The organism is Helicobacter salomonis (genome assembly GCF_017979425.1).
GTDB classification, from domain to species: Bacteria; Campylobacterota; Campylobacteria; order Campylobacterales; family Helicobacteraceae; genus Helicobacter; species Helicobacter salomonis.
The window spans coordinates 1-57,196 of record NZ_JAERIS010000005.1; the positions used below are offsets into that span (position 1 = coordinate 1).

At 46.3% G+C, this 57,196-nt stretch carries 59 protein-coding genes and 5 tRNA genes (1 of these 64 cut by a window edge); 24 read left to right on the plus strand and 40 right to left on the minus strand.

Annotation, left to right across the window (positions count from 1 at the left end; all coding sequences use genetic code 11):
* Nucleotides 1-930 precede the first annotated feature (930 nt).
* Genes acpS through KCO92_RS01875 form a run of 4 tightly spaced genes read right to left on the minus strand, consistent with a single transcriptional unit; the run spans nt 931 to nt 2,749 of the window.
* Nucleotides 931-1,305: a holo-ACP synthase gene (gene acpS / locus KCO92_RS01860; RefSeq protein WP_104696050.1), complete on the minus strand. Its 375-nt coding sequence runs from the start codon at nt 1,303-1,305 to the stop codon at nt 931-933.
* Nucleotides 1,302-1,841: a flagellar basal body-associated protein FliL gene (gene fliL, locus KCO92_RS01865; protein WP_104696049.1), complete on the minus strand. Its 540-nt coding sequence runs from the start codon at nt 1,839-1,841 to the stop codon at nt 1,302-1,304. Before fliL ends, acpS begins: the two co-directional genes overlap by 4 nt.
* Before the next feature lie 12 nt (nt 1,842-1,853).
* Nucleotides 1,854-2,426: a 16S rRNA (guanine(966)-N(2))-methyltransferase RsmD gene (gene rsmD, locus KCO92_RS01870; RefSeq protein ID WP_104696048.1), complete on the minus strand. Its 573-nt coding sequence runs from the start codon at nt 2,424-2,426 to the stop codon at nt 1,854-1,856.
* Nucleotides 2,426-2,749: a hypothetical protein gene (locus KCO92_RS01875; protein WP_104696047.1), complete on the minus strand. Its 324-nt coding sequence runs from the start codon at nt 2,747-2,749 to the stop codon at nt 2,426-2,428. Before KCO92_RS01875 ends, rsmD begins: the two co-directional genes overlap by 1 nt.
* 75 nt (nt 2,750-2,824) lie before the next feature.
* On the opposite strand from KCO92_RS01875, the gene lepA reads away from it, so the two are divergent.
* A complete protein-coding gene (gene lepA, locus KCO92_RS01880) occupies nt 2,825-4,618 on the plus strand; it encodes a translation elongation factor 4 (protein WP_104696046.1) in 1,794 nt (597 codons plus the stop codon).
* Nucleotides 4,619-4,628: 10 nt separating this feature from the next.
* Complete coding sequence (locus KCO92_RS01885; protein WP_104696045.1) at nt 4,629-5,393, plus strand: carbonic anhydrase family protein; 765 nt, start codon at nt 4,629-4,631, stop codon at nt 5,391-5,393.
* Here KCO92_RS01885 and miaA read toward each other — a convergent pair.
* The 6 genes from miaA to KCO92_RS01915 are packed head-to-tail and all read right to left on the minus strand — an operon-like array spanning nt 5,350 to nt 9,337.
* Nucleotides 5,350-6,258: a tRNA (adenosine(37)-N6)-dimethylallyltransferase MiaA gene (miaA, locus tag KCO92_RS01890; protein ID WP_104696044.1), complete on the minus strand. Its 909-nt coding sequence runs from the start codon at nt 6,256-6,258 to the stop codon at nt 5,350-5,352. The two genes, KCO92_RS01885 and miaA, sit on opposite strands and share 44 nt — an antisense overlap.
* Nucleotides 6,258-6,584: a ribosome silencing factor gene (rsfS, locus tag KCO92_RS01895; protein WP_104696043.1), complete on the minus strand. Its 327-nt coding sequence runs from the start codon at nt 6,582-6,584 to the stop codon at nt 6,258-6,260. The genes miaA and rsfS overlap by 1 nt, the downstream gene beginning before the upstream one ends.
* The gene (gene nadD, locus KCO92_RS01900; RefSeq protein WP_104696042.1) at nt 6,571-7,167 is read right to left on the minus strand and encodes a nicotinate (nicotinamide) nucleotide adenylyltransferase; all 597 of its coding nucleotides are present in this window, start codon (nt 7,165-7,167) and stop codon (nt 6,571-6,573) included. The genes rsfS and nadD overlap by 14 nt, the downstream gene beginning before the upstream one ends.
* Nucleotides 7,151-7,600: a nickel-responsive transcriptional regulator NikR gene (gene nikR / locus KCO92_RS01905; RefSeq protein WP_104696041.1), complete on the minus strand. Its 450-nt coding sequence runs from the start codon at nt 7,598-7,600 to the stop codon at nt 7,151-7,153. The genes nadD and nikR overlap by 17 nt, the downstream gene beginning before the upstream one ends.
* A gap of 47 nt (nt 7,601-7,647) precedes the next feature.
* On the minus strand, nt 7,648-8,937 hold the full coding sequence (locus KCO92_RS01910) for a GIY-YIG nuclease family protein (protein WP_233710507.1): 1,290 nt from the start codon (nt 8,935-8,937) through the stop codon (nt 7,648-7,650).
* On the minus strand, nt 8,888-9,337 hold the full coding sequence (locus KCO92_RS01915) for a hypothetical protein (protein ID WP_104696039.1): 450 nt from the start codon (nt 9,335-9,337) through the stop codon (nt 8,888-8,890). Before KCO92_RS01915 ends, KCO92_RS01910 begins: the two co-directional genes overlap by 50 nt.
* Before the next feature lie 135 nt (nt 9,338-9,472).
* Between KCO92_RS01915 and KCO92_RS01920 the strand changes: the two genes are divergently transcribed.
* From KCO92_RS01920 to KCO92_RS01935, 4 genes are read left to right on the plus strand one after another with little or no spacing between them, the layout of a single operon-like run.
* Nucleotides 9,473-10,603 carry an aminotransferase class I/II-fold pyridoxal phosphate-dependent enzyme gene (locus tag KCO92_RS01920; RefSeq protein ID WP_104696038.1) on the plus strand — a complete coding sequence of 377 codons (1,131 nt, stop codon included), beginning with the start codon at nt 9,473-9,475 and terminating at the stop codon, nt 10,601-10,603.
* The gene (gene murC / locus KCO92_RS01925) at nt 10,597-11,931 is read left to right on the plus strand and encodes a UDP-N-acetylmuramate--L-alanine ligase (RefSeq protein ID WP_104696037.1); all 1,335 of its coding nucleotides are present in this window, start codon (nt 10,597-10,599) and stop codon (nt 11,929-11,931) included. Before KCO92_RS01920 ends, murC begins: the two co-directional genes overlap by 7 nt.
* Nucleotides 11,931-12,287: a hypothetical protein gene (locus KCO92_RS01930; RefSeq protein WP_104696036.1), complete on the plus strand. Its 357-nt coding sequence runs from the start codon at nt 11,931-11,933 to the stop codon at nt 12,285-12,287. Before murC ends, KCO92_RS01930 begins: the two co-directional genes overlap by 1 nt.
* Complete coding sequence (locus KCO92_RS01935) at nt 12,271-14,496, plus strand: endonuclease MutS2 (protein WP_104696035.1); 2,226 nt, start codon at nt 12,271-12,273, stop codon at nt 14,494-14,496. The genes KCO92_RS01930 and KCO92_RS01935 overlap by 17 nt, the downstream gene beginning before the upstream one ends.
* A 5-nt stretch (nt 14,497-14,501) precedes the next feature.
* On the opposite strand, the gene KCO92_RS01940 is transcribed toward KCO92_RS01935, so the two are convergent.
* The 6 genes from KCO92_RS01940 to rpmE form a co-directional block, all read right to left on the minus strand.
* A complete protein-coding gene (locus KCO92_RS01940) occupies nt 14,502-15,356 on the minus strand; it encodes an outer membrane protein (RefSeq protein ID WP_158653022.1) in 855 nt (284 codons plus the stop codon).
* Nucleotides 15,357-15,603: 247 nt separating this feature from the next.
* Nucleotides 15,604-16,371, minus strand: coding sequence for a hypothetical protein (locus KCO92_RS01945; RefSeq protein ID WP_233709709.1), 768 nt, complete (start codon nt 16,369-16,371; stop codon nt 15,604-15,606).
* A 66-nt stretch (nt 16,372-16,437) separates the two neighbouring features.
* The gene (locus KCO92_RS01950) at nt 16,438-17,406 is read right to left on the minus strand and encodes a hypothetical protein (protein ID WP_104696032.1); all 969 of its coding nucleotides are present in this window, start codon (nt 17,404-17,406) and stop codon (nt 16,438-16,440) included.
* Complete coding sequence (locus tag KCO92_RS01955; protein WP_104696031.1) at nt 17,406-18,089, minus strand: TrmH family RNA methyltransferase; 684 nt, start codon at nt 18,087-18,089, stop codon at nt 17,406-17,408. Before KCO92_RS01955 ends, KCO92_RS01950 begins: the two co-directional genes overlap by 1 nt.
* Nucleotides 18,086-18,928 (minus strand): 16S rRNA (cytidine(1402)-2'-O)-methyltransferase, encoded by an 843-nt coding sequence (rsmI, locus tag KCO92_RS01960; RefSeq protein WP_104696030.1) that lies wholly within the window; start codon nt 18,926-18,928, stop codon nt 18,086-18,088. Before rsmI ends, KCO92_RS01955 begins: the two co-directional genes overlap by 4 nt.
* Nucleotides 18,929-18,931: 3 nt before the next feature.
* Complete coding sequence (gene rpmE / locus KCO92_RS01965; protein ID WP_104696060.1) at nt 18,932-19,135, minus strand: 50S ribosomal protein L31; 204 nt, start codon at nt 19,133-19,135, stop codon at nt 18,932-18,934.
* Nucleotides 19,136-19,343: 208 nt separating this feature from the next.
* Here rpmE and KCO92_RS01970 point away from each other — a divergent pair, with 208 nt between their 5' ends.
* From KCO92_RS01970 to KCO92_RS01980, 3 genes are read left to right on the plus strand one after another with little or no spacing between them, the layout of a single operon-like run.
* Complete coding sequence (locus KCO92_RS01970) at nt 19,344-19,511, plus strand: hypothetical protein (protein ID WP_158653021.1); 168 nt, start codon at nt 19,344-19,346, stop codon at nt 19,509-19,511.
* Complete coding sequence (nadE, locus tag KCO92_RS01975) at nt 19,512-20,258, plus strand: NAD(+) synthase (protein ID WP_104696029.1); 747 nt, start codon at nt 19,512-19,514, stop codon at nt 20,256-20,258.
* Nucleotides 20,255-21,175: a tetraacyldisaccharide 4'-kinase gene (locus tag KCO92_RS01980; protein WP_104696028.1), complete on the plus strand. Its 921-nt coding sequence runs from the start codon at nt 20,255-20,257 to the stop codon at nt 21,173-21,175. The genes nadE and KCO92_RS01980 overlap by 4 nt, the downstream gene beginning before the upstream one ends.
* A gap of 3 nt (nt 21,176-21,178) precedes the next feature.
* Here KCO92_RS01980 and KCO92_RS01985 read toward each other — a convergent pair whose 3' ends face one another.
* The 19 genes from KCO92_RS01985 to KCO92_RS02075 form a co-directional block, all read right to left on the minus strand.
* Nucleotides 21,179-23,461: a polysaccharide lyase family 8 super-sandwich domain-containing protein gene (locus KCO92_RS01985; RefSeq protein WP_233710506.1), complete on the minus strand. Its 2,283-nt coding sequence runs from the start codon at nt 23,459-23,461 to the stop codon at nt 21,179-21,181.
* 162 nt (nt 23,462-23,623) lie between these two features.
* The gene (fusA, locus tag KCO92_RS01990; protein ID WP_104696027.1) at nt 23,624-25,702 is read right to left on the minus strand and encodes an elongation factor G; all 2,079 of its coding nucleotides are present in this window, start codon (nt 25,700-25,702) and stop codon (nt 23,624-23,626) included.
* Between the two features lie 9 nt (nt 25,703-25,711).
* Nucleotides 25,712-26,179 carry a 30S ribosomal protein S7 gene (gene rpsG / locus KCO92_RS01995; protein WP_104696026.1) on the minus strand — a complete coding sequence of 156 codons (468 nt, stop codon included), beginning with the start codon at nt 26,177-26,179 and terminating at the stop codon, nt 25,712-25,714.
* A 9-nt stretch (nt 26,180-26,188) separates the two neighbouring features.
* Nucleotides 26,189-26,581, minus strand: a complete 393-nt coding sequence (gene rpsL, locus KCO92_RS02000) for a 30S ribosomal protein S12 (protein ID WP_013468810.1) — start codon at nt 26,579-26,581, stop codon at nt 26,189-26,191.
* Between the two features lie 65 nt (nt 26,582-26,646).
* Entirely contained in the window at nt 26,647-35,307 is an 8,661-nt protein-coding gene (locus KCO92_RS02005) for a DNA-directed RNA polymerase subunit beta/beta' (protein ID WP_104696025.1), read from the minus strand.
* A 135-nt stretch (nt 35,308-35,442) separates the two neighbouring features.
* Nucleotides 35,443-35,817: a 50S ribosomal protein L7/L12 gene (rplL, locus tag KCO92_RS02010; protein WP_104696024.1), complete on the minus strand. Its 375-nt coding sequence runs from the start codon at nt 35,815-35,817 to the stop codon at nt 35,443-35,445.
* A 9-nt stretch (nt 35,818-35,826) separates the two neighbouring features.
* Complete coding sequence (gene rplJ, locus KCO92_RS02015) at nt 35,827-36,309, minus strand: 50S ribosomal protein L10 (protein WP_104696023.1); 483 nt, start codon at nt 36,307-36,309, stop codon at nt 35,827-35,829.
* An 86-nt stretch (nt 36,310-36,395) separates the two neighbouring features.
* Nucleotides 36,396-37,097, minus strand: a complete 702-nt coding sequence (gene rplA / locus KCO92_RS02020) for a 50S ribosomal protein L1 (protein ID WP_104696022.1) — start codon at nt 37,095-37,097, stop codon at nt 36,396-36,398.
* Nucleotides 37,098-37,099: 2 nt separating this feature from the next.
* Nucleotides 37,100-37,525: a 50S ribosomal protein L11 gene (rplK, locus tag KCO92_RS02025; protein ID WP_104696021.1), complete on the minus strand. Its 426-nt coding sequence runs from the start codon at nt 37,523-37,525 to the stop codon at nt 37,100-37,102.
* A 9-nt stretch (nt 37,526-37,534) separates the two neighbouring features.
* Nucleotides 37,535-38,062, minus strand: a complete 528-nt coding sequence (nusG, locus tag KCO92_RS02030; protein WP_104696058.1) for a transcription termination/antitermination protein NusG — start codon at nt 38,060-38,062, stop codon at nt 37,535-37,537.
* A gap of 14 nt (nt 38,063-38,076) precedes the next feature.
* On the minus strand, nt 38,077-38,256 hold the full coding sequence (gene secE / locus KCO92_RS02035) for a preprotein translocase subunit SecE (protein WP_104696020.1): 180 nt from the start codon (nt 38,254-38,256) through the stop codon (nt 38,077-38,079).
* Nucleotides 38,257-38,280: 24 nt separating this feature from the next.
* Nucleotides 38,281-38,356 (minus strand) — tRNA-Trp (locus tag KCO92_RS02040).
* 22 nt (nt 38,357-38,378) lie between these two features.
* Nucleotides 38,379-38,537 carry a 50S ribosomal protein L33 gene (gene rpmG / locus KCO92_RS02045; protein WP_104696019.1) on the minus strand — a complete coding sequence of 53 codons (159 nt, stop codon included), beginning with the start codon at nt 38,535-38,537 and terminating at the stop codon, nt 38,379-38,381.
* A gap of 9 nt (nt 38,538-38,546) precedes the next feature.
* Nucleotides 38,547-39,746, minus strand: coding sequence for an elongation factor Tu (tuf, locus tag KCO92_RS02050; protein WP_104696018.1), 1,200 nt, complete (start codon nt 39,744-39,746; stop codon nt 38,547-38,549).
* A 49-nt stretch (nt 39,747-39,795) separates the two neighbouring features.
* Nucleotides 39,796-39,870: transfer RNA gene (locus KCO92_RS02055), tRNA-Thr, on the minus strand.
* Nucleotides 39,871-39,874: 4 nt separating this feature from the next.
* Nucleotides 39,875-39,951, minus strand: a tRNA-Gly gene (locus KCO92_RS02060).
* 2 nt (nt 39,952-39,953) lie between these two features.
* A tRNA-Tyr gene (locus KCO92_RS02065) sits at nt 39,954-40,039 on the minus strand.
* A 5-nt stretch (nt 40,040-40,044) separates the two neighbouring features.
* Nucleotides 40,045-40,120, minus strand: a tRNA-Thr gene (locus KCO92_RS02070).
* 42 nt (nt 40,121-40,162) lie between these two features.
* Nucleotides 40,163-40,864: a 5'-methylthioadenosine/adenosylhomocysteine nucleosidase gene (locus KCO92_RS02075; protein WP_104696017.1), complete on the minus strand. Its 702-nt coding sequence runs from the start codon at nt 40,862-40,864 to the stop codon at nt 40,163-40,165.
* Nucleotides 40,865-40,965: 101 nt separating this feature from the next.
* On the opposite strand from KCO92_RS02075, the gene KCO92_RS02080 reads away from it, so the two are divergent.
* Entirely contained in the window at nt 40,966-41,994 is a 1,029-nt protein-coding gene (locus tag KCO92_RS02080) for a bifunctional 3,4-dihydroxy-2-butanone 4-phosphate synthase/GTP cyclohydrolase II (protein WP_104696016.1), read from the plus strand.
* Between the two features lie 14 nt (nt 41,995-42,008).
* Here KCO92_RS02080 and KCO92_RS02085 read toward each other — a convergent pair whose 3' ends face one another.
* Genes KCO92_RS02085 through bioD form a run of 5 tightly spaced genes read right to left on the minus strand, consistent with a single transcriptional unit; the run spans nt 42,009 to nt 45,548 of the window.
* On the minus strand, nt 42,009-42,704 hold the full coding sequence (locus KCO92_RS02085; RefSeq protein ID WP_104696015.1) for a tetratricopeptide repeat protein: 696 nt from the start codon (nt 42,702-42,704) through the stop codon (nt 42,009-42,011).
* 21 nt (nt 42,705-42,725) lie between these two features.
* Nucleotides 42,726-43,424, minus strand: coding sequence for a carboxy-S-adenosyl-L-methionine synthase CmoA (gene cmoA / locus KCO92_RS02090; RefSeq protein ID WP_104696014.1), 699 nt, complete (start codon nt 43,422-43,424; stop codon nt 42,726-42,728).
* Complete coding sequence (locus KCO92_RS02095) at nt 43,421-44,197, minus strand: thiazole synthase (protein WP_104696013.1); 777 nt, start codon at nt 44,195-44,197, stop codon at nt 43,421-43,423. The genes cmoA and KCO92_RS02095 overlap by 4 nt, the downstream gene beginning before the upstream one ends.
* Nucleotides 44,197-44,838 (minus strand): superoxide dismutase [Fe], encoded by a 642-nt coding sequence (gene sodB, locus KCO92_RS02100; protein ID WP_104696012.1) that lies wholly within the window; start codon nt 44,836-44,838, stop codon nt 44,197-44,199. Before sodB ends, KCO92_RS02095 begins: the two co-directional genes overlap by 1 nt.
* Before the next feature lie 47 nt (nt 44,839-44,885).
* Nucleotides 44,886-45,548 (minus strand): dethiobiotin synthase, encoded by a 663-nt coding sequence (bioD, locus tag KCO92_RS02105; RefSeq protein ID WP_104696011.1) that lies wholly within the window; start codon nt 45,546-45,548, stop codon nt 44,886-44,888.
* Nucleotides 45,549-46,014: 466 nt separating this feature from the next.
* On the opposite strand from bioD, the gene KCO92_RS02110 reads away from it, so the two are divergent.
* The 14 genes from KCO92_RS02110 to miaB form a co-directional block, all read left to right on the plus strand.
* Nucleotides 46,015-46,431: a universal stress protein gene (locus tag KCO92_RS02110; RefSeq protein WP_104696010.1), complete on the plus strand. Its 417-nt coding sequence runs from the start codon at nt 46,015-46,017 to the stop codon at nt 46,429-46,431.
* A 17-nt stretch (nt 46,432-46,448) separates the two neighbouring features.
* Nucleotides 46,449-48,668: an AAA family ATPase gene (locus KCO92_RS02115; protein WP_104696009.1), complete on the plus strand. Its 2,220-nt coding sequence runs from the start codon at nt 46,449-46,451 to the stop codon at nt 48,666-48,668.
* Between the two features lie 9 nt (nt 48,669-48,677).
* Nucleotides 48,678-49,046, plus strand: coding sequence for an aspartate 1-decarboxylase (panD, locus tag KCO92_RS02120; protein ID WP_104696008.1), 369 nt, complete (start codon nt 48,678-48,680; stop codon nt 49,044-49,046).
* Nucleotides 49,040-49,342 carry a YbaB/EbfC family nucleoid-associated protein gene (locus tag KCO92_RS02125; RefSeq protein ID WP_104696007.1) on the plus strand — a complete coding sequence of 101 codons (303 nt, stop codon included), beginning with the start codon at nt 49,040-49,042 and terminating at the stop codon, nt 49,340-49,342. The genes panD and KCO92_RS02125 overlap by 7 nt, the downstream gene beginning before the upstream one ends.
* 8 nt (nt 49,343-49,350) lie before the next feature.
* The gene (locus tag KCO92_RS02130; protein ID WP_233710505.1) at nt 49,351-50,355 is read left to right on the plus strand and encodes a PDZ domain-containing protein; all 1,005 of its coding nucleotides are present in this window, start codon (nt 49,351-49,353) and stop codon (nt 50,353-50,355) included.
* Nucleotides 50,342-51,232, plus strand: coding sequence for a polyprenyl synthetase family protein (locus KCO92_RS02135; protein ID WP_104696056.1), 891 nt, complete (start codon nt 50,342-50,344; stop codon nt 51,230-51,232). The genes KCO92_RS02130 and KCO92_RS02135 overlap by 14 nt, the downstream gene beginning before the upstream one ends.
* Nucleotides 51,229-51,996: a 5'/3'-nucleotidase SurE gene (gene surE, locus KCO92_RS02140; RefSeq protein ID WP_104696006.1), complete on the plus strand. Its 768-nt coding sequence runs from the start codon at nt 51,229-51,231 to the stop codon at nt 51,994-51,996. Before KCO92_RS02135 ends, surE begins: the two co-directional genes overlap by 4 nt.
* Nucleotides 51,997-52,030: 34 nt before the next feature.
* A complete protein-coding gene (locus tag KCO92_RS02145; protein WP_104696055.1) occupies nt 52,031-52,690 on the plus strand; it encodes a hypothetical protein in 660 nt (219 codons plus the stop codon).
* A 3-nt stretch (nt 52,691-52,693) separates the two neighbouring features.
* Nucleotides 52,694-53,326, plus strand: a complete 633-nt coding sequence (locus tag KCO92_RS02150) for a 6-pyruvoyl trahydropterin synthase family protein (protein WP_104696005.1) — start codon at nt 52,694-52,696, stop codon at nt 53,324-53,326.
* Nucleotides 53,326-54,057, plus strand: a complete 732-nt coding sequence (locus KCO92_RS02155) for a 7-carboxy-7-deazaguanine synthase QueE (protein WP_104696004.1) — start codon at nt 53,326-53,328, stop codon at nt 54,055-54,057. The genes KCO92_RS02150 and KCO92_RS02155 overlap by 1 nt, the downstream gene beginning before the upstream one ends.
* A complete protein-coding gene (locus KCO92_RS02160; protein ID WP_199766196.1) occupies nt 54,057-55,373 on the plus strand; it encodes a DHH family phosphoesterase in 1,317 nt (438 codons plus the stop codon). Before KCO92_RS02155 ends, KCO92_RS02160 begins: the two co-directional genes overlap by 1 nt.
* Nucleotides 55,363-55,686: a hypothetical protein gene (locus tag KCO92_RS02165; protein ID WP_104696003.1), complete on the plus strand. Its 324-nt coding sequence runs from the start codon at nt 55,363-55,365 to the stop codon at nt 55,684-55,686. Before KCO92_RS02160 ends, KCO92_RS02165 begins: the two co-directional genes overlap by 11 nt.
* Before the next feature lie 212 nt (nt 55,687-55,898).
* A complete protein-coding gene (locus KCO92_RS02170) occupies nt 55,899-56,144 on the plus strand; it encodes an HP0268 family nuclease (RefSeq protein ID WP_104696002.1) in 246 nt (81 codons plus the stop codon).
* A gap of 8 nt (nt 56,145-56,152) precedes the next feature.
* Nucleotides 56,153-57,196 carry the 5' portion of a tRNA (N6-isopentenyl adenosine(37)-C2)-methylthiotransferase MiaB gene (miaB, locus tag KCO92_RS02175; RefSeq protein ID WP_104696001.1) on the plus strand. The gene runs 258 nt beyond the window's last position, so the window shows 1,044 of its 1,302 coding nt (coding positions 1-1,044); the start codon lies at nt 56,153-56,155; its stop codon lies beyond the right edge, outside the window.

Below are 57,196 nucleotides of genomic sequence, written 5' to 3' on the forward strand. Positions count from 1 at the left end.
AAAAGCCTAAGAGGAAAAAAGGGTTAAAAGCTTTTAGAAAGAAAATGTGGGGGAGGGTTTGATGAGGGTGTGGCACAGCCCATCCCCTAAAAGTTTAAAATTTTCAAGTTGCCATGCAAGCAAAAATGCAAACGAAATACCATGCGTTTACTTTGCCTAAACCTCCTATAATCCCCACTACATGGGCATTCATATCTCTTTGCATTGTGCAAAAACAGACTTGACACAGAGACAAAAATTGCGCTAGAATGCGCGCAATTAAAAAAGTTCTTTGATGTGTCGGTGTGTCAAAAAATGAGACGCAGTGAGCCAAGTGCTGAAAAGTAGCTTGTCTTAGCCTATCTGCTTAAGATTTAGAGCCCCTAGTTTAGGGAGTTGTGAGAGAATGAGGTAGAGGGATTGGGGGAGGAGTTGATATAATCTTTCCACTTGTTCTTTTATTTGGGTCTTTCAGAGTTTTGTTGATTGGCGATGCATTGTTTAATCACTTCCAAAGGCGCGCCTTCTGCGGAAAATATAGGGTATGAGTATGCTCAAAGAGCAGGCACTAATTATCCGCCTAGTCAAAGCTAGGGGTTTGGGGTGGGGGGGAAGGTCTCTACCATAAGAACACAGAGCGAGAACTGCACTCTCTCTACTTAGAAGCATCGACCCAGGGGACCTACATGTCCTTGGCATTTGGATATTTCACCTGATGGAGATTGTTATTTATTCACATGTTATTCACATGTTATTCACATGTTATTCACATGAGTTTAGCGACATGTATTCACAAGTGCGTAAAAAGCCCTTTAAAAATCACCTAAAACTTATTTTTTTGTGCCTTTGTGTGAACGAATAAAAGTTTTTTCCTACCTGCATAAGTACCTACACGATGTACTTCCAAAGCTCTTTTCACATTTTCACACACCCTACTACTATGACTAAAATCTATTTATCTAAGATTTTTTGCAAACTTTGGAACTGACACACAACCACCGCGATAGCAAATCCTCTATCATGGCTAATGCTCACATGCAGGCTTTGCAAATGAAAAGCACGCATTTTTTCAGGTAATAGTGTGATTTGTGGAGCCCCTCTAGCATTCTTGTGCAGACAAATATCTAAAAAACCCAATCGTGCTCCAATACCCACTCCTAAAGCCTTAGAGCAGGCTTCTTTAGCCGCCCATGCCCCAGCCAAACTAGCAGGCTTTGCAAAAAAGGTTTGTTCGTAAGGGGAAAGAAAACGATCGAGAAAATGTTGCTGGTGGCGGGCTAGAACCTTAGCGATGCGATCAACTGCAATCAGATCGACCCCAATCACTGAATTACAAAATCCGTAAAAAAGACATTTTTTACAAACCCATCGATCAAAAAACTATTGATATTGCTCCGAATTTCTTCCTTGAGTTTGTTCTTCCCTTTAAGAGTAGAAATCTCCTCAACGGATTTAGAGGAAAGGATCTCGATAATGGTATCCTTAATCGCCGTCTCTTTAACCTTCACTTCTTCTAATAACTTAGGATCGTTTAGCTCTAATGAAATACTAGTCTTAAGATAACGACGCCCGTTCTGACTGATCAAATTTACAATGAAAGCACTGCTCAAGGGATAGAGTGGCCCTAAAGAGAGATAATCTGAGGAGCGCACCATCACGGAACCTGCATCTGGACTTTCATTCATAGGAGCGCTACGCATCTGTTTGCCCCCACTTGCACTAGGTGTGCTGCTAGGTTCCGCGCTTTTTCCCATAAACAAGATCACAATCACGCCGACTAAAATCAGCATGACCAACACCGCTCCCATCACCACAAACAACATCGCCTTGCTCTTCTTAGGAGCCTTTGCTTCTTCTGGCATTCAAAGTCCTTTTTATGATTTAGAATAATAGCTTAGACTGGTGCGCCCAAATCTAGTTTGCTTGATTATACTAAAGCTTGCTAGATTTCTGGGCATAGGAATGGAGCTCGCGTGCTCAAAAATTGCCAAGGTATCTTTCAAAACATCTAAACATTCCAAACACTGCAAGCTTGCCTCTAAAAGCCCTCCAAAGGGGGGATCAAAATAGAGAATATAAGGCATGCTTAGCCCTATTAAATAATTTTGCAGCAAAATGAGCCCATCACCCTGAATGGCATGGGCGCGCGCACTATCCCTTCGCTGGTAGGTATCAATGTTGGTTTGCAATACCTCAAAAACTAACGGGTCTTTTTCAAAAAATAAGGCTTCACATGCTCCACAACTTAAAGCCTCCAGCCCCACACTTCCACTCCCCCCAAAGACCTCTATAAAAACCCTAGAAGCAATTTGGGGTCGCAGAACATTAAAAAGCGAAGTGCGCACAATAGCCTTCGTGGGGCGGGTAATCTCTTTGGGGGGTATGCGCAAACTAAGCCCCTTGCACACCCCGCTCAAAATCTTTAAAGCGTAAGGGGATTTGGACATTAAGGACGATACTCTTGTATTAAATCTAAAAGCTTACGGGTGTATTCACTTAATAAAGTCTGCACCCTGCTCTCTAAGCTTTCTGCCTGGAGCTTTTGAGTGTAGAGTTCCTGTAGAGATTCTAAAAGACTTGTACGCGTAAAGGGCACGCTCACATGCATCCCTTCCGCTGAACCAATGAAGTAAGTCGTCTTGATGGGCTTCTCGATGAAGTGATCACTCAGAATAAAATCACAGCTCTCAGGTGAGCACAAAAAATCTTGCAAATAGGACTCGAGCACATGGCTTAAGAGTAAAGAATGGCAATCCAGGGCTATTTTCATCTCTCCTCTTTTTAAAGCGCATTCTGTGCTATTATTACACATCTTGAGTTTGAAAATGCTTACCTAGGGGAATTTGTGCAAAAACACATCCGCAACTTTTCTATTATCGCCCATATTGACCATGGCAAGAGCACTTTAGCCGATTGCCTGATTCAGGCTTGTAAGGCCTTGGACACGCGTGAGATGACCAGCCAGGTTTTAGACACCATGGATATTGAAAAGGAAAGAGGCATCACTATTAAAGCCCAATCAGTGCGTTTGGGCTACCGCTTTGAAGGGGTGGATTACATTCTAAACCTCATCGACACCCCAGGTCATGTCGATTTTAGCTATGAAGTCTCGCGATCCTTGCACGCTTGTGAGGGCGCTCTCTTAGTGGTAGATGCCACGCAGGGTGTGGAGGCACAAACCATCGCCAATGTCTATATTGCCCTAGACAATCACCTAGAAATTTTACCCGTGCTCAATAAAATTGACCTCCCCAACGCTGATGTGCAAGCCGTAAAACAAGATATTGAAGACACTATCGCACTAGATTGCTCTGAAGCCTCCTGTGTGAGCGCTAAAAATGCGCTTGGTATTACAGAATTACTTGAGAAAATTATTACTCAAATTCCCCCACCCATAGGCGATCCTGATGCACCCACTAAGGCGTTGATTTATGATTCTTGGTTTGACAATTATCTGGGAGCATTGGCGCTAGTACGGCTCAAAGAGGGGTGTTTAAAGGTGGGACAAGAGGTGCTAGTAATGGGCAACCAAAAAACACACCAAGTACTAGGGCTTTACTACCCTCACCCTCTACATAGAGTGCAAAGCCCTCGTATTGAGTGTGGAGAAATTGGCATTGTGGCTTTGGGTTCTAAGAATCTCACAGACATCGCGGTGGGTGACACGATCACCGATGCCAAAGCCCCTACTCCTACTCCCATTGAAGGCTTCATCCCTGCTAAACCCTTTGTCTTTGCCGGACTTTACCCTATTGAGAGCGATCAATTTGAAACTCTTAGAGATGCGCTCTATAAACTCCAACTCAACGATGCTGCTTTGCAGTTTGAGCCTGAAAGCAGTGTGGCGCTAGGGTTTGGATTTCGAGCGGGATTTTTGGGACTCTTGCACATGGAAGTCATTAAAGAGCGCCTAGAGAGGGAGTTTAAACTCGATCTCATTGCCACAGCCCCCACTGTGGTGTATGAAGTGCATTTGCAAAATGGGCAGGTTGTGATGGTGCAAAATCCCAGCGAATTGCCTGCCGAAGGGAACATTGTCTGCATTAAAGAGCCCTTTGTGCGGGCTAATATCATTACGCCTAGTGAATATTTAGGTAATCTCATTAACTTGCTCAATAAGCGGCGCGGGGTGCAGGAAAAAATGGAGTATTTAAACCAAAGTCGCGTGCTCTTAACCTATTCCATTCCTAGTAATGAGATTGTGATGGATTTTTACGACAAGCTTAAATCCTGCACCAAGGGGTATGCAAGTTTTGATTACGAACCAATTGGCTATCAAGAGGGGCAATTAGTGAAGTTGGATATTCGGGTCGCCTCCGAAGTAGTAGATGCACTCTCCATCATTGTCGATCGCTCTAAAGCCTATGAGAAGGGTAAGGCATTGGTAGAGAGCATGAAGAACTTGATCCCTCGCCAACTCTTTGAAGTTGCCCTACAAGCCAGCATTGGCAATAAGATTATTGCCCGTGAAACCATCAAATCTGTGGGTAAGAATGTTACAGCAAAGTGTTATGGTGGGGATATCACCCGCAAGCGCAAACTGCTAGAAAAGCAAAAAGAAGGTAAAAAACGCATGAAGGCCATTGGAAAAGTGCACCTTCCCCAAGAAGCGTTTTTGGCAATCTTAAAAATTGATTAAAGGAGTTTGAATGTGGCGTTATTGTCTTTTGTCCCTGCCTTTAAGCTTGAGTTTGTGGGCTGCTGAGGCTCATAAATGGAGCTACGAACATCCCACAGCCCCTCGCCAGTGGGGGGATCTGCACAAAGATTTTGAAATGTGTAAAAGTGGGAAGAATCAATCTCCCATCGATATCGAGCACTACTACAACGCTCCAGACAAGGAGAATTTTGGGGTTTTTTATCAGAACAATGCTAGGCCCATCTCTTTGGAGTATTCCCACCATACTTTTGTTGCTAAGTTCAATACGCCTAAAAATCATGTTTCTTACCGCGATCATGTCTACAAGCTAGTGAACTTGCATTTCCATGCCCCAATGGAATTCAGTATCCACAAAGAGCGTCAACCCTTAAGCATGCACATGGTTCATCAGGATGCAAATGGTTCGTTACTGGTTTTAGGAATTGGCTTTGAGATCGGCGAACCCAATGAGATGATCGCCCACCTCTTAGAGGCTTATGCACGCAAAAAAATCCCTCAAGCTTTGGATTTGGAAAACTTGCTCCCCTCTACGATTAACTATTACCATTTCAATGGCTCGCTCACCACTCCCCCCTGCACAGAGGGGGTGGCGTGGTTTATTATTGAAGAAACCTTAAGTGTGTCAGAAGAACAACTAGAAGCTCTTAAAAAGATCATGCATTATGTTGAAAATAGGCGACCACCCCAAAAAGATTACAATAGCGTGATTGTTAAGAGCTCTGCGGTGTTGCGTGAGCCTGAGCATGTGCAATAATGTTCTCACAAAGTGCCCTGGACTCTAGGAAGGTGACATTTTTAAATTGTGTCTTGTTGAAAGTGATCTGCCGTTTAGCCAGCTGGCAGGTGTGGATATAGATCGCTTCTTTAAGCCCCTCTAAGTTGAGTTTACCCTCCAAGTACGCTAAACACTCCTTAGGTCCAATTGCTTTAAAGGGTTGGTGGTGCGTTCCGTGTGTGTGCGCGAGGCCCTCTACCTCCTCAATAATGCCCTGATCGAGCATGTTCTGGGTGCGTCGAGCAATTTGAGCGCGCAAGACTTCCTTAGGCAGAGTGAGGGCATAGAGCTTAATGGGCAGGTTAAAGGGGGTTTTGGGGTGGGTTTTAAAATACGCACTAGGAGGGGTTTTGGCAGCTAGGTAAATTTCTAAACCCTTTTGAATGCGGTAGGTATCCTTAGGGTGGATTTTGGACGCATAAGCGGGGTCTACCTGTGTTAAAAAAGTATGAGAATCGGATAAGTGAGCGATCTGGGCGCGCACTGCCTCATTTACGGGAGGCATGGGACTCAAACCCTCTAAAATCGCCTTGAGATAGAACCCACTCCCTCCTACGAGCAATAACACGCCCTTTTGTGTAAGGGCTAGAGCCTTTTGTAATTCTTGGGCAAAGATGGGGGCATTGTTGGGCTGGTGGATGTCTAGGACATTAATCGCATAATGCTTCACGCGTTGCAAATCCCGTGCGCTGGGTTTGGCTGCGGCAATGTTAAAATCTTTATAAATGCTCAAAGAGTCCAGAGAGAAAATTTCCGCGTCTAAATCTTGGGCGAGCTCAAGAGCTAAAGCACTCTTGCCGCTTCCACTCGCCCCTAAAATGGCAATTAGAGTGGGGCTAGTCACTAGGGAGCTTTATAAGTGGCTAAAAATCCTTCTAAGTCGAAGCGCACGCGTTGATCATGGGTGAATAAGTGCACCATCATGTCTCCTAGGTCGATAATGATCCACTCTTCATTTTGAGCATCCACCGCATAAAATTGCTCGCCTAAGGGCTTGAGCGTGCTTTTGAGATGATCGAGCAAGGCTAGAGCATGTTTAGGGGCTAGAGTGGTGGCAATGATCACCTTTTGAGTCACATAAGCGCGATCGCTCAAGTCAAAGACCACAATATCAGCTGCTTTTTTATCTTCTAGCAAGTCTATAATTCTACTAATTCTAGGATCGGACATGGGTCTCCTTGAAAGCTTGAATCACACCTCCTTGCAGGGCAGCAGGGATGTGGGGAGGGATTTTGTGTTGGGCTAAAAGGGCTTTAATTTGGCTTGATGAGATGCATTCTCGGATTTGAGGAAGGGGCATGTAAAGGGAGGAAGCACAGGGTTTAAGCATGTAGCCCTCTCTTTGCACCACTACAAATTGCGCGTACTCTTGCATGGTCGTATAACCTTCCCACTGGTCTAAATGCGCCAAATTGTCTGCGCCGATCACAAAATAGAGCTCGCTGGGTTGCAAGGTGCGGTAAAAATGTAATACGCTCTCCACACTGGGCACAGGGCGTTGCGCGCGGATTTCAAAATCGCTCACTTCTACCTTAGCCAAGCCTCTTAAAAGTTCTTGCATCCATGTATAGCGCTGAGTAGCACTAAAACAAGGCGCGTCCTTAAAGGGATTTTGGTAGGCCACCAATACAATGAGTTGATCGATATCCAAATGCTTTAACACTTGATAGATCACTTCTAAATGGGCGATGTGGGGTGGATCAAAGCTCCCCCCATATAGGGCAATTCTTAATCCGCTAGGTGTTTTGCTCAAAGCTGGAAGCCTTCGTGAGTTTGGAAAATTTTACCCCTTTAAGCCCTCCAATTTCTAGGTGCAAATGCATAATTTCTGAAGGCTTACCCTTTAAAATAATGGTTTCTAGGCAATTATTGGAGTTTAAGTGTACATGGGTAGTGCACATAATAGTAATATGACTTTCGTGCTGAATATCGATAATCTTTTGGTTAAGCTCGCGTTGGTGATGATCGTAGATAATCACCAACACCGCCACAGTAACTCCTTCCTTGGCGTCGTTAGAATTCCCATCAGTGGACCAATTATCTTCAACTAACTTTTCACGAATCATATCACGCACCAGCTCTGAGCGCGAAGAGTAACCATTTTTAATAATGCGATTATCCAATTCATCTAAGAGATTTTGTTGCAAAGATACGGAAAACCTGATAATGTCGTCCTTATGGTCCATAAATGCCCTTGTTGGAAAAATTCCGCCACATTCTAGCCTAATTTGGCTTATTGTGCCCTAATTTGGGCGAGGAATCTGCGGCGGTGGAAAGCTAGAGCGTAGCGATGTGCCTCATCTCTCAAGCGCTGTAAAAATTGCAAACAGGGGTCGTTAGCTTTCAAGCGCAACACGCGATCGCGCGTGTAGAGAATATCGGGCACATCGCCCAGAGACCGCCGGGTTTTACTTGCCACCTTTGCCTTAGCAATGCCCATCACTTCTACCTTAATGTGGGCGCGCTCCAAAATCTGCACAGCCAAGCTCACCTGCGCCCTACCTCCATCTAAGAGCCATAGATCGGGAGGGTGCTGTAATCTCTTAATGCGCCGCTCTAAAAGCTCTTGCATTTGGCTGTATTCGTCCTTGCTCTGTAACAGATAACGCCGATAGGCTTTTTTAACCCACTCTCCTTTTTCAAACGCCACCATACCCCCCACACAATGGCTTTGGGCGTGGTGGCTCACATCAAAGACCTCAACGCGTTCTATAGGGGCTTTAAGTCCTAAGAGAATTTGCAGGGCGCGTGTGTGTCCCTCCAAAGGGTGCTGCAAGCGTTCTAAGAGGGTTTGAATTTTAGCCCAGCGCTCGCGCTGAATTGTCGCTTCTTCAAAGCGCTCTTGAGAAGCTAAAGCGCGCATGCGCGCCTCTAAACGCGCACACAACTTGGGCAGATTTTCTAAAAGCTCCACCCCATCTTGAATTAAAAGCGCGTAATCTTGGGGACTGATCTTGCCCTCGCAAGGCGCTTTGCAGCGCCTGATCTCATAAAAAATACAAGTGTGCTTACCCCGTACACAACTTGGGCTCTGCACTAGGGGGATAAAATCTAACACACTTTCTAAAATCTCCTTGGCTGCAGAGCTAAAGGGGCCAAAACAACGCAGAGAATCGCTAGGATGTCTTTGTAGGTGTAGCACAGGATAGGGCAAAGCAGGGTCAAAGCAAACATAGGGATAGGTTTTGGAGTCTTTAAGCAAAATATTATAGCGAGGCTGGTGTTTTTTGATTAAACGATCTTCTAAGAGCAACGCTTCGTGCTCATTGGAGGTTAAATGCCATTCCAAATGTATAATTTTAGATACCATATCGCGCACACGGGCGTTATTTCTAGGGCTGGGCAAAGCGTGCCCCTCCTGCAGACTAAAATAACTTAGAATGCGTTTTTTAAGGTTTTTGGCCTTGCCAATGTAGAGCAAATTGTGGTTTTTATCAAAGTAGAGATACACCCCACAACTCTCGGGCAGATTTTCAAGCTGACTGATTTGCATGCTTTTGGATATACAAGCGGATGCGCTCAAATGCAGCCCTTAGTTCAGGGTCTTGGGCGTGGTTGGTGAAAGTGCCCTGTGCGCATTCGTCATAATAAAGTTTAGAGGGCTTGGGCTTGAACTTTGCCCTGATCGCTTGGGGCACATAGGCTTTTACTTCAAGTTGATCGGGAATTTCTAAATCTAAGCGTTTGACCTCTCTGAGTAAAATTTGGCTAAATTCCTGGGCATGTTTGCGAAAATAGCTGTACGCGCTAGGGTGGCCAAAAGCAAGCCAGAGTTTAGAGTTTTTGATTATAATGGAGCTAATCGCCTCCCTGATTGGGAGGGGCAAAAAAAGCTTGAGCCGGTTGAGCTTGAGACGCATATCTAGGGGTTTGAGAAAGGGCTTGTTTTGCAGATCGGACAAAATACTTCGCGAATCTTTCATTTTAGCATATTAGCATGTTTGCTAGCCGGTTGTGGTTATAAAGCCCCCCCTTTTTACAAGACAAAACAATCTTCGCCCTATCCTCATGCTCAAATGCCAAATGCCGATCATTCCATCCAAGAGAGTAACCCCTGAATGCAATTCACCCCCTACCCCTTTGAACGTCTCAATACCCTTTTACAAGGTATCACCCCCTCCAAGATCACCGATTTAAGCATTGGTGAACCCCAATTTCCCACACCTCTATCTATCCAACAAACTTTGCAGGTCCACACGGACACACTGAGGTTTTACCCCAAAAGCGGGGGAGAAGATTTTTTAAAAGAGGCACAGAGGTGCTTTATAGAACACCATTTCAAGGTGTGCTTAAGAGATGATCAGATTTTACCCACTTTGGGCTCTAAAGAAGCTCTCTTCAGCTTTCCTATTTTTTATCTGCATGACAAATCTCAGCCCAAGATCGCCATGCCTGATCCGCTCTACCAAGTCTACCTGGGGAGCGCGCAGGTGGCTAAGGCACAACCCCTTTTTATGCCCCTGAGCCCAGCTAATCACTTCACCCCTGAGCTAGACCCTGCACTAAAACCCCACCTAGTCATTTTAAACTCCCCCAACAACCCCACCGGGCGCACCTTGAGTTTAGAGGAATTGAAAGTTTGGGTGTTACGCGCCCTAGAAGAGAATTTTGTGCTTCTCAATGATGAATGCTATAGCAATATCTACGCCACCACACCTCCCCCCTCTATCTTGCAAGCCTGCACTGAGATAGGCAATACTGAGTTCAAAAATGTCTTAGCGATCAACTCGCTTTCTAAAGCCTTGAGCGCGCCGGGCGTGCGTAGTGCGTATATCGCTGGAGATGCCAGCATTTTAAAACAATACAAGATTTTTAGAGGTTATAGTGGATGTGCAACTCCTCTGCCCTTGCAACATGCTGGTGCGGTGGGGTGGTTAGATTTTGAGCAACAGGAGCAAATCCGCCAGCTCTATGCCACCAACTTACAACTAGCCCAAGAAGTCTTAAGCGTACCTATCGCGCCCACAAGCTTTTATGTGTGGCTAGAGGCGCGTAATGGGAAGGATTTTGCGCGCTATCTGTTCGCCCACACGGGGATTAAAGTTTTGCCCGGCGCGTTTTTAAGCCCTAGTAATAGCCCCCATAGCGTGCCCTTTGTGCGCGTGGCGTTGGTTTATAAAAATATGCGCCCTATCTTAGAAGATTTAAAAAACGCCCATCAAAATTATTTAAAGGGTGTGGCATGCTAGATCGCCCCATCCACACCTATAAAATCCATTTCATTGGCATTGGAGGAATTGGTATTTCTGGCTTAGCAAAATATTTAAAAGCACAGGGGGCAGTAGTGAGTGGCTCGGACTTGGTGCAAAGCTCCATTACAGACTATTTAGCCAACTTAGGTATTCCCATCACTATCCCGCATAACCCAAGCGCGCTCACCGATCAAGAAGTGGTGATCCACTCCGCCATTATCAAGGTGGACAATGTGGAGATTGTCGCGGCGATGGAGAAAAATTGCGTTATTCTCTCGCGTAAGCGGGCGCTAGAATACATTTTGGGAGGTAAGCGGGTCTTTAGTGTGTGTGGGGCGCATGGTAAAAGCACCACTAGCGCAATATTAAGCGCATTGTTGCCTCATTTTGGGGCGATTATCGGGGCGACTAGTAAAGACTTTGGTTCAAATGTGCGCGGGAGCGATAGCTCTAGTTTGGTGTTTGAAGCCGATGAATCCGATCAAAGCTTTTTGCACTCTAATCCCTATTGTTCGCTGGTCACTAATGCTGAGGTGGAGCATTTAGAGGGTTATGATTATAATTTAGATGCCTTTTATCAAGCCTATACAGACTTTTTAAAGTTAGCCCAAAAGCGCGTGATCAATGTGGGGGACCCCTTTTTAAAAGAGTGCGGCCTAGAGTCGACACGCCTAGACCCCGCCAAAGACATTAGTCAAATTAGCTATTTTTTAAGGGAGGATGAACCTTATACTCGTTTTAAGCTCAGAGATTATGGCTTTTTTGAGGTGTGGGGTTTGGGGGAGCACACGGCGAGCAATGCGGCTTTGGCTATTCTAGCTGCCCTGGAAGAGTTGCCCTTAGAGAGTTTGCGCGCCAATCTGCTAAATTTTAAGGGTATTAAAAAGCGCTTTGACATTCTTCAAAAAGACTCACTCTTGCTCATTGACGACTACGCCCACCACCCTACCGAAATTAGTGCTACCCTGCAGGCACTGCAAACCTACGCGCAACTCAAAGGCTTGCAAGAGAGCATTGTCATTTGGCAACCCCATAAATTCTCGCGTCTATTGGATAATTTGGAGGATTTTCAAGCGTGCTTTAAACACCCTATTGTGAGTCAACTTTACATTTTGCCCGTATGGCGCGCAGGCGAGCAGCCCCGCGAGGTAGACATGCATACTCTTTTTGGGCATTTGCAACCCACATTTATCGATTCTGTGTGGCGCACCCCAAAAGGCTTAGAGCTCTTTGTGCAGGGAGTTAAGATACGCACTTTGCATAGCGGGCTGGTAATAGGCTTTGGAGCAGGCGATATTACCAGCCAACTTAGAGGGGAGGTTTAATGGGGGCGTGGATTGTTTTAGCTCTAGTGTTGCTCTTACTATGGCTACTACTCAAGGATTTTGGGTTGACGCGCTTGAAACAAAAGCTAATGGGTGTATTTGCGCTCGCGCTCTTAGGGGGTGTGGTGGGGTTTTACACTTATGAGCAAGATCGCGCCAATCGTACCCAAATAGATTTGCAACGCGCCTTTTTGCGGGGCGAAACTCTACTCTGTAACCATGTAGAGGTCAATAATAAAAACTTCAATTTGGTAACCGGCACTCTGAGTTTTTTAGGCAAACCCAATAGCCCCATGAAAGATACCTTGATCGATTTACAATCTTGCCAGAAAAAGCCTCTTGAACACGCTAGCTAACCAATTAGATTTAGAACGCTTTTTAGCTAACTTTGCCAACTTTTTAGCCCGCCCCAAAGAAGTAACAACCCTAACCCTGCGCCCCAGCACTTGGGAGCATTTGCAAGAATTTGAAAGTCTAGATTTTGCCCCCCCTAGCGCGATCATCTGCCTAAAAGAAGCTCTCAAAGCCTTTAAAAAGGGAGGGGTATGGCGTTTAGAAATTTTATTTGAATTTGTGAAGATCACGCGCTATTTTGCCTATCTAAAAGCGCGCGCGCGCCCCAAAGAACATCCCCATGTATGCGCCTATTTAGAAAATATTCACTTCCCCGCTCCTCTGTTAGAGCTAGAGGCGTGCATGCAAGATGTCCCCGCTCTCAAAGAGGGTTTTTACCCCGAATTAGACGCGTTGTTAGAGAGTTTAGGGCGTTTGCAAGTCCAACAAAAACAAGTCTTCAATCAAATCTTAAGCCGCTCGACTCTGCAACTCTATCTAGCCGATCGCCAAGTGCATTTTGTGCAGGGGATCGAAACTTTGCTACTCAAGCCGGGCTTTTCTGCCGTGCTTAAGGGCGCGGTGGTGGCGCGCTCCCATAGTGGGCAATTTTACATAGAACCCTTAGAAGTGAAGAGTTTAGCGCGCAAAATCCAAGAAACGCGCAATAAAATAGAAGAGAGTGTCGCGTACATCTGCGCACAATGGAGTCAAAAATTACGTCCCTATTTTTTATTTTTGCGCTTTATTAATCACGAATTTGACTATATAGACCATCTGCAGGCTCGCATATGTTTTGCTAAAAGCGCGAATCTAAGCTTTATCAAGCCCAACGCACACGGGCATTTTGTGCTCAAAGATTTTGAACACCCCAATCTCAACAACCCTAAACCCCTTTGTTTAGACTTCAACCAAGCCCTGCTGTTGGTTACGGGGGTTAATACGGGGGGTAAAACGATGTTGCTCAAATCCATTTTGAGCGCGACGTGGCTGGCTAAACACTTTTTGCCCTTTAAGATCAACGCGCACCACTCCCAAATCCCCCATATAGAAAATATCCAAGCCATCATCAACGACCCACAGAATAGCCAAAATGACATCTCCACCTTCGCCGGGCGCATGCTCGATTTTAGCCATGCTCTAACTACCCCTCATCTCTTGCTAGGAGTGGATGAGATCGAACTAGGCACGGACGCATCAGAGGCAAGTTGTTTGTATAAAGTGTTGCTAGAAACATTGTTAGCTAAGGGGGCTAAGGTGGTGGTAACCACGCACCACAAGCATTTAGCGATGTTGTTGGCTAAAAATCCTGCCGTGCAACTGCTCGCAGCTAATTATGATCTGCAAGCTCAAATGCCTACCTACACCTTCACCCCGGGACTCATTGGCAAGAGTTACGCCTTTGAGAGTGCCCTGCGTTATGGTGTGCCTTTGGATTTGATAGAGCAAGCGCGCGCCCTCTATGGCGCAGAGCAAACCCACTTAAATGCTTTAATTGAGCGCACCAGCGCGCTAGAGCAAGAGCTCCTTAACGAGCGTGCCCAGTTAGAATATGCTAAACAAGCCCATGCGCAGAGCGTGCAAGCGCACTTGGCGCAAATGCAAGATGCTCAAGAGCAACAAGAAGTCAAACAGCGCACCCTAGAAAAAAGCTACCAGCAGGCATTAAGAGCGCTACAAGATGCGCTTAAAGAGTTTGAACGCACCCATAATAAAAGCCACGCCCACCAGCAAATCCAAGCCATCAGAGAGGGTTTAAAGCTAACCAAGCCCCCAGAGTCTAAGTCTTTAGAAACTTCCCTTACCATTGGCATGGGGGTTGTCTATGGAAAACAAAAAGGGCAGATTGTGGGTTTGAGTGGGGAATTATTTGTCGTGCTCTTAGAGAATGGACTCAAGATCAAGACTCGCGCCCATGCCCTCAAAGTGTCTCACACACGCCCCCAAGCCCCCAAGCCCCAAGTTAAATTAGAGTGCAAGCCCCAAGCCCACGCGCGCATGCGCCTAGATGTGCGCGCTTTAGAGGTGCAAGAAGCCCTAGAGCAAGCCCAAGACTTCTTAGCCAACGCGCTTTTAGCCGGTTTTGAAGAAGTGTTGATTGTACATGGCAAGGGTAAGGGGATTTTACGCCAAGCCCTTAAGGGGTGGCTCAAAACCCATCCTAAGGTGATTTCTTTTGAGGACGCACCCTATAATCTGGGCGGTTCAGGTGCGCAGATTATCAAAATATGAATGGCTTAAAAATTGTAGATATAGTTAGCAAAGAGGGCGAGTTTGCGCCTGAAGACAATGCTAGCTGAACCATTTTTGCCATAATTGCCCCAGTCGTTGCGATCTTTTTCTGTGTAATAATTATGTGCCATGAAGGGGAATCGCACCCCCATCTCAAACCCTTGGTGCTTGGTCAAATGCACTCTAAAACCCCCTTGAAGCGCAATCTGAAAACTGGGCATGTTGTAAAACTTGGCCTCCTGTCCAAAGGACTCCATCAAGCTTGCCTGATTTTTCCAGTAAGCGTCAGCGCTCACACAGCGGTGCGGTTCGCTAGGAATTTGGGTTTGACAGCTCTTGTTGCTGGCATAACTCTTTCCCAGTAACCAGCTCTCCCCCCCTATAATTGTTCCCACGAAAATCCCTAGACTAACTTCTTTTCTATCATAAAAATTGGAGAGAAGATCGATTCCTGCGCCGTAAAAAAACACCGCAACACTCTGGGTGGCATTGATTCTCTGTTGGGTTTGCCGACCAAAGGCAAGGTAGGAATAATATCCTCCCTGCGCGCTTCCAAAGGCATAGTAACGCAAACCAAAGCGTTTTTCCTTGCCAAAAAATTGTTTATAGCCCACTTGTAAATCGCCCCCAAAGAGGGCCCCAGAATATTTATCACCTCCCAAAATTTCACTACCCACACGAGGTATGGGCGCAAAAGGCTCAAATAGGTTTTCCATGACCATCTTGAAGTTCCAATCGCGCATGAAGTGGGAATACACGAATCCACCTCCCAAAAATGCTCCATTGCCCTCCGCATTGAGAGATATAAAAAGGGTGCTAAGTGTGGCTAAAACATGTTTGTAGCGAGAAAATAATAGCATCAGAATCTTGCTCCATGGATGCATCTTGGCGCGAAACACCCCCCCTCCCCCGAGGGAAGAATTTCCTAACTAAAGTGTCCCAAAGGACACTAACTAACAAAACTCCACATCGAACGCCTCTCACAAGACCACTTCCAGAGGACGATCGTAGGGATTGTAGCATAACTAAACTAAGTGCTTGCACTTCCATCGTGAAGTGCCCACATGCTACTATCCCTATAACAGAATAACCAAAACTAAGACTCGTTTAAGGTTGTAGAGGTTCTAGGAGCACTCTAATACCCGCTTTAAGCACAAGAGGATTCTTCATGTCGCTTATCCTGATAAAGCGCACGCGATCGGGTATATCTAAATTCACCTGCGGGGTGGCCTTGACACTATGTGTAAAATCTAGCATGTGTAATGAAGAATCAAAAAAACTAATTTGAGGATACCATTCGGGCGTGTTGGCAATGATGTGTAACCTGCCGCTATAGCCCATGTCCAACCAATACTCTCCGCTAATTTCTTTAAGCGCCAAGTAATTGCCTGAGGGAATGATCGTAGTTGCATTAGCTAACTTTGGAGTGCGCACTCCAAAATAATACACCCAGTCCCGCAAATTATTGCGTTTTAAATCCGCTAAGATGAAACCTTTCCTAGCGAAAAGCACAGCGATCAAGTTTGGGTCTAGGGCGTATTCTGTCTTAAGTGTAAAGACTGCTTTGCTCCATGCGTCTTTGTAATCCACCTCCAAGACCGTAAAATACGCATAGCCCATGGACGCAAGCACACTTTGGATGGTTTTCAAAAGCAATAGAGGAGAAGTTTTCGCTTGAAAACTCACCTGCAATGTGCTGGGTTTGCCAAATTTCAAAGGTAAGAGACCATTGTCCTTCAAAGCGTCCACCACTTTTTTGACTTGTAGCTGCCCTTGCTGGTAAAATGTCTCGCGTTTGTTAAACACACGCCAGATGAAGTTTTTATTGACCTGATAAAACTTTTCACCCACCAGATTCTTGATTTTGTCTTCCAAGGCATCGCCCAGGAGAAACCCATGCCAAGTTGCGAGAATTGCCAGGCATGCTAGAAATCTCAAGACTTATTTACTCCGTTCTTGATAGTGGGTATAGCTGATGCGGCGTAAACCATTTTTGGGTGTATAGAGAAGTCTTAAAGGCTTATCCTGACGGAAATCAGAAACTTGGCCATTGGCCTCTAAAGATACATTGCCTCGCCCAAAAGCTAGGAGCCATTTATGCCCCTTGGTTTCTAAAATAAGGGGATCTCTTATGGTAACTTGAGTCTTTTTCCTAGTATTTAAATCGATGCGCTCCATCCACACTTCTTCCTTGGGTGTGATAACGATTACCTTAGACTTATCAATGGGTGCCTCCTGAGCAGCCTCCTGAGATGGCGAACCCTCCTGGACCTGTTGATTTGCTTGGGTAATTTGTTTTTCCTCTTGATTGGAAGCAGGAGTTGTTGGAGGTGGTGTTTCTGCTTGTGGGGCTTGAGATACACTGGGTTCTGGAGTTTTTTGGGCAGATTCTGGAATGGTTGAAGTCGGTTCAGCCACGCTAGACTCTGCGTTATCCTGGGTAGGAGATGGTGTAGATGTATCTTGTTTTTGGTTTGGTTCTTGTGATGGAGTGTAGCGATTGTAATAAATGTAGGCCCCAACTCCTACCAGCAAAACCAAGGGCAAAACCCACGTCAGCTTCGAAGTTTTTTTAGGTTGGAAAGAAGCAAGTGCTTCTGGGTCCGAGCGAGGAGTATTCACAAAGGGCGACTTCTCTGATGTATCAGGCTTATCCTCTATAGGAGGTTTGAAGAAAAAGCTTTTATCGTATTCTATAAGCCATTGACCCAAGTTCAGATCATACTCTTTCTCTAAAATTTGAATAAAACCCACTGCGTGCACGCGTTGCAAATCTTCAAAACGCTTCTCTAAAATTGCCGTGATCTTGGGATGAGCGATCTTGGTTGTTTGGGCAATTTCTTGGATACCCCTTTCTTTGAGAGAGGCAAGATTTTTGTCCAATTCTGCTAGTTTTGCTTGGTCTTCCATTATCGTGTCCTGTCCATAATAATTGCTCCCGCCACACTCACATTGAGCGACTCTATCCTACCCTGCATGCTAATGCGCACAATTTGATCCATTTTACGCAGGATTTTGGGAGATAAGCCAGCTCCCTCACTGCCCAGAAAAATTGCTAAGGGGTGTTCAAATACCATCTGGCGTACATCTTGCCCTTGCATGTGTGCGCCATAGAGATGCACGCCAGCATCTTTGAGTTCTTGTAGAGCATCTAATAAATGCGGGTATATGCAAAATGGCACTTCATAGAGCGCGCCCATACTCGTGCGTACCAACCCTTCGTAGGGCAGATGTGTGTCCATGATCACCCCCTCAAAGCCCAGACATGCAACGCTACGGAATAATGCACCTACATTTCCCACATCACTCAAACCACATAGCACGAGGATTCGGTCCAATGTTTTGAGTGTAGCCAGTGTAGTGCTTTGGGGAGGACGCACCTTAGCCAAAAACCCTTGATGATTGCCACCCCTTACCATAGCTTGGGCTTTTTGAGAATCTATGCGTGTAATGGTACTTTGATACTCTCTAGCATGGGCACGCAGGCGCGCAAAAATTTTTTTATCCACCTCTTTAGCCAAATACCATTCTAAAACCACATCTGGATAATGCGTCAGAATGTACAAGATCACCTGCTTGCCAAAGATAATCATGCATCCAAGCCTAATGCGTAAAGCGCTTTGGTCGAAATTCCTTTAAGTTTAGCCAGTAGTTTCGCCTTGATTTTAGGAGGGAGATCCATGTCCGCAATCTCTTGGTAAGAGAGGCTAGGCTCCGCGCGTGGACGCATGGCGCACACCAACACCCACTCTCCAAGTAAAGCCTTGGGTGGAAGAGCCTTGAGCTTCTGATAGACCTCTAGCACACTACCCTTATGACGCTGTTCGTGGAGCTTGGTCATCTCCTTAATAGCAAATAGGGGGTACTCAGGCAGGATGGAAGCTAGATCATCCAAGGTTTCCAGCAGACGTCTAGGACTCTCATAAATCACACATGCGACTTCCTCCTGCAATGCAGTGCAACTGGCAACAAGTTTAGCAATCTTAGCACGCCGTTCCACATTCTTGGAAGGCAAAAAGCCCACAAAATGGAACGACTTTGCAGTAAAACCACTCGCGCTATAAGCGTTCACGCATGCGCTCGCACCGGGCAAAACCTCATACTCAATGCCATGTTCTTGAGCAAAGTCTACCAGTCTAGCTCCTGGATCACTCACACAGGGCATACCTGCGTCGCTGACAAATCCCACATGCCGACCCTGAAAAAAAGAACTCCCCATCTGACTCAAAAATGTTTCCTGATTATGGGAGTGGAAAGAGTAAAACGACTGCTCAGGGGTTTTCAAAACCCCTTCCTGAGCGAGTAGGAATAACAACCTCTTGGTTACGCGCACATCCTCGCACAGGAGCACATCACAACGCGCTAAAACCTCCAAAGCGCGCAATGTCATGTCCTTCAAATTGCCAATGGGGGTGGGCAATAAACTCAACAAAACTTACTGCATTTTGTATTTTTGTCTGAATTTCTCCACACGCCCTGCGGTATCGGCGATTTTATCACTCCCTGTGTAAAAGGGGTGGCAAAAGCTCGAAATATCGATGCGCAACTCACTCTTGGTGCTCAACACTTCAATTTGCTTCCCACTTGTAACGCAAGTTACCTTGCAAGGCACATACTCTGGATGAATTCCCTTCTTCATGCTCACTTCTCCACAAGCTTTTTGCGCCATTGTAACTAATTTTTGCTTAAGTGTTTGAGTAATTTCAGCATTTAAATACGCCGATTTGACATTAGTGAAGAGAGGTTTTTCTCTTACACAGATACATGGCAATCACCTTGTTTGCCACCATGTTGCGCTATAATGCCTTCCATATTTTTGAGGGATCGACTCTTGGAGTAGGAGCTGGATGCTAGAGAGACAAAAATACACCTTTGAGATTAATGGGGACGGGAGTTTTACCATCCAAAATCGCAAGGGCGAGGTTTATTACTTAGGTTGTAACCCCTATCTTTCTATCCGCGATCAAGATAACACCCTCAATCCTAAGTGTGCCAAATTTTTGCCGGATTTGTAAATGAAAAATATCCTGGATCAACTTCTCTTGTTTTTGCAAACTCAGGGTGCACAAAGGGGCTTTGAGCGTTTTGTAGTGGGGATGAGCGGGGGGGTAGATAGCGCGTTAGTGGGTGTGTTATGCCAAAGAGTCTTGCCTACGCACGCGCTTTTAATGCCTGCTACCCACACTTCCAGTGCTACAGAAGATGCGATCGCTCTGTGCAATCACTTTAATATCCCTTACACGCAGCGCCCCATCGCGCCCTATGAAGCGTTATTCAAAGCCAATAACCTTGATGTGAGTTTGGGGCGTGTGGGCAATTTCTGTGCACGCATGCGCATGGCTTTGCTCTATGATTTTTCTATGGAAATTAACGCGTTGGTGGTGGGCACGAGCAATAGGAGCGAAATCATGCTAGGGTATGGAACGCTTTTTGGGGATTTGGCATGGCTAATTAACCCCATTGCCCACCTTTTTAAAAGCCAAGTATATAGCCTAGCCCAAGCCCTAGAAATCCCCCAAGAGATTTTAAGCAAACCCCCCAGCGCAGACCTCTATAGCGGACAGAGTGATGAGGCAGATTTGGGTTTTAGTTACACCCAAATTGACCCACTCTTGCAAGAAATCAGTGCGCGCTGGGAAAACCCGGTACACATTGATGCTGGCGCGCTATGTGCTCTAGGATATATGCCTGACTTGGTGGCAAGCATTGTAAGTAGAGTGCAAAAAAACGCCTTTAAGAGCCAACCTCCTAGTTTTCTATGACTTGGATTGAACGCTATTTTTACACCCCTACCAGGGGGCAGAAACTCTTAGCCTACATGCTCTTGCCCGTTTCGCTCATTTATGGGGGCATTGCCACCCTCAAGCGCGCCCTAGCCCCCTATGAGGATTTGGAGATTCCTATTATTAGTATAGGTAACCTAGTAGTGGGAGGGAGTGGCAAAACTCCCTTTATTTTAGAATTGGGCAAGATTTTAGAACCCTTGCATGTGGGTGTAGTTAGTCGGGGTTATGGACGCACTTCTAAGGGCTTAGTGGTGGTGAGTGAGCGCGGACACCTCTTAGTAGAGCAGAGAGAAGCTGGGGATGAAGCGTTTTTGTGCGCCAGTCGCCTAAAAGCTAGTGTGGTGGTGAGTGCTGATCGCAGGGCAGGCATTTTAAGGGCTAAAGAGTTGGGCGCGCAGGTGATCCTATTAGATGATGGGTTTCGCTTTAACTTTAAGAAATTAAATATTGTGCTCAAACCAGAGCGCGCGCCTTACTTTGATTTTGTGTTGCCCAGCGGGGCATATCGGGAGTTTTTGCGTGGCTACAAACAGGCGGATTTGCTTTTACAAGAAGGAAAAGATTACACCCGTCAAGTGTGGGTGAGTAGCCCCAGTCCTAGAATGCTCCTAGTAACTGCCATTGCTAACCCCAGCCGTTTAGATTCTTACTTGCCCGAAGTGGTGGGCAAACTCTATTTTAAAGATCACGCCTATTTTGACCAACAAACCCTGCAAAAGGCATTTAGGGCGCACAAGGCGACTTCTCTACTGGTTACCACCAAAGACGCGGTTAAACTCCAAGATTGCTCTTTGCCTTTGAGTATTTTAGAGCTGAAATTACAGATTCAAGCCCAGCATTTACAAAACATCTGCGACTATGTGTGCCAGATACAAGCAGGGCTACAAGTCTAGTATTTAGGAGGTTTTCACCAACTCAACCACTAGCGAGGCACCGAGGGGGAGGGTTTGCAAGCTTAAATAAGTGTGTTTGCCCTTGTAGGTGAGCTGCGCGCTTGATTTTGAGTTGGCTAGGCTGTAGCGGCCCTCTAAGATCAGAGTGATGGGATTGGTGAGTTGTTGAGTGGGGTCAGCAATGCTGAGTTGTAGGTGGTGCTGGGTTTTGATTTCTAAAATGGAGAGAGGTTCCTTGAATTGTAAATCGCCTATTTTAAGCCAGCCAGATTGGTATTTATTAATGGCCAGCAGGTTTTTGGAAATGAGACGCAAGGCGTGGACTTTAGGATTTTGAGCGATGATCTCAATATCTTCCAATGGGTAGTTTTGCACTTCTTGAGGACTAAATTGAGGCAAGACTAAGTAAGCGTAAGAAGCTTGTTTGGGTGGATGATGAATAATTGCCTCTAAAAAGGGGGCTTCTAGGGTGCGCGTACTCCTGCCTCCAATGTCTGCATAACTTCCCTGTCTTGACACCTTGTCAACAGAAACCTGCATGTCTTGTAGTAAAACATAACCGATGTTGCTGTGCTTAATTGGATTGCTAAAGTTGAGAGTATCTCCTTTTTTTGTCAAGCTAGCACTCTGTTGGAGAATTTGCGCATTGGTATAGATTGCATTTTGGGGACTGATTTTGCGATTATCCATGGCTGTGATTGTGGGTTTAGGGCTTTGCACGCTACCCAGTGCTACCATGGCATTGCCCATAAGCAAATAGGATTTTTGTGCCCTAAAACCCACCTTTTGCAGATCCATACCCACAAAGCCGTATATCCCATTAGAGGCTCCACCCGCCCAAGACTGCAACCCCAAATTACCCCGTCTTTGAAGAACTTCTTCCTGACCTTTTAACTCGGTAGTGCCGGGCAATTTGGTGGGATTGACAAGGGGCCAAAAGTCTATAAATGCATTGGCATCCCCATAAATATAACTCATTCCATCGCTGCTATCAAAACCCTTGAGATTTTCACCATTCATGGTTTCGTAGTTTAAGATGCGATTTGAATGCAGGGCAAGCACGATTTGCCCCCCACGCGTGCCCCTTTGGGCGGCTCGATCCATCGCTCCAAAGATTTGCACAGGTTTTAAGGATAGGGGAGGGAAGTTTATTGCGGCAATGCGTGCTAGGATTTTTTGAGAGATGGTATGGCTAGTGTTGATTAGATTAGGTTGAGATTTAAGATTTTGAGCGATCAAATTCTGCAAGAGGTTTTTATAAGGACTAGGGGCGTGTTCTGAGAGGATGGCTAGAGCCTCTATCAAACCCTTGGCCCTACTGAAATCATTTTCACGATCGCGGCTAATACTCCTGCCACACACCGAAGCGTTTAAGCCCCCCTGAATGAGAAAGTAGGGATAGGATTTAAGCACACTCGCATAAAGCCCGGGATCGATGAGGTTTTGGCTAAAGGGAGTGTGTTCGAGCACGACCATAAACTGGGCTAAACCTTTTAAAAGCACTATCCCATACGACCCATTTGAGGGGACATGTTCGTGCTGAATAAACGACCCATCTGCATAAAAGCCATTGCCTGCATGCACGATTGTAGACGCGCTTTTCACCGCCTTTATGGCCGCTAAAATCTGGTTTGGGTCCTGTTGTACTACCCCCCTAATAAGTCCAATGAAAGCGGTGTCCACCCGATTAGCCCCCTGACTCTCTCTGGCCCTAGGATTGGTGCTACTACGCGCACCCACGCTCAAGCCAGAATATCTAGGGTCTGGTTGATAATAGGCTTGGGCTTGCAATAAGGTCGTTTGTAAAGGGGGAGGAATGGAATCGCCCATGATGACTAAAATTTCATTGAGAGTTTTAGGAATGCCAATTTCCCAGGGCCACCAATTACCCACCTCCATCCCCTCCACAGCATAATACCTAGCAAAAATTTTCAAGCCCTCTAGGATACTCGTTTTAAGACTGATATCTCTGTAATGTGGACTCTGAGGGTTGGCGTAGAGTTTGGCTAAATCCGCAAGTCCTTTTAGACTGCCATGCAGCTGCTTGACTTGCGTGAGGTCAGGGTATTGACTAAAAATCACAGTAGAATTTAGGGCAAGGGAGCGCATAGCCCGCTTACCCTGCTTAATGTCTTGTTCCGTAAAATCTAAGAGATACTGCCTGAAGTTGGTTTGCATATAGCGGATTTGCGCGCTAGATGGCGTGCCCGCTTCTAAAAAACACCCACATACAACCCACAGCATCGCGGTGAGCGCGATACTTAGTCGTGTTAAAATCTCAAGCATAAAAGCACATTCCAGCTGTTATTATATCCATGTATCCGTGATAATAAACCTAGCTGAACAATCCCCCCAAAAAACCCTACACCTACTCAACACCAGCTAACTAGCCTGTGCCAAGTGTCCTACTTAGACTTCTGGCTTTTCCACCAAGAGATGAACCACTACTTAGCCCTTGCGTTTTTCTACAATTTCCTTAGCGATGTTAGCAGGTACTTCACCATAATGGTCAAATTCCATCGAATAGGTGCCCCGACCTTGGGTGGCAGAGCGCAGATCGGTGGAATAACCAAACATTTCCACCAAAGGCACAAAAGCATTCACGATCTTAAGCCCTAAGCGATCCTCCATCGCGTTGATCTGCCCTCTGCGGCGATTCAAATCCCCGATCACATCGCCCATATATTCTTCAGGCACTTCAACCTCGACCTTCATCATCGGCTCTAAAAGCACAGGGTTAGCCGCTCTGCAAGCCTCCTTAAAAGCCATAGAACCAGCAATCTTAAAGGCCATTTCCGAAGAGTCTACTTCGTGATAACTTCCATCATACAGGGTAACCTTGAAATCCACCACTGGGTAACCCGCCAAAACCCCACTCTGCATCGCTTCTTGGATTCCCTTATCCACCGCAGGGATATACTCTTTGGGGATCACGCCCCCGCTGATTTGGTTCACAAATTCATAGCCACTTCCAGGCTCTTGGGGCTCAAGCTTGATAAAGACATGCCCATATTGCCCGCGCCCGCCAGACTGCTTGGCGTATTTATGCTCTTTTTGTACCTCGCTCCTAATGGTTTCCCTGAAAGCCACTTGAGGCTGACCCACTTCCGCCTCGACTTTGAATTCTCTTTTGAGACGATCTACGATGATCTCTAAGTGCAATTCGCCCATGCCTCCAATCAAGGTCTGCCCGGTTTCCTCTTGGGTCATCACTCTAAAGCTGGGGTCTTCTTCGGCAAGTTTGCCCAAAGCCACGCCCATTTTCTCTTGATCAGCCTTAGTTTTAGGCTCAACAGCGATGTGGATCACAGGTTCGGGAAATTCCATGCGCTCTAGCACCACGGGGCTCTTTTCATTACAGAGCGTGTCCCCTGTCAAGGTATCTTTGAGTCCTACAAAGGCGCAAATTTCGCCTGCGTAGACTTCCTTAATATCCTCGCGTTTATTAGAGTGCATTTTGAGTAAACGACCCACCCGTTCTTTTTTATCCTTAGTGGAATTATAAATATAGCTTCCTGATTCGAGTTTCCCACGATACACCCGCACAAAGGTGAGTTGCCCTACAAAGGGGTCGGTCATGATTTTAAAAGCCAACCCAGCAAAATCGCCTTCGTCCCCAGATTGCACCTTGATCTCTTCTTCACTCTTGGGGTCTACTCCCTTGATATCCGCTACTTCTGTGGGAGCAGGTAGGTAGTCGATGACGGCATCTAGCAAGGTTTGCACGCCTTTATTTTTAAAAGAGGAGCCACAGAGCATAGGAATGAGCGCCATGTTCAAGCACCCGACTTTAATCCCATGCTTGATCTCTTCCACGCTTAGGGCCTCTCCACCCAAATACTTCTCCATCAAAGCTTCATCTTGTTCAGCTACGGCCTCTAGGAGTTTATCGCGGTATTCTTGAGCTTTGACTTGCAGATCGCTAGGGATGTCCTGCACATCGTATTTAGCCCCCATTGCCTCGTTGTTCCATATAATGGCTTTCATGGCAACCAGATCGATCACGCCCTGAAAAGTGTCTTCTGCGCCAATGGGGATATTGATGGGTATGGGGTTAGCTTTCAAGCGCTCTTTGATTTGGTTTTCCACATTGTAAAAATTAGCCCCAATGCGATCCATCTTGTTCACAAACACAATGCGGGGCACGCCGTATTTATTGGCTTGCCTCCACACGGTTTCACTCTGGGGCTGCACCCCTCCTACTGAACAAAACACCGCCACTGCACCATCGAGCACACGCATAGAGCGCTCTACTTCAATGGTGAAATCCACATGCCCGGGGGTGTCGATCAAATTAATTTGGTGATCCTGCCAAAAGCAAGTGGTGGCAGCTGAAGTGATGGTAATTCCTCTTTCTTTTTCTTGTTCCATCCAGTCCATTGTGGCTGCACCATCATGCACCTCGCCAATCTTATGACTGACCCCAGTGTAAAACAAAATACGCTCAGAGGTAGTGGTCTTGCCCGCATCAATATGGGCGGCAATCCCAATATTTCTAATTTTTTCTAAAGGAGTTTTACGTGCCATGTATTCCGCCTACCAACGATAGTGAGCAAAGGCTTTATTGGCCTCTGCCATTTTGTGAATCTCTTCTTTTTTTCTAAAAGCTGCCCCTTTATCACTGGCTGCATCCAATAATTCATTAGCCAATTTATCAATCATCATGCGTTCATTGCGCTTGCGAGTAGCTTCTAAAATCCAGCGAATAGACAAGGATTGTTGGCGGGCCGGGCGCACTTCTACGGGCACCTGATAAGTTGCCCCGCCCACACGCCTAGAGCGCACTTCCAATAAGGGTTTCACATTTTCCAAGGCCTTTTCAAAAACCTCAATGCCCTTCTCTCCGCTTTTTTCCTCAATCTTATTGAGCGCTGCGTAGATAATCTTCTCTGCTACACTCCGCTTACCATCATACATCATCTTGTTAACAAACTTGGTGATCACCTTGCTGTTGTAAACTGGGTCGCCCAAAACTTCTCGAATGGGTGCTCGTTTTCTTCTCATCTATTCCCTTTATTTTTTCTTCTCAGCCCCGGCTTTGGCTTTTTTAGCCCCATACTTACTGCGAGAAACCGAGCGTTTATTCACCCCAGCGGTGTCTAGCGCCCCGCGCACGATGTGGTATTTCACCCCGGGCAAGTCCTTAACCCTACCTCCGCGTACAAGCACGATGGAGTGTTCTTGCAAATTATGCCCCTCTCCGGGAATATAGCTAATGACTTCAAATTTACTTGTCAAGCGCACCTTGGCAACTTTCCTAAGGGCAGAGTTAGGTTTTTTAGGGGTTGTGGTATAAACCCTCGTGCAAACCCCTCTTCTTTGGGGGCATTCCACCAAAGCCGGAGATTTGGTTTTCTTAAGGATTTTCTTCCTTTCTTTTCTAATCAACTGGTTGATAGTGGGCACACTCGTCCTTTTTCTAAATTTCTTTCCAAAACCGCCATTGTAGCTTAAACAATCTTTGTTCTATCTTAGTCGTGTTCCTCGACTCTGACACAAACACGCTTATCCTTGTAAAGTCCTGTTCCCACAGGAATCATGCGTCCCAAGACAACATTTTCTTTCAAGTCCTCTAAGAAATCTTTTTTCATCGCGATACTGGCTTCTGTGAGCACCTTGGTGGTTTCTTGGAAAGAGGCTGCTGAAATAATGCTATCGCTTCCAATAGCCGCACGGGTGATTCCCAGCAGGACAGGTTCAGCAATGGCGGGTTCTCCTTTGAGAGTTAAAATGCGCTGATTTTCTTCCTTGAAGTGCTTCTTGCTCACCAAATCCCCCTCGATGAATTTTGTGTCGCCACTATCCAAGATACGTACCTGCCGTAACATCTGTGACACAATGATCTCGATATGTTTATCAGCAATACTCACCCCCTGACGGCGATAAACCTGTTGCACTTCACTCACGATATACTTATGTAACTCTTTTTCGCCACTAATGCGCAGAATGTCATGGCTACTCACCACCCCCTCTGTGATCGCTTCCCCTGCGTGTACAAATTCGTTGGGATGCACCAAAATCTGCTTGCCCTTGTCCACGAAATATTCTACGCTCCGCCCATCATGGGAAGTAACCAACACGCGTTCCTTATTGCGGACAGCCTTACCAAAACTCACCACACCATCTATTTCTGAAAGAATGGCGGTGTCTTTGGGTTTGGATTTGCGCGCCTCGAAGATATCCGAAACGCGCGGCAAACCCCCCGTAATGTCTTTAGATTTAGCGGTGGCTTTAGGAATTTTGGCCAAGACATCAGCCACTTCCACTTCCGTACCCTCAGCAACCACAATAGAGGTCTTAGGTTCTAAAGAGTAGAAAACTCCCTCTCCTTCCTCCCGTTCGATATAAAGACGGGGTTTGAGATCGCTGGGGACATGTTCATTGACTGTCGTGGAAATAGCCCCTGTGTTTTCGTCCTCTTTGGTGCTAATGCTCACACCTACAATCAAATCTACAAAGCGCACCACACCCTTTACATCTGCAATAACAGGTGTGTTATAAGGGTCCCATGTGGCAATGAGGTTTTTCGCTTCTTGATTAGCCTCAACTAACAAAGTGCTCGCTTCCACGGCACTATTGTCCTGGGTTCTCACAATTGAACCGCGCGCGATGTAGTGACGAATTGCCTCCTGATCGTTTTCATCGGCCACAACGGCAAAAAGCCCCTTTTCCTCTACCACATCGCCTACTTTAATCTCTCGAGCACGCTCCAGATGATCGCCCACCAAGTTGTAGTATCTCACAACACCTTTTTCTTTAGCGGTAATATTCTGTGTAATCGGATCGTTGTCGTTAATGGCGATCTCACTGGCATAAGGGATGCGGTTAGGCACATTCCAGCCATCTTTGATAATATCTGCGATACTACCCCCCTGGCGTACCACATGGTCATTATCATAAGGCAAATAAATCTTACCTTCAATTTTACCGCTCACGCCGGCTAACTCATTGGGTTTAGCCACATCGCTTTTGCGTAATACAAAGCGCACCTCTTGCGATTCGCCCACCACACGCATCATCACTTCTTCATGGCTATGATCAATTTTTAAGATTCCATCAAAAGGAGCTTTGATCTTGGGCTCCACCACTAAAATTGCCGCATTGCGGCGGTTGATGATGATATTTTTCCCCTCTTTATTGCGATAGGTTTTCACATTGAAGAAACGCACAAAGCCCTCGTTATTCGCCACGATCTCACGCTCTTCTTGACTCCTAGAAGCTGTTCCACCCACATGGAAAGTTCTCAAGGTCAATTGCGTGCCCGGCTCCCCAATAGATTGGGCGGCCACCACCCCAACAGCTTCTCCAGGTTTGACCATTTTGCCCTCACCCAAATTCAGACCATAGCATTTCGCACACACCCCCTTATGGGCTTTGCAGGTAACAGGAGTGCGAATGGTAACGGATTTGATCCCCGCTTCGATGATTTTTTTTGCCTTTTCTTCATCAATCAGGGTATCGGTGTTAAGCAAAATTTCATTGGTCAGCGGATCGATGATGTCCTCTACCAGAATACGCCCAAAGATGCGCTCCTCCAAGGGCTCAATGAGTTCACTCCCCACTGTAATATCCGTGATCTCAATACCCTCATGCGTGCCACAATCCTCTTGCACCACCTTAACATTTTGGGCCACATCAATGAGTTTACGGGTGAGATAACCGGCTGTGGCAGTTTTAAGTGCGGTATCGGCTAACCCTTTGCGTGCTCCGTGCGTCGAGTTAAAATACTCTAACACATTTAGGCCCTCTTTAAAGTTGGAAATAATAGGAGTTTCAATGATAGAACCATCTGGCTTAGTCATCAGACCACGCATGCTGGCGAGTTGTCGGATTTGAGCGGCTGAACCCCGTGCGCCCGAATCAGCCATCATGTAGATGGAGTTAAAGCCCTCTTTGTCCTGAGCGATGGCTCCCATCATCTCTTTACCCATCAATTCATTGATTTCACCCCAAATGTCAATGATCTTATTTGATCGTTCTTGGTCGCTTAGATTTCCCGCTTCAAATTGCCCCTGGATAGACTTGACTCTCTCTTTGGCTTCTTCAACCATACGTATCTTATGAGTTGGAGTGATAATATCGTCCATGGAAATGGAGATGCCTGCTTTGGTAGCATATCTAAAGCCCAACATTTTCAGATCGTCCAAAAAGCGCGCCGTCTTACCAATCCCGCTCTCTTTATGGACAAAATCCACTAGAACCCCAATGTCTTTCTTTTTCATCACCCTGTTCCACAAGTGAGGGGGCACGAAGTCTGGTAAAATGGACTTGAGCACCAAGCGCCCAGCACTTGTGTGCAGAACATGATGGCCTTGTAGCACGCGTACTTTGGCATGGATATCCAACTCCTTAGCATCAATGGCCGTGAGGACTTCATGCACACTCGAGAAGAGCTTATGCTCTCCTAGCACACCGCTTTTTTCCAACGAGAGATAATAGAGCCCTAACACCATATCCTGGCTGGGCACTGCCACCGCTTTTCCGCTTGCAGGCAAGAGAATATTCATGGAGCTCAACATCAAGACTTTGCACTCCGTGATCGCCTCTTGACTAAGGGGCACATGCACGGCCATCTGGTCGCCATCAAAATCGGCGTTAAAAGCCGAGCACACCAAAGGATGTAGCTGAATGGCTTTACCATCGATGAGTTTTGGGTGAAAAGCCTGAATAGATTGCTTATGCAAAGTGGGAGCGCGGTTGAGTAAGACGGGATAGTTGTGCACAATTTCTTCTAAGCATTCCCAAACCTCATTGGTTTTTTGCTCGATCATGCGCTTGGCTTGTTTGAGGGTTGTGGCAAAGCCTTTCTCCTCGAGCTTAGAGAGCAAATGGGGTTTAAAGAGCTCTAAAGCCATTGTCTTGGGTAAGCCACATTGATCCATCTGCAAATTGGGTCCCACCACGATCACACTACGGCCTGAAAAATCCACTCTCTTGCCCAGCAAGTTTTGGCGGAAACGCCCCTGCTTGCCCTTGATGATCTCAGAGAGGGATTTAAGGGGGCGTTTGTTTGCCCCTTTAACCGCATTGGCATTGCGCCCATTATCAAAAAGCGCATCCACACTTTCTTGCAACATGCGTTTTTCATTGCGCACGATGATTTCAGGTGCACCCAGCTCCATCAAGCGTTTCAAGCGCTGGTTACGATTGATCACGCGGCGGTAAAGCTCGTTGACATCGCTCACAGCAAATTTACCCCCGTCCAAAGCGACCAAAGGTCTTAAATCTGGAGGCAATACGGGTAGAGCAGTGAGCACCATCCACTCGGGGCGATTGCCTGAATTTAAAAAGCTTTCCACCACTTTAAGCCGTTTAATGAGTTTCTTTTTCTTGGCATCTGAATTGGTTTCTTTGATCTCATCTTTGAGGCTTTTGAGTAAAGAAACTAGGTCTAACTCCTCTAAGAGTTCCTTGATCACTTCACCCCCCATGTGCGCTACAAAACTACTGCCCTCATAATGGCGCGCGATGCTCTGGAATTGTTCTTCATTCAAGATATCGTATTTACAAACCGGTCTGGTGTTTTCACTATCGTAAAAGGCTTCCCCGGGTTCTTGCACGATATAGGCCTCGTAGTAGAGTACGCGCTCTAAATCCTTCATTTTAATGCCCAAAAGTGTGCCAATACGACTGGGTAAGGAATTGACATACCAGATATGCGCTACTGGGGTGGCCAGCTCGATATGTCCCATGCGAAAAGATCGCACCTTAGAGCTGGTGATTGCCACGCCACATTTCTCACAACTCCCAATGGTCTTATAACGGGGTTTTTTGTATTTCCCACACAGACATTCATAATCCTTGGTAGGCCCAAAGATTTTCATACAAAAGAGACCATCGCGTTCAGGTTTGAGAGTGCGGTAATTGATGGTTTCGGGTTTTTTCACCTCCCCATAGCTCCACTCGCGAATTTTATCTGGGCTAGCCAAAGTGAGTTGAAAAGAGCTAAAATCTCTAGGGCGTTCGTCTTCTTTAATGGCGATGGGTTTGGGCGCACCAAGCTCATCCACATCATCTCCAAAAATATTCACATCCAGCCCTAAAGACTGCAGCTCTTTGGTCAACACATAAAAGGTTTCGGGAATTTCAGACTCACCCACATGTTCGCCCCGTGCCACGGCTTTATAAGCGTTCTCGCGCCCCTTGATATCATCAGACTTCACCGTGAGCATTTCTTTGAGCGTGTGTGCTGCGCCATAGGATTCGAGTGCCCATACCTCCATTTCCCCGAAGCGTTGGCCTCCAAAGAGTGCTTTACCTCCTACGGGTTGTTGGGTGACTAAAGAATAAGGTCCCGTGCTTCTAGCATGCACTTTCTCATCTACTAGGTGATGAAGCTTGAGCATATACATATAGCCTACATTGACCCGCTCTTTCATCTTTTCGCCCGTGCGCCCATCATAGAGCTCCACTTTGCCATCAGGATCGATCTGGGCTAGTTCAAAGAGGCGTTTGAATTGCTCTTCGCTAATGCCCTCAAAAACGGGGATAGCAAATTTTACACCCGAGCTCCAATCACGCGCGTAGGCAAGTAAGGTCTCATCCGAGCAACTTTCTAGCATTTTAGCCAGAGTGTCATTTTTGATATTGACTGCATGGGCAATTTCGAGCATCTTGGCACGCAACTTAGTTAGCATATCCTGAGTGTGGTCTTTTAAAAGCATGTCAATTTGCGCACCCAGTTGTTTTCCCACTAACCCTAAATGCACCTCCAAGATTTGCCCAATATTCATACGGCTTGGCACACCTAGAGGGTTGAGCACAATATCTACAGGTTCTCCATCGGCAGTGTAGGGCATGTCAGCAATGGGCACGATGTTAGAAACAATTCCCTTGTTGCCGTGTCGTCCAGCCATTTTATCCCCCACCTTGAGCCTACGCTTAGTAGCGATATAAACCTTTACCTTTTTGATTACGCCATTGGGTAGAATATCGTCTTTTTCCAAGATGGATAGTTTTTCCTCATGCTCCTCTCCCAAAATTTTCTTTTGCTCCAAGAAGTTGGCTTTGATATGTTCAAATTGATCTTGAATGTCTTTTTTGTATTTTTTGGCTAGAGAAGCTAATCCAAAGCGATTGATTTCCATCACCACCTCTTTGGGGATTTTACCGCCTTTAGGGTAAGTGGTATCGTTGAGTGTGGTGCTTTCTTGCAGAGGTTCCTTAGAAAACAAGGCGCTAATTTGCAAGAGCTCTTCGCGATTGAGCATAGTAAGACGATCGTAATGCTCGATGTCCAGCGCGGCTTTTTCATCTTCATAAGCACTGATTGCGCGCGCGTCTTTCTCATATCCTTTCTTAGTCAGAATATGCACTCCAATCACAATGCCTTCTAAAGAAGGAGGGCAGTAGAGCGATTTATTCACTACATGCCCGGCCTTATCCCCAAAGATAGCGCGCAACAAACGCTCTTCAGGCGTGCTTTTCATCTCTCCCTTCGGGGAGACCTTACCCACTAAAATCATGCCCGCACTGACATAGGTGCCTATTTTGACAATCCCGCCACTGTCTAAATGAGCCACCTCTTCTTCCTTAACATCAGGAATGTCTGGAGTAAATTCCTCAATGCCGTGTTTGAGTTCGCGTGCCTCGATCTCTTTTTCGTAGACATGCACTGAGGTGAACACATCATCCTTAGTAATTTTTTCGCTCACCACAATAGCATCTTCAAAGTTGTACCCATTCCAAGGCATGAAAGCCACACGGATATTCTTGCCTAAAGCCAACTCACCTCTGTCCATGCTAGGACCATCGGCGATAATTTGCCCCGCCTCCACACGATCACCTACCTTCACAATGGGATTTTGGTTAAAACAAGTGTTTTGGTTGGTGCGTAGATTCTTCTGCAACAAGTAGGCATCAATGTAGGTTTGTTCCCCTTCTCCTAAAATGTAAATATTTTTCGAATCGACCTTTTCCACCACCCCGCTGCGCGCTGCTTTGACACTCCCCCACGAATCGCGTGCCACAATGCTCTCAATCCCAGTTCCCACAATAGGGGCTTGGGCTTTTAAAAGGGGGACAGCTTGGCGTTGCATGTTAGTGCCCATGAGCGCGCGGTTGGCATCGTCATGTTCTAAGAAAGGAATCAAGGACGCCGCTACCCCCACGAGCATGCGCGAACTCAAATCCATCAAAGTTACTTTGTGTTTTTCGCGCATGACAATTTCCCCACCCACGCGTGTTTCAATAAAATCATCTAAAATATTGCCCTGCGCGTCTATGCGCGTACTTGCTGGGGCAATCACCTGGCCTTCTTCTTGTATAGCCGTGAGATACACCACTTCATCACTCACTCTACCATCCACTACCTTCTTGTAAGGGGCTTCGATGAAGCCAAGTTCATTTACGCGTGTGAAAGTAGAAAGCGTGTTGATCAATCCGATATTCTGCCCCTCAGGAGTTTCGATGGGACAAATGCGTCCATAGTGTGTAGGGTGCACATCTCTGGCTTCAAAGCCTACACGATCCTTGACTAGTCCCCCTTCACCCAAAGCGGAGAGACGGCGTTTATGCGTAACCTCAGAGAGCGGGTTGGTTTGGTCCATAAACTGCGAGAGCTGTCCGCTCATAAAAAACTCTAAAATGGTGCTTGTGATCATCTTGGAATTGACAAGGTCATGAGGCATGAGTGCGTCTAATGCGCTATTCATGGTGGTGAGTTTATCCTTGATGGTTTTTTGCATTTTCATCAAGCCTTCATGCAACTCGTTAGCTAAGAGCTCGCCCACCGCACGGATACGGCGATTGCCTAAGTGATCGCGATCGTCAATTTGCCCCTGTCCATTCTTGATTTTGATTAGGTATTTCATGGTGGCGATGATGTCCTCATGGGTGAGCACGGTAACATAATCGGGCACCTTCACATGTAATTTGTGATTCATCTTCATGCGCCCTACACGCGTCAAATCGTAGCGCTCAGGGTCAAAGAAGAGTTGTTGCACATAAGCCTTAGCTACATCAGGAGTCACTGGATCACCCGGACGCATAACCTTGTAAATGCGCACCGCGGCCAAAGCACTCTCATCGTCGATCTTTTCACTTTGTTTGAGCAAGCGCAGGGCATCTGCATCGCCTAAAAAAGAATGAATCAACGCAACATCATGGCCTAGCGCCAAATCGTTAGCAATCAAAAATTCGCACACCCCCGCTTCATTGAGTTTTTCTAATTTAGAATTTTCTAGCAGAGTAAGACTATCGAGCAGCATTTCTCCCTGTGCATCTACAATGGGCTCAGCCAAGTAGCGGTTGCGCAAAATATCGTTGGGATATTCCACCCATTCGATCCCACTCTCTTTGAGCTCCTTAGTCTTTTTGCTGCTAACCTTTTTGTTTGCAGCGACCAAGAGATTTCCCTGGGCATCCTTGATGTCAAATTCAATTCTTTCACTGAGGTTAATGCTCTCAAAGGGGATAAAGTATTTGCCTTGTTCATAGCGTACTTTCAAAAGCGGGTAGAAAATACGGATAATATCCTGTTTACTATAGCCCAGTGCACGGAAAAGGATGGTAGCAGAAACCTTACGGCGCTTGTTGATGCGCACATGCAAAATATCTTTAGCGTCGTATTCAAAATAGAGCCATGACCCGCGATCGGGGATAATTTGGCCTGTGTAAATGAGCTTGTTAGCGCTGGTGGTAGATTTTTCTTCTTTGAAAATCACGCCCGGACTTCGGTGTAGTTGATTGACAACCACCCGCTCTACCCCATTGATAATGAAAGAAGTGCGATCGGTCATCAAGGGGATTTCACGGATAAAGATACTTTGTTCTTTAATATCCTTAGCCCCCAACTTCTCCCCGGTTTTAGCATCCTTTTCCCATAAAATCAGACGAATTTTAATTTTCAAGGGCACGGAATAGGTGATGCCCCGCTCCATGGCTTCGCGCACAGTATACTTACCTTTGCCGTATTCACAATCTACATATTCCAGACTGACACGGTTTTGGGTATCGTGAATAGGGAAGACGGTTTTGAAAACCCGCTCAATCCCACTTTCACGCCCCTCTTTGGGGTAGAGAAACGCCTCGTAGCTGTCTTTTTGCAACAATAGCAAATTGGGAACTTCCAACTCCTGAGTCAATTTAGTGAAATCCGCACGCAAGCGGTGCGCTAAGGCTGAATATTGCATGTTGAACCTTTGTGGGATGTGTAAAGTTGGCATTGTAGATAAATAGTCACACGCATTTACCTAAAATGTCTGCTTTAGCAAATACGCATGGAAATCCCTTGAAATAGCATTTCCCCCATCCTTTGAAAAGGCAATTTACTTAATTTCAGCCTTTGCTCCGACTTCTTCTAGTTTCTTTTTGATGGTTTCGGCTTCCTCTTTATTCACGCCTTCTTTGAGCACATGAGGAGTTTTTTCGGTGGCTTCTTTAGCTTCTTTCAAGCCTAATCCAGTGATCTCGCGCACTACCTTAATGACTTTAATTTTTTCCGCTCCAGTGTCAGCTAGCACCACGCTAAACTCTGTTTTTTCTTCCACCGCTTCAGCTACAGCTCCCCCTCCAGCTCCAGCCACCACGGTGGGTGCGGCACTCACGCCGAACTTCTCTTCAAACGCTTTCACAAGTTCAGAGAGCTCTAGCACACTCATATTGCCGATATGCTCTAAAAGTTCCTCTTTGCTGATCGCCATATTAATCCTTTATGCCTCTTCTTTTGATTTTTTCAAATTGTCCAAACCTGTAACAAAATAACGCGCAGGCGCGCTCCAAACCGATAACAACATTCCAATGAGCTCTTGCTTACTGGGCAGTTTAGAAATCGCTTCGATGTGTGCGCTATCCACAGCCCGTTTTTCATACAATCCAGCTTTGACGCGGAAATGCTCCTTATGCTCTTTAGCAAAACCCATGACCAATTTGGAGAGCGCGATTTGATCTGTGCCCCACACAAACAGATTGGTTTCTTTGAGCTCTAAGGGCTCCAGTTGAGCCCCTTTGAGTGCAAGAGCGGCTAAGGTGTTCTTGATTACCTGCACTTTAATGCCCTGCGTGCGCGCTTGGGAGCGTAACTGCTCTAAATGTTTTACACTCAAACCCTTATAATCGCACACTGCTAACGCTTCCATGTCGCTGAAGGCATTTTTCAGGGTGGCAACCAACTCTTTCTTCTGTTCTCTATGCATGCTTCCTCCTTTCCGACTTAACTTCCACAAGGCTACCCAAGAAGTAATTTAAACTTAAAGTCCTTGTTTCTCTAGTCTAAGATCAACTACTTGATATCCATCAATTCCTGAGAATTGAGTCGCACGCCTGGAGACATGCTCAGAGATACCACACTATTGCGGATGTATTTCCCCTTAGAGGTGCTGGGCTTGAGTTTATTGACCGCACGCACCAATTCCAGCATATTCTCTTTAATCTGTTCTACCGAAAAGCTCACCTTGCCTACGGGGGCATGCAGATTGCCCTTTTTGTCCACGCGAAAATTCACCTGTCCGCTTTTAGCATTGCTCACGGCCTTTTTCACATCCATAGTTACGGTGCCAGTTTTAGGATTAGGCATCAGACCCTTAGGACCCAAAATACGCCCTACCTTGCCCACAACGGCCATCATGTCTGGGGTGGCAATTACCATGTCAAAACTGGTATTGCCATTTTTGATCTCTTCAGCTAAATCCTCGCCCCCCACCACATCTGCACCTGCTTCTCTAGCTTCATCTAGTTTAATATCTTTTGCAAAGACGGCTACACGCACCTTTTTACCCGTGCCATGAGGCAAGACCACCGCGCCACGCACCATTTGATCGGCATGCCTAGGGTCTACACCTAGGCGCAGGGCCACCTCCACAGTTTCATCAAACTTTGCAGATGCCAAAGATTTCACTACACCCACACCCTCATCCAAATCATAGACCTTTTCTCTGTCAAACTTATCCGCTAATTTTTCTAAACGCTTTGCTAGTTTTGCCATGCCTATCCTTCTACTTCAATACCCATGCTCTTCGCACTGCCCATGACAATGCGCTTAGCAGCTTCTAGGTCCGTAGTGTTGAGATCCTCCATTTTGTTCTTAGCGATCTCCTCAACCTGCGCTAAAGAGAGCTTACCTACCTTATTTTTCAGAGGGTTATCCGCTCCCTTGGCCACCCCGCTAGCCTTTTTGATGAGATCGGTCATTGGAGGCTTTTTGGTGATAAAAGTAAAACTCTTGTCCTGATAAACCGTAATGATCACAGGGATATTAAAATTCCCCATGTCCTTGGTCTTCTCGTTAAAAGCCTTGCAAAACTCCATAATATTCACACCTCGCTGGCCCAAAGCAGGACCTACAGGAGGGGAAGGATTCGCCTTTCCTGCGGGGATCTGTAATTTAATTTCACCGACAACCTTCTTTGCCATGCGTTCTCCTTAAATAATTTTTTCCACTTGGGAATAGAGAATCTCAATGAGAGTATTGCGCCCAAAAATGGATACATTGAGTTTTAACTTACGATGTTGTACATCGTATTCCTCCACCGTAGCGGTGAAGTTAGCAAAAGGCCCTTCAATGATGCGTACCACTTCACCCTTCTCGTAGTAAATCTTGGGTTTAGGAGCTGCTCGGTGGGTCATTTTTTCCAGAATATTTCCAATGTCCGCATCGCTTAACGGGGTGGGTTTCTTACTCTCTCCAATGAAACGACTCACTCTAGGCAGGGATTGAATTTTATGCCATAGCACCGTGTCCAAATCCACCTTGATAAATACATAACCCGGATATAAGCTGCGCTCTGTAACCTTATTCTTACTCTTTTTGGAGAGTTCGATCACATCCTCGGTGGGCACGATGACTTCCTGCACCCGATCCCCGATGTTATTCTCGCGCACCATGTTCTCAATGGCTTTCTTAACCGCCTGTTCACTACCCGAATAGGTCTGAATTGCATACCATTCCATACTCACAAGTCCCCCTATAGAATGCTAGCGACAAAGGACGACAAAACAAAATCTATCAAAGCCAAAAACAAAGTGATGATACTCACCACAATCACCACAGATACAAGGGCATTGCGGATCTGCTCCTTGAGTGGGAAGATCACCTTTGATAGCTCTTCTTTTGTCAATCTATAATGGGATAACCACTTCTTCATTCTACCAACTTTCTCTTGCCACCATGGCAGGCCAGGAGGGACTCGAACCCCCAACAATCGGTTTTGGAGACCGGCGCTCTACCATTGGAGCTACTGACCTCTATCCCCCTCTCCTAGCGCCCTTAACTCTTGAGTTTTACCTCTTTATGTGTGGTGCGCCTATTTTCCCTAGGACAAAACTTCCTGAGCTCCAGTTTCTCTGTGTTTGTCTTGGCATTTTTGGTCGTGCTGTAATTAATCTCCGCACAATCTGCGCATTTCAAACCAACCTTAACTTTCATGCCAATATCCTATTCAAGGATTTTAGTCACTACACCCGCACCCACGGTCTTACCGCCCTCACGAATGGCAAATTTTGTGCCCACTTCCAAAGCAATGGAGCTAATGAGTTCTACCATAATTTTTGTATTATCCCCAGGCATGATCATTTCAGTGCCTTCAGGCAAAGTAATCGAACCGGTCACATCGGTGGTGCGCACATAGAATTGGGGGCGATAGCCATTGAAAAAGGGAGTATGGCGCCCACCTTCTTCTTTAGAGAGCACATACACTTCACCTTCAAACTTTTTATGAGGTGTGATGGAACCGGGTTTGCAGAGAACCATACCACGGAAGACTTCCTCTTTCTTTGTGCCTCGCAAGAGCACACCCACATTATCTCCTGCTTCACCCTTATCGAGTTCTTTGCGGAACATTTCCACACCGGTAACTGTGGTTTTTTGGGTGTCTTTAATCCCTACGATTTCCACTTCATCCCCGATTTTCACTACACCGCGTTCAATCCTACCAGTTACAACAGTGCCACGGCCAGCAATGGAGAACACATCTTCTACGGGCATTAAGAAGGCTTTTTCGGTGTCGCGCTCAGGAGTGGGTACATAGCCATCCACCTGCGCCATCAAATCTAGGACTTTTTGGCCCCATTCCCCGATATTACCAGATTTAGCCTCTTCGAGGGCCTTAAGAGCAGAACCAGCAATGATGGGAGTGTCATCTCCAGGGAAGTCGTAGGCGCTCAAAAGCTCACGCACTTCCATTTCTACCAATTCCAATAATTCTTGATCATCCACCATATCTTGCTTATTCAAGAACACTACGATATGGGGCACACCCACTTGGCGCGCGAGTAGAATGTGTTCTCGGGTTTGGGGCATGGGACCATCAGCGGCAGACACAACTAGAATTGCACCATCCATTTGGGCTGCACCGGTGATCATGTTTTTCACATAGTCGGCGTGGCCAGGGCAGTCGACATGCGCGTAGTGGCGATTTTCTGTGGAATATTCGATGTGGGAAGTGGCAATGGTAATGCCTCTTTCTTTTTCCTCGGGGGCGTTGTCAATATTGTCGTAATCTTTGAGCTCGGCTAAGCCCTTCAGAGATAGCACGGCGGAAATCGCTGCACTCAAAGTAGTCTTGCCATGGTCAACATGTCCGATAGTGCCCACATTGACATGGGGTTTGTTTCTTTCAAACTTTGCTTTTGCCATTTGCGCTCCTGATATTTAAATTTTTAAAACCTATTAGGGATAGCTACACTGGAGCCCATAAGCGGAATTGAACCGCCGACCTCTTCCTTACCAAGGAAGTGCTCTGCCCCTGAGCTATATGGGCACCCTGGAGCGGGAAACGGGACTCGAACCCGCGACCCTCAGCTTGGAAGGCTGATGCTCTAGCCAACTGAGCTATTCCCGCGCTGGTGGTGAGACGTGGATTCGAACCACGGAAGACGAAAGTCAGCAGATTTACAGTCTGCCCTCGTTGGCCACTTGAGTATCTCACCTACTCTGGAGCTGGCTAAGGGACTTGAACCCCCAACCTGCTGCTTACAAGGCAGCTGCTCTACCAATTGAGCTAAGCCAGCACTAACACAAATTTCGATTATAACATTTTCTCAACCAACTTGTCAAGAACAAGCGAGCTTTTCTAGCATGGAAAAGACGAACCGAGCACTAATTTGGGCCGCCTGCTCTAAAAAGCGATCAAAGTCCTGTGGGGCTTCTCCATTGGCGCTATCGCTCACACTACGTAATATACAAAAGGGCACGCCAAAATTCGCACAGACAAAACCCACACTTGCCCCCTCCATCTCCACCACATCTGCCCCAAAATCGCGCACAAGTTCTACTTTACGCTCTTTAGAACTCACAAATTGATCGCAGGTGGCCACCACTCCATTTTTAAGAGAGATATTTAAATCCTGCGCCACGCTTTGAGCTAGGGCATTTAATTTAGCATCGCTCTCTACAAAGAGCGCACTTTCAGGGATAAAGCCTATAGGATGTCCAAAGGCACATAGATTCACATCCGCTTGGCAGAGTTTGGTCGCTAATAAAAGATCATTGATTTGCAAATGAGGGGCAAGACCACCAGCTACTCCACTAAAGATCAAAGCTTGCACCCCATAGCGCAATAACATTGTGCTCGCCGTGGTGGCTGCATGCACTTTACCAATCTTGCTATAGGCTAGAACAATGCGCATGCCCTTAAAAGGGATCAAATAAAAGACATTGCCCCCTATATTTTCTTGCGTGTGTGCACCAAAGAGGGCTAAAAAAGGAGCAATCTCCTCTGGCATTGCACCCATTACACCAATGATTTTTTCCATGACGATCCTTTGATAAGTGCGTATTCTAACATGGTTTTTAAAATTCTGAGTGTTGTTTTCATTTTGTGCTACAATGGCATGATCAATGCAAAAGGGGTATTATGCAAGGCGTTTTAACAAGAGTGCAAGAGGCGATTGATGCCATTAAACAGGGATGTTTGATTATTCTAATGGACGATGAAGATCGCGAAAATGAGGGGGATTTGGTGATGGCGGGGGAATTTAGCAACCCAGATAAGATCAATTTCATGGCTAAACACGCGCGCGGACTCATCTGTGTTTCGCTCACTAAGGAGCTTGCGCACCGCTTTGATTTGCAACCTATGGTGTCTCACAATGACTCCAAACATGAAACAGCTTTCACGGTTTCTATAGATGCGCGCCAAGCTAAGACGGGGATTTCTGCCTATGAGCGATCTTTGACGATTGAATTGCTATGCGATGAAAAGACTAGCGCACAGGATTTTGTGCGCCCGGGGCATATTTTTCCCTTAGTGGCTAAAGATGAGGGGGTGTTGGTGCGCACAGGGCACACTGAGGCAAGCGTAGATTTATGCAAGTTGGCTGGATTAAAGCCGGTGAGTGTGATCTGTGAGATCATGAAAGAAGATGGCTCGATGGCACAAAGGGGGGACAAGTTTTTGCTAGACTTTGCCCAAGAACACAAGCTTAAAATTTTATATGTGTCGGATTTAGTGAGTTATCGCCTCCAAACCGAAAATCTCGTGCACTTGGTTTATAACGCGCCGGCGTGTTTTATGGATTATCATTGCACTTACATTAAACTCTTGGATCATCTCCAGCGCGAACACCATGTCTATCAATTTGGTAACCCGGTTGTGCCTTTGGTGCGCTTCCATGTGGTGCAAAACGATCACGCTCTCTTGAGTCAGCCCGAGCAGTATAATTTTTTCCTAAAGGCCCTACAGATACTACATGCCCAAGGGGGTTACCTCGTCTTCATTGATCCACAGGCTAAGACGGACACCATGAAAAGCTTTGGAGTGGGGGCACTGATTTTAAAGAGTTTAGGGATTGGGGATTTCAAACTCATCACCACTCAGGACAATCCCGAATACACGGCTTTGAAGGGCTTTGGTTTAAATCTGCTAGAGACTTTGCAGCCTTAGTATTTGCAAACTTTCTAGTCCTTGTTGTGCTTTAAGTCCTCTAGGAAACCACAAGCACTCTTTGAACCCATATTGCAAGCCTTTTGGTAGTATTGGCGCGCTTTTTTCTCGTTATGCTCGACACCTCTGCCACTTCGATACAAGCGTGCTAATCCATAATACGCGTCAGCACTCCCCATGTTTGCTGCCTTTTTGTAGTATTGTTTGGCTTTAGCGTAATCTTTGGGGATGCCTTCATCACCCTCATACATCAATCCCGCATCGAGATAGCCTGCTGCATATCCCATGTCGCCTGCTTTTTTGTAATATTGCAGGGCTTTTGCATAATCTGGCTTCACAGCGCATTCGAATCTATCGCAATCGCCACCCGACTCATATAGATAGCCTAGGCTAAAATAAGCCTCTGCATCTCCTAAATCCCTCGCCTTTTTGTAATAGAACAACGCTTGCGAATAATCACTAAAACCACTATCATAGTCGCTATACAGATCCCCCAAACCAATATAACCCTTGACACTCCCTAAATCCGCTGCTTTTTGAAAGTATGCGAAAGCCTTGTCATAATCTTTGCGATGATAAGCCTTATTAGCTATAGAGAGGTATTGTTTAATTTGTTGGGCTTTTGTTTGGTTGTCATGGGCAAAAAGACTTGCTACACAACACAGACTAATGAAGGCTATTTTAAGGATGTGTTTAGCGGTGCGTGTCATCTCTCTCTTTTTTAGGATAATCTAAGCCTTGCGCGCGATTAAGAGTCCAAAATTTACCCATTTGAAGAGCACTTCTACATGCTTAAAGCCGGCTTGCTCCAAAAGGGCGGTGTTTTCTTGCAAACTATAGGGCACTAGCACATTTTCTAGGGCTTCGCGTTTGAAACTAATTTCGTTGAGCGTGTATCCCTGAGCCTGCTTGTAGAGATAATAAAGCTCGATCATTTGTTTATCTAAGATTCGATCCAAGCTCATCATTTTCTCTGCCACTACCAAAACCCCCCCGGGCTTTAGGGCGTGGAAAATACGCCCTATCAAGGCTTGGCGTTGCAAGGGTCTAATAAATTGCAAGGTATAGAGCAGGGCAATAGCTCCTGCATTTTCCAAAGAGGTGTGTAAAATGTCCTCACAGCGCCAGGAAACATTGGCAAGCTTCAGTTTTTCCTGCGCCTTGGCGAGCATGCTCGGAGCGTTATCCACACCCACTAGGGGAGCATCAGAGGAGAGCAGAGCGCTTAAATTAGTTAGAAAGTTGCCCGTAGAGCAACCCAAATCATAAACCACACCCTCCAAATCTTGAGCTATAAAGTGGCTAGCAAGTTTTAGGGTTTCATGGTAGTAGGGGATAGAGCGAGCAAGCATGTCATCAAACATGCCCGCCACTTGGTTGTCAAATTCAAAACGCTTGGGCAGGGGAGTGCAAAAGAGAGTATCTTTCAAAGTTGGGCTAGCCCAAAAACGGGCGAACTGGGGCTCGCATAGGCTTTTTTAGGAATGCGTCCGGCTAAATAACTCTGCCGCCCAGCCATTACGGCAAATTTCATGCTCGTCGCCATCAAGACGGGGTCTTTGGCAAGTGCAATAGCGGAGTTAGTAAGCACCCCATCCGCTCCTAACTCCATTGCAATGCTTGCATCCGAAGCACAGCCTACACCTGCATCTACGATCACGGGCACACCGACGGCCTCTTTGATGAAACCGATATTATAGCGGTTTTGAATGCCTAGCCCGCTCCCAATAGGGGAAGCTAAGGGCATCACTGCGCTTGCACCCGCATCTTCTAGTTTTTTAGCCATGATGGGATCATCATTGGTGTAAGCCAGTACGCAGAAACCCTCCTTAGCCAAGACTTCACAGGCTTGCAGAGTTTCTAGTACATCCGGATAAAGCGTTCGATCATCCCCGATGATTTCCAGCTTGATAAAATCAATCCCTGTAGCCTCCTTGACAAGCCTAAAAAGAGCAATCGCTTCCTGTGCGGTGCGACACCCTGCTGAGTTGGGTAGGAAACTAATGTCCGTGCCTTTAAAGGTGTCTAGCAGGTTTTCGCTACTAGGATCGGTGATATTCACGCGACGCACCGCCACGGTGATCATCTCTGCTCCGCTGGCGAGTGTCGCCTCTTTAGTGGTGACAAAGTCCCTATACTTGCCACTACCCACGATGAGGCGAGAGTGAAAGACCTTTGTGCCAATAGTCAGGGTATCTGTCATTAGGCTTTCTTATGCACGATCTCGTTAATGTAGTGATCTACAGAGCCTAGACCCTCTTTCTTTGCCCATTCGTAGCATTTAGACACGAATTCCCAGTTGATATGAGGGTAGAATTTCTCCAAATACGCAGGACGAGCATTTTTGTGATCAATATAGTAGGCGTGTTCCCATACATCCACAGTCAAAATGGGGATTTTGTGATCGGTAACTGGAGTTTGGGCATTACTGGTTTGCACGATCTCGATTTTTTGGGTTTTGGGATTGTAGACCGCCCAGTTCCAGCCCGAACCAAAAAGGGTTGTTGCGCTTTTTAGAAAAGCTTCTTTAAAACCATCAAGAGAGCCGTAATCGTGCTCGAGTGCGCTTTTGAGCTCCTCACTCATTTGAGTGGCTTTGGGGCTTAGGCAGTCCCAATAGAAATCATGGTTGTAAATCTGGGCGGCGTTGTTAAAAACCCCTCCGCTGGATTTGGTTAGAATAGTAAACAAACAACTATCCTTAAACTCGCTATCTTGGATCAAGTTATTCAGATTGTTGACATAGGCTTGGTGGTGTTTGCCATGGTGGAAGTCAAAAGCGGTAGGGCTTAAGAAATCCCCCATGCTGTCTTTGCTATAAGGCAGCTGACGTAAAGTGAACATAGTGTCTCCTTCAAATTAAATTAGGAGCCCATTATAACACTAGATTCTCAACAAGGGACTAATATCGCGTCTAAGAGACGCGCACTCTGTTCGGGAAACTCCAAGATAGGGGTTTTTAAAGCGGTGTTGAGGTAGTCAATATAGGGTTTGCAGATTTGGGTATAGGCGCGCTTATCACGCACATTAATGAGCATGTGATGGGAAATTTTGTGTGTATTGAGATACTCTTGATTCAAGAGGAGATCGTTGAGCATGCCTAGACGATCGGCATTAATAATCAAAGGCCTCATTTTGAGGAATGTACAGAGATCGACAATTTTGTTTTTATGATCCAAAGGGGTTAGTAACCCTCCAACCCCCTCTACAATGAGCAAATCGCATCGTTCTTGCAGCGCATCGAGCTTCCTTTTAATCTCTTTGAAATCTATAGTGATGTGGGGTTCAAAACGCATGGCCACAAAGGGGCTTGCTCCCAAAACATACCGATAAAAACTGATATCTTCCAAGTTTAGATGCGCTTCAACTTGCAGGTTCTCTTGGAAAAACAATTCTGCATCGCTCGTCTGCTCTGTTGTATTGATGCCAGTTTCAATGGGTTTGGCTAGTAAGGTTTTGATTCCGCGCGCCTTACATAAACGGGCAATTTCCAAGGAAAGCGTGGTCTTGCCCACACCCGTGTTAGTAGCACTCACAAAAATGGGAGCATACATTGAAAATTCCTTCAAATATTTTGGCGGTAGCTTAGGCTCATTTCTCTTATATTGGCTTTAAAAATGCTACAGAAGTTACCACTCGCGCCATAAGGCTAGCACCAACATAGCTGTGCTAATATTCGTGCAATCAAGGGGTAATACCCTTGGGGTTGGGGCATCAACCTTTGGAATAGGGAATGTAAGACTCCAAACGGAGCTGTCCCGCTTGAAGCCGCGATCTCCACTAAAGCTAGAATCCCCTAACTTTAGTTATGGGAGAGTATGTCAACACGCGTGCCGTAAACCTCTGGGTTTAGTCATGGATGCATAAGGTGCTTTGTTGGCATTTTATGCTATAATGGCCTTCGCAGAGTTGGGGCATCAGCTCTTGGAGGAGAAGTCGCAGTGTCCGCTAGTGGGCAGGCTTTGATGATCCTGGGATCCCCTGGCTTTAGTGATGGGGATTATGTCAAAAAGGTGGCGTATGTTAAGGGTGCTTTTTGGGATCAGCGACACGCATGAGTGTAGGGCTGGGTTGGACGCAGCTCTCAAACTTTTCAAGAAACTTAGGGATGTGCATTTTACCCTTGTGCATGTGAGTCCAGAGGTGCTCATTTACCCAGAGAGCGGAATTATGAATTACAGCCAAACTGAGGTCATTGCCCATGAGCAGTCCAACCATCTCTTAGAAGAGTTCACGGAGTTATTTGCACAGGAGGGTATTGCATGCGAAGGGTTGCTCAAGGTGGGCAATCCTGTAGATGTGATTTTAGAAATGGCTCCAAGCTTCGATCTCTTGGTGATTGGGGCGAGTGAATCCTCAGCCTTTTATAAAATTTTCGGCTCACATCAAAATAGTTTTATCGACAATTCGCCAGTCCCCGTCTTAGTCGCGAAATGAATCTCCAAAGGTAGGTAATGCCCTCTATCACTATCAGATTGCACCGTGTCCTCAATGCCTCCGTGGCATTGGCATCTAAATTATCCCATCGTTTTACTACCATCGAGCATGTCTTCTTGGTAATGCTCAATGATAAGGAGATTCAGGGGTTTTTACGACAACTAGATGTGGATATTTTAGATGCCAGGCAGATGATCCAAAACTATCTTGTCGAAAATGTGCCTATCTATGGCAGTATGGAAGAGCGCAAACGCCCCAAGCATGATCAGGAATTGCTAGATTTATTCCACGCATTGGAAGATTATGTCCAGGACACGCATTATAAAATTATCGATGTGCAGGATTTTCTCTTCATTATGCTGCAAGAGAATAAAAGCTATAGCGCGCGCGTGCTACATTCTTTCCAAGTTGATAGTCTCAAAATCCTTGAACATCCTCCTCTTTCTTTTTCTAAGGAGAAGGTTTCTGCTCTACAGAAGTTTGCGCGCAATCTCAACGAGTTGGCCCGCCAAAACTCCATCGATCCGATCTCACACCGCGATGCAGAACTCCAAAAAGTCATCGAAGTGTTAGGACGGCGCAAGAAAAATAATCCCCTTTTGGTGGGTGAGCCAGGTGTGGGTAAGACTGCCATCGCCGAGGGGTTGGCCCTTAAGATCGTCCAAAAAGAGGTGCCTTCATTTTTATTGGCACGCACAATTTATGCTTTAGACTTGAGCGCAATGGTAGCTGGGAGCAAATACAGGGGTGAATTTGAAAAACGGCTGAAAAAGACCCTTAAGGAGTTACAAAAAGACAAGGGGAGTATTCTCTTCATTGATGAGATTCACACCGTGTTAGGAGCGGGAGCGTCGAGTACAGGTGCGCTGGATGGGGCCAATATTCTCAAGCCTATGCTGGCTGATGGAAGTTTAAGTTGCATCGGCGCGACAACTTTTGAAGAATTTAGATCTGTCCTGGAGAAAGACAAGGCTTTCTGCCGTCGTTTTAGCAAAATCGACATTTTAGAACCTTCCAAGCAGGATTGCTATGCAATTTTGGATAGTTTATCTAGCCACTACGAACGCCACCACCATGTACACTATAGCAAGGAGGCGCTCAAGGCCTGCGTAGATCTATCGGTGCACTATCTTCATGAGAATTTTCTTCCTGATAAAGCAATCGATCTGATGGATATGGCTGGTTCGTTCAAAAAAATTTATGCCCCTGGAACACATCCCCCTACGATCTCCAAACACGACATTGAAAATGTGCTCTCCTCTAAGATCGATATTCCCAAAGCGCATATTAGTTTAGAGAAAAGAAATCAGCTCAAGGGACTTGAAGAGAAGCTAAAAAAAGAGATAGTTGCCCAAGATCAGGCGATTGAACGCTTAGTCGAAGCGATTAAAATCCACGCTTCTGGTCTGGTTGGAGAGCAGAAGCCCATTGGCAGCTTTCTTTTTGTAGGTCCTAGTGGGGTAGGCAAGACGGAGTTAGCTAAGGTTTTGGCTAAACACATGCATTTACACCTGGAACGCTTTGACATGAGCGAATACAAAGAACCCCACAGTATTTCTAAGCTCATTGGTGCGCCTTCTGGCTATGTGGGCTTTGAACAGGGTGGACTTTTGGTCAATGCGGTTCGCAAACATCCCCACTGCGTGCTTTTGCTCGATGAAATTGAAAAAGCTCATCCCAATGTCTACGACTTGCTTTTGCAAATCACGGATAATGCCACGCTCACAGATAATAATGGACGCAAAAGCGACTTTAAGCATACCATCCTCATTCTAACCTCCAATGCGGGGAGCAATGCGCTAGGACGCGTAGGCTTTTTGGACGATCACGCACATAAATACCACCAGGCTCTTAAAGATTTATTGAGCACTGAACTGCGCTCCAGATTGGACGCGATCTTGAGTTTCAATCCCCTCACTTTGGAAAATTTGGAGCGTATCGCTTACAAAGAGTGTCAAAAACTCGAAGAACTTCTGGCGCCTAGAAACATCACTCTAAGTTTGGAAAAGAATGCGAGTACGCATTTGGCTTCTTTGTGCTTCAAAGATCCGCTAGGTGCGCGCGTGATGGCTAAGCTGGTGCATGACCATATTAAAGTCAAACTCAGCGATGCGATTCTCTTTGGTGGGCTTAAGGAAGGGGGGAGTGTGAGAGTGGTGCTCAAAAATCAGGAACTCAAGGTGCTGTGTAAACAAAAAAGCCACACCAAGCCCCCTAAAAAGATGAGAAATACTTAAGGAATATAGATGTCTCCCTCTGTTGAAGTGCTATATACAAAAATTCACCGCGCAGTGGTGACAGATGCCAATCTGCACTACCAGGGCTCCATTACCATTGGCAAGGATTTGATGCAAGCAGCTAAGTTGTATCCGTGGATGAAAGTAGATGTGGTTAATATCAACAATGGCGCGCGTTTTAGCACCTATGCCATTGTGGGTGAAGATGGACGCGAAATTTGCGTCAATGGAGCAGCAAGCCGTTTGGTGCAAATTGGAGATCAGGTTATCATTTTAGCTTATATGCAACTCAGTTTGGAACATGTTAGCACCCACCAACCTCATGTTGTTTTGCTCGGAGATGATAATACGATCTTAGAGAAAGGAAAGCCATGCTAGATTTAGGCCAGTTGGGTGGACTCTTATCCCAGCTTCAAGAGCAGTTCAAGGAAGTAGAAGCCAAGCAAAAGACGGCGCAGTTTAGTGCCAAAAGTGGTGGGGGACTTGTTAAGGTCTGTATCAATGGTGCGGGTGAACTCTTGGATATTCAGATTGACGATAGCCTTTTAGAAGACAAGGAAGCCTTGCAAATCTACCTAATGAGTGCGCTCAACGAGGCATACAAACAAGTAGAGGAAGGACGCAAGAACTCCGCCTTTGGCATGCTGGGCGGTTTGAATCCCTTTGGAAAATAGGCACTGTTTTGAATTTGAGCGGGCGTTCTTTGGCGGTTCTGCTATGTTGTATACCCTTGAATGCCTATGATTTTTCTCAATGTGTCCAATACCATCGCTTGGCCACCCATGGCATGAGTGTGTCGCTTCTTTGGCATGATAAACAAGTTGCCTTTTTGCGCTCTGCCACTCCGCCTAAGGGGGTTAAAATCCTCAAACGCGATCCTTTCATTGGTTTTTATCTGATCCAAGCCCCTAAAACTCGCTTTGCCTATAATCTCCTAGACATTGATGCTCAGGCCTATAAGCGTGCCTTAGCAGGAATTCACGCGCGTGCGCAGACGGGTTCTATTGTGGAACGCCAAGGGGGTTTTTTGGACTTTGCGCGTTTCTCTGCCCCTTTGGGGGTAGGTGGCGTGGTGAGCAATATTTGCTACCAAATTTATGGTGTAGGAGTGGGCAAGTATGAATTTGTCGAAACAAAATACCTCAAACGCTTCTTGGCCCAAAAAAGTGCTTACTATGGCGATATTGGGGTGCGGATGCGCTCAGGGAGTGCTGTGGTGCAAAGCGTAGATCCTTTCTTTCCACATAATCCCTTTTTAGAGGGCGATGTGATCTTGAAAGTCAATAACCAGCCTGTGCATAATGCCCGCGATATAGAGTGGGTGGTGAGCAATCTAGCCTATCAAAGCCACGCGCGCATTACTCTCAAAAGACGCAATCTCACTAAAGAGGTCGTGGTCAAGGTAGGTAAGCTCTATGGAGGGTTTTTATTGCCCGACACTTTTTTGGAACGCTTTGGGATAACCCTCGATCATAATCTGGTGATCACCAAGGCTACGCGTCTTGCCCCCCCTTTAGACACACTCCAAGTGGGCGATCGCTTGCTCTGGATCAATAAAAGGCCCATTGTGAGTGGGGGGCAATCCCCGCGTGTTGCCTTGCAAAGAGCATTGAGTGCAGCGTTCATGCAGGGGCGGATTGAAATGTTGATCTTAAGGAATGGTTTTGAATTCTATGTGCGCCTCTGAGAGTGCCCTAGACTTTTATGCACAGGTCTGTGCAGATTTTAAGCTATACGTGTCCCGTGCTAACCCTCCTATAAAAACTTTTCATCCCTTTTTCGAAAAAGCTTTTTGGGAAATGCTTTTAAACGGGGGCAAGCGCTTTAGGCCCAAACTCTTTCTAGCAGTGATCTGCGCCTTTGAAACAGACATAAAAGCGGTGCACGCGTGTTTCCCCATCGCTCTGGCCTTAGAAGTGCTGCATACTTATTCTCTCATCCACGATGATCTGCCCTGTATGGATAATGCCGATGAGCGTCGTCATCACCCCACTTTACACAAAACCTATGGCGAAGCTATGGCAACTTTAGTGGGCGATGGCCTCAACACTTATGCTTTCGAGCTTTTGGCTAGTGCACCCCTCTCAGATTGCCTAAAAATCTCCCTCATCGCCACTTTGGCACAATGTGGCGGCATAGCGGGCATGGTCCTGGGTCAAGCCCTGGACTGCCATTTTGAGCACCAACAACTTGATCGCGCTCAATTAGAAACGCTACACACACTAAAAACGGGTAAGTTGATTGCCGCCAGTCTGAAAATGGGCGCGTTGGTGGTGTGCGATCGCACGGACTCCCATTTACCACAACAACTCTTTGATTTTGGACTCACCTTGGGGTTATTTTTTCAAGTGCGTGATGACATTATCGATGCCACACAAAGCCCTCAAGAATCAGGTAAGAGCACTCATTTGGACACTTTTAAGAATAATTATGTCAACCTACTTGGCTTGTCCAAAGCCCAAGAATATTTGCAAGAACTTCAGGCAGATTTATTGCAAATGCTTGCAGGTTTTCCACATCATCTACCACTTTATCTGCAGACTCTGCTCAAGGAACTCGCATGAAACCTCATATCTTGCTCACCAATGATGATGGCTACGAAGCTAGAGGACTACTCGCTCTCAGAGATGCGCTCAGCAGCATTGCTGATGTAATGGTGGTTGCCCCCAAGAATGAAAAATCAGCCTGTGGACATGGGATTACTATCAGCGTGCCTCTGCGCATTGAAGAAATCGACAAAGGCTATTTCCGTGTAGATGATGGTACGCCCAGTGATTGTGTCTGTTTAGCCGTTTCGATGAATCAACGCCCCTTTGATTTGATGATCTCGGGCATTAATCATGGTTCTAACATGGGTGAAGATGTGCTCTATTCGGGCACAGTAGCAGGCGCGATTGAAGGTACTTTGCATAAAATTCCCTCTATTGCCATTTCCCAAAGCATTCAAGATCGCACAAAGTTCGCCCAACATGATTTTAGTGCAGCGACTCAGATTGCCTTGCGTTTAGTGCAGCAATATCTCAAACATGGTTTTCCCTTTGCCCCGCATGCGCGTAAATTTCTCAATGTCAATATTCCTCAAAGCGTGCCTAAGGGGATCAAGATTACCCAAAAAGGCGTGCGCCTTTATAGCAACAATGTCCATCTTAAAACAGATCCCAAAGGCAGACAATATTGCTGGTTGGGTTTAAATCCTCTCAAGTGGGAAGAGCGGGAGGGGGTTTTAAGTGATTTTGAAGCCATCGCCCATGGCTATGTTTCCATCACCCCCATCACCCTCAACATGACTAGTTACACAGATTTGCAAATTCTCCAAGAGTGGATGTAATGCCCAAACTTTGTAGTAGAATGGGGAGATGAAAATGATCGTGTGGATGCGTCGGGCTTTTTTGGTTTTATTGGTTCCCTTGATCTTTGTGCTCACAGGGTGTCATCGCTTGAATATGGGCTATTTCTCTGAAGTGCGCGGAGACTATGCCTTCAACTACAATGCGCCCATTGTGGTGGTGCATGATAAAGAAGATATGGTCAGCTCTTACTACCTACAATTCATTATCTATGAGTTACAACAACTGGGTTTTTATAATGTTTTTAAACCGCAAGATTACCCCATCTCTCAGGCTAAAAATACCATTTATATTCAGGTTGTGCGCAATATCATGGCCCAGCCGGTTTATAATTATGACTACACATTAATTGAGCGCGCCAAACGGCATCGCTGTTACTGGCATGAGGGGCAGTTTTATTGCGCTAGGGTACCTACCAATTACTATGCTATCACTGGGTTTTCTGCCTCTAGTGCAATGTTAGCGGGCTCGCATTTTATTTTGGACTGGTGGGACAATACCTTGAACAAACGCGTGCTCTACATCGATGGCAGTGTGAGTGGTAAAACTTGCGGCTACAATCGACTTTATGAAGACCTCATTGGCAACACTATCCGACGCATTGACTTCACGCGCTCGGAACATTACCGCTACTACGATCGCCTCCCCATTTACATGCCATGTTATAAGCGCTAACCCATGCAAATTAGAAGAACTTTCCACTTTTGTGCCAGCCACATTGTGCGCAACTGCACCTCTAAGCGGTGCGCGACTAGCATCCACGGCCACAACTACCAAGTCGAGGTTTTTATAGAGGCGCATCGCCTAGATCATGCCGGGATGGTCCTAGATTTTGGTTTATTTAAAAACGAGATTGCGAGTTTTATCGATGCCTTTGACCATGCCCACCATTTCTGGGATCGCGAGTCTGCAGAATTTCAAAAGTGTATCACCTCTACATGTACGCGCTATGTCAAGCTAGGTTTCAACCCCAGCGCAGAAGGGTATGCCCTGATGTTTCATTTGTTTTTAGATGCCATTGTATGCGCCACAGAGTTTCATAATGGCGAAGCTCCCTTGAGTGTGAGTTCTGTGCGCGTGCATGAAACCAATTACGGCTACGCCCAGAGTTTCAAAGCAGACTTACAAAATCCGCATTTAATGCGCCATATCTCTTTGGAGAGCGTGCATTTCTCTGCGGGCATCCTAGAAGAGATGCGCGATCCGACCCTCTTAGATAAACTCAAACTCTATTATAATCTGCGCGCTTGCGCGTTGATCCCCCCCAAAAAACCCTTTTTAGCTCCCCCACCCCTCTCCCAAATACACTGATGAAAACACTCCCGCTTGTAGAGGTCTTTTATAGTCTCCAGGGGGAAGGCTCTTGTGTAGGACAACCCAGCGTGTTTATCCGCTTGGGAGGGTGTAATTTTAAATGCGTAGGCTTTGGAGTGCAGAGTCGCATTGAGGGTAAGGAAGTCCTAGGCTGTGATAGCGCGTATGCCGTGCGCCCTAATGCTCAATGGCAGTATTTAAACAACCCCCAAGAATTATTAGCCAAACTCCCCCCCTTCAACCCCGATCGCTTGCCCTTAATTGTGCTTACAGGGGGTGAGCCCAGTTTACATTTTAAAAACCCTATTTTACTTGAAGCCTTGGAGGTGTTAGGCGAGCGTGGGCATGAAATTTGGGCAGAGAGCAATGGAAGCATGTTTTTTGACTTTAACCCACCCTTAGATTCGTTGCACTTTACCCTAAGTCCTAAACTCTCCTTTAGTGGTGAAACAACCCCCCTAAAACCCTTACAGAACATCATCGATCACGCCTTAGAAGTGGTGTTTAAATTTGTGCTGCATTGCCCCACAGATATAGATGAGGTGCAAGCCTTATTAAAGAATTTGTGCTTTAAAACCCCTCCCTTGGTCTATCTCATGCCTTTAGCCACAGACATGCAAACTCTCCAAGAGGGTTTAGAGAACTTGGCGAGTGTGTGTTTGGAGCATGGTTACTCTTTGGGGCAGAGGCTACACATCCAACTTTGGGGTAATGAGGCAGGGCGTTGATGTTAGAGGTATTTAGGGCGCACATTGAGGCGATCAGTAAAGAGGATGGTAAACATCAATTTAGCCTAGATAGTGTGCTAGAGATGGGCGATGGGGTGCGCGCTTTAGAGCTGTTGCACCAAGCCATTACAGCACAAAGGCAGATCATCATCGGAGGGGACTATGATTGCGATGGAATGTGCGGGAGCGCGCTTGTCCTTTACTTCTTCAAAGAAGTGCTAGATTACCCACACATTCACTCTATCATCCCTCGTCGCAACACCGACAGCTACGGGATGAGTGTGGAACTCTTGGAGAGCTACGCCACCCAAAAACGCCTTGTAGGCACGCATTACAACGCACAGGGACAAGAAATGGGCGGGCACGCCCTAGAGTTTAAAGATAGCCTATTTATCACTATTGACAATGGCGCAACCATCCCCGATGATGTGTGTGCTTTTTTGCACGCCCATAATACGCCCTTGATCTTAAGCGATCACCACGAATTTTTAGAGGGGCGTATCCCTGCCTGCGATGCTTGTGTGCACCCCCTTTTGAGCGACTCTCACCCTTTTAAGGGCATTAGCGGGGCATGTGTGGGCTATTTGCTTCTGCTAGCTTATGCCAAACACTATGGGGTAAAGATGCGCTTGGATCAGTTGCACTACATGCAGGTGTTAGCCGGTCTTAGCACGATTGGGGACATGATGGATTTAAGCCAACCCTATAACCGCCAACTTGTCCAGCGCATGGATTGCACCCTAAAGACCCAAATGCCCCACTCCCTAAAAGCCCTTTACCTTGCCAAAAAATACCCCACTCCCTATAAACTCAGCACACTGGCATGGGATATTATCCCGCTCATCAACGCCGTGGGGCGACTCGATGGCATTAAGGGCTTTTGCCATTGCAATTTGGTCGTGGACTTGCTCGCTACTAAAGAGGCTAACCCCCTTTATGCTGTGCTCTTAGTGCAAGCCAACCAACAGCGCAAAGAATACATCCAGGCGATCAAAGAGAGTTTAAAACCCGTGCAACAGGGCACACTTGTGCATGTAGGCGGAGTCATCGCGCGTGGATTGATGGGCTTAATCGCTAACCAATTATTAGAACAGCATGCCACTGGTATGAGCTTATGTTGGCGCTATGAAGGGGAAAGCATTGAGGCTTCCTTGCGCGCTAAAGACCTAGATTTGATCGCTCTTTTGGGGTATTGGCAAAGCTGTGGGGTGAGTGTGGTAGGAGGCGGGCACAAGTGCGCTTGTGGCGTGGTGTTTAACACCCAAAGCGATTTTCAAAACGCCCTGTTTCACTTGGGAAGATACCATGCTCTTTGAAGTCGATCGCATCGCTACTTTGCATTCCCAAGAATTTTTGGAATTGCTTAAAAAGGGAGAGCCCTATGGTGTGGGCAATGAAATCCCGCGGTTTGCCGTGTGTGCGCGTCTGAAGGATTGTGCTTACATGGGGCGCGCCCTGGAACATGCGCGTTTCATTCTCGAAGATGATAGCGGGGTTCTCAAGGTTCTATGGTGGTTTCACAAACTTCCACGCTTGCAAGAAGGAGATTTGGTGCGCGTGGTGGGCACTTACGACCATATCGATCGCAAATTATTCTGCTTAGAACTCCAAGCCGTATCTACGCTCTGACACAGAGTCGAAGCTGCAATAACCAATGCGTTTAGAGAATAGTGATCGTCAAACTAAAATACGCATTTTGTGTTATAATGCCGGACCAGTAGGTCAAGTGGTGGCGGGTTTAGCGCTTCTTGAGCGTGACGATTCCGCATGGTTGAGCAGGGATGTCGGTTCTGTGTTGATTGGGTTTATAGGTTCATGGTAACACTAATACGAGGGATTTGATGGAATTACATTTAGCCAAACAGAGCAAAAAACACAGTAGCAAAAGTGTAAAGGTGCGTTTGGAGGATCTATTGCACAAGTATAGTCATGGCGAACGCATGTTCTATTTTGCGCCCAGCAATGCACACAAGGATATGCTCGCAGCAGTGGCATCATTGGAAAAACAAGGTTACAGGGCGTATTTATCTGAAGTAAGGATCAGCGCAGACGACAAAGATTTTATCTACTCCCTGCACATTATCTAAGGAGCACAATGACCCCCCAAAGAACACTCTACATTGAAACAATGGGTTGCGCGATGAATAGTCGCGACAGCGAGCATCTCTCTAGTGAATTAGCGAAGGTGGGCTATGAAGAGATTGATGATCCTAGGCAAGCTGACTTGATCTTGCTCAATACATGCAGTGTGCGTGAAAAGCCCGAGCGGAAGTTATTTTCTGAGATTGGGCATTTTGCTAAGATCAAAAAAGCAGGGGCTAAGATCGGTGTGTGTGGATGTAGCGCGAGCCACATGGGAGCTAGTATTTTACAAAAAGCCCCCAGTGTGGATTTTGTGTTAGGGGCACGCAATATCTCCAAGATCACCCAGATCATCCACCAACCCAAAGCCGTTGAGGTGGCCCTCGATCACGATGATAGCCACTACCTTTTTGAGAGCACGCAGAGTGCGCTTAAGGCCTTTATCAATGTGTCCATTGGGTGCGATAAGCATTGCACCTATTGTATCGTGCCCCATACACGGGGTAAAGAGATTTCCATTCCCTTGGACCTCATCTTACAAGAAGCACGCCGTTGTGTGGAGCGGGGTGTGAAAGAGATTATTCTCTTAGGGCAAAATGTCAATAACTATGGTGCGCGTTTTTCACACACGCACCCTAAGGTAGATTTTAGTGCGTTATTGCGCGCTCTATGTGAAATTGATGGTTTAGCGCGAATCCGCTTCACCTCCCCACACCCCCTGCACATGGACGATGCCTTTTTAGAGTGCTTTGCACACCACTCTAAGGTGTGTAAGGGTATTCATATCCCCTTACAGAGTGGTTCAAATGTAATCTTAAGAGCAATGAAGCGGGGATATACCAGAGAGTGGTATTTAAACCGCATAGAGAAATTGCGCGCGCTTGTGCCTGAAGTGGGCATTGGTACAGACATTATTGTAGGCTTTCCTGGAGAGAGTGAGGCAGATTTTCAAGACACCTTAGACATGGTGCAACAAGTGCAATTTGATACCCTCTATAGCTTTATCTATTCCCCTCGCCCCTTAACTCCAGCCGCACACTTAGCCGACCAAGTACCC

Coding starts and splice junctions, on each gene's coding strand:
- KCO92_RS01930 (WP_104696036.1), top strand. CDS start 11,931: ATGGGGGCGTGGATTGTTTTAGCTCTAGTGTTGCTCTTACTATGGCTA.
- rsfS (WP_104696043.1), bottom strand. CDS start 6,584: ATGTCCGATCCTAGAATTAGTAGAATTATAGACTTGCTAGAAGATAAA.
- KCO92_RS01875 (WP_104696047.1), bottom strand. CDS start 2,749: ATGAAAATAGCCCTGGATTGCCATTCTTTACTCTTAAGCCATGTGCTC.
- murC (WP_104696037.1), top strand. CDS start 10,597: ATGCTAGATCGCCCCATCCACACCTATAAAATCCATTTCATTGGCATT.
- rplL (WP_104696024.1), bottom strand. CDS start 35,817: ATGGCGATCAGCAAAGAGGAACTTTTAGAGCATATCGGCAATATGAGT.
- KCO92_RS02160 (WP_199766196.1), top strand. CDS start 54,057: ATGTTAGAGGTATTTAGGGCGCACATTGAGGCGATCAGTAAAGAGGAT.
- KCO92_RS01950 (WP_104696032.1), bottom strand. CDS start 17,406: ATGGAAGACCAAGCAAAACTAGCAGAATTGGACAAAAATCTTGCCTCT.
- rpsG (WP_104696026.1), bottom strand. CDS start 26,179: ATGAGAAGAAAACGAGCACCCATTCGAGAAGTTTTGGGCGACCCAGTT.
- KCO92_RS01885 (WP_104696045.1), top strand. CDS start 4,629: ATGTGGCGTTATTGTCTTTTGTCCCTGCCTTTAAGCTTGAGTTTGTGG.
- nikR (WP_104696041.1), bottom strand. CDS start 7,600: ATGGACCATAAGGACGACATTATCAGGTTTTCCGTATCTTTGCAACAA.
- KCO92_RS01985 (WP_233710506.1), bottom strand. CDS start 23,461: ATGCTTGAGATTTTAACACGACTAAGTATCGCGCTCACCGCGATGCTG.
- bioD (WP_104696011.1), bottom strand. CDS start 45,548: ATGTATGCTCCCATTTTTGTGAGTGCTACTAACACGGGTGTGGGCAAG.
- rpmG (WP_104696019.1), bottom strand. CDS start 38,537: ATGAAAGTTAAGGTTGGTTTGAAATGCGCAGATTGTGCGGAGATTAAT.
- KCO92_RS02110 (WP_104696010.1), top strand. CDS start 46,015: ATGTTAAGGGTGCTTTTTGGGATCAGCGACACGCATGAGTGTAGGGCT.
- KCO92_RS02075 (WP_104696017.1), bottom strand. CDS start 40,864: ATGGAAAAAATCATTGGTGTAATGGGTGCAATGCCAGAGGAGATTGCT.
- KCO92_RS01970 (WP_158653021.1), top strand. CDS start 19,344: ATGCTAGAGAGACAAAAATACACCTTTGAGATTAATGGGGACGGGAGT.
- nadE (WP_104696029.1), top strand. CDS start 19,512: ATGAAAAATATCCTGGATCAACTTCTCTTGTTTTTGCAAACTCAGGGT.
- KCO92_RS02150 (WP_104696005.1), top strand. CDS start 52,694: ATGCAAATTAGAAGAACTTTCCACTTTTGTGCCAGCCACATTGTGCGC.
- panD (WP_104696008.1), top strand. CDS start 48,678: ATGTCTCCCTCTGTTGAAGTGCTATATACAAAAATTCACCGCGCAGTG.
- sodB (WP_104696012.1), bottom strand. CDS start 44,838: ATGTTCACTTTACGTCAGCTGCCTTATAGCAAAGACAGCATGGGGGAT.
- rplK (WP_104696021.1), bottom strand. CDS start 37,525: ATGGCAAAGAAGGTTGTCGGTGAAATTAAATTACAGATCCCCGCAGGA.
- KCO92_RS01915 (WP_104696039.1), bottom strand. CDS start 9,337: ATGAAAGATTCGCGAAGTATTTTGTCCGATCTGCAAAACAAGCCCTTT.
- KCO92_RS01920 (WP_104696038.1), top strand. CDS start 9,473: ATGCAATTCACCCCCTACCCCTTTGAACGTCTCAATACCCTTTTACAA.
- fusA (WP_104696027.1), bottom strand. CDS start 25,702: ATGGCACGTAAAACTCCTTTAGAAAAAATTAGAAATATTGGGATTGCC.
- KCO92_RS02080 (WP_104696016.1), top strand. CDS start 40,966: ATGCAAGGCGTTTTAACAAGAGTGCAAGAGGCGATTGATGCCATTAAA.
- KCO92_RS02095 (WP_104696013.1), bottom strand. CDS start 44,197: ATGACAGATACCCTGACTATTGGCACAAAGGTCTTTCACTCTCGCCTC.
- fliL (WP_104696049.1), bottom strand. CDS start 1,841: ATGCCAGAAGAAGCAAAGGCTCCTAAGAAGAGCAAGGCGATGTTGTTT.
- KCO92_RS02135 (WP_104696056.1), top strand. CDS start 50,342: ATGTGCGCCTCTGAGAGTGCCCTAGACTTTTATGCACAGGTCTGTGCA.
- KCO92_RS02170 (WP_104696002.1), top strand. CDS start 55,899: ATGGAATTACATTTAGCCAAACAGAGCAAAAAACACAGTAGCAAAAGT.
- rplA (WP_104696022.1), bottom strand. CDS start 37,097: ATGGCAAAACTAGCAAAGCGTTTAGAAAAATTAGCGGATAAGTTTGAC.
- KCO92_RS01955 (WP_104696031.1), bottom strand. CDS start 18,089: ATGATTATCTTTGGCAAGCAGGTGATCTTGTACATTCTGACGCATTAT.
- secE (WP_104696020.1), bottom strand. CDS start 38,256: ATGAAGAAGTGGTTATCCCATTATAGATTGACAAAAGAAGAGCTATCA.
- KCO92_RS02125 (WP_104696007.1), top strand. CDS start 49,040: ATGCTAGATTTAGGCCAGTTGGGTGGACTCTTATCCCAGCTTCAAGAG.
- tuf (WP_104696018.1), bottom strand. CDS start 39,746: ATGGCAAAAGCAAAGTTTGAAAGAAACAAACCCCATGTCAATGTGGGC.
- KCO92_RS02165 (WP_104696003.1), top strand. CDS start 55,363: ATGCTCTTTGAAGTCGATCGCATCGCTACTTTGCATTCCCAAGAATTT.
- KCO92_RS02145 (WP_104696055.1), top strand. CDS start 52,031: ATGATCGTGTGGATGCGTCGGGCTTTTTTGGTTTTATTGGTTCCCTTG.
- rplJ (WP_104696023.1), bottom strand. CDS start 36,309: ATGCATAGAGAACAGAAGAAAGAGTTGGTTGCCACCCTGAAAAATGCC.
- KCO92_RS02115 (WP_104696009.1), top strand. CDS start 46,449: ATGCCCTCTATCACTATCAGATTGCACCGTGTCCTCAATGCCTCCGTG.
- rsmD (WP_104696048.1), bottom strand. CDS start 2,426: ATGTCCAAATCCCCTTACGCTTTAAAGATTTTGAGCGGGGTGTGCAAG.
- surE (WP_104696006.1), top strand. CDS start 51,229: ATGAAACCTCATATCTTGCTCACCAATGATGATGGCTACGAAGCTAGA.
- rpmE (WP_104696060.1), bottom strand. CDS start 19,135: ATGAAGAAGGGAATTCATCCAGAGTATGTGCCTTGCAAGGTAACTTGC.
- KCO92_RS02085 (WP_104696015.1), bottom strand. CDS start 42,704: ATGACACGCACCGCTAAACACATCCTTAAAATAGCCTTCATTAGTCTG.
- KCO92_RS01980 (WP_104696028.1), top strand. CDS start 20,255: ATGACTTGGATTGAACGCTATTTTTACACCCCTACCAGGGGGCAGAAA.
- KCO92_RS01940 (WP_158653022.1), bottom strand. CDS start 15,356: ATGCTATTATTTTCTCGCTACAAACATGTTTTAGCCACACTTAGCACC.
- KCO92_RS02155 (WP_104696004.1), top strand. CDS start 53,326: ATGAAAACACTCCCGCTTGTAGAGGTCTTTTATAGTCTCCAGGGGGAA.
- KCO92_RS02005 (WP_104696025.1), bottom strand. CDS start 35,307: ATGCAATATTCAGCCTTAGCGCACCGCTTGCGTGCGGATTTCACTAAA.
- nusG (WP_104696058.1), bottom strand. CDS start 38,062: ATGGAATGGTATGCAATTCAGACCTATTCGGGTAGTGAACAGGCGGTT.